This window comes from Vibrio sp. ES.051 (genome assembly GCF_002563795.1).
GTDB lineage: Bacteria > Pseudomonadota > Gammaproteobacteria > Enterobacterales > Vibrionaceae > Vibrio.
The window spans coordinates 57,672-115,342 of the sequence record NZ_PDJL01000002.1; the positions used below are offsets into that span (position 1 = coordinate 57,672).

Genomic DNA, 57,671 nt, shown 5'->3' on the forward strand with positions numbered 1-57,671 from the left:
ATGATATGAATAAAAATGTCATGAATAATGCAAAAGCACGCATGTTACCTGATGTTGAAATCAACAGTTTGCAGCCGTTACTCACACTTTTTTAATGGCTTTCGCATTAATCCAGTCTGAATTCATTTTGTGTCTAGAAAAGCAGCGTAAAGCCACGTAAATTATTCACTGTTAAGTAAAAAGTAACGCCACGCGTCGTGGTGAAAACAGTATTACGGCAGTGGTAGGTGTATGCGATCTTTTTCCAAACTGGTTCACGATGTCAGTCAGCTGAATGATTTTTTAATCGCTTCTCAGATTTCTCCAGATAGACAATGCTTGGTGCAAATGTTGTCTACTCAGCCACGAGACCTTACTGCTGTACTCGCAGAGGCCGTTTTAATGGTGGTGCCAAACGCGGATATCATCGGGCACAGCACCCGCAACGTTATCCACGAAGGGGAGATATATACTTCAGGCTGTCTCGTTAACCTGATTGAATTTGAGCACACCACAATCACGTCGGCCGTGCAAACCTACTCTTATTCACCTGATATCGATGGTGGAGAACTCAAGCGCTCACTCTTATTGCAACACAACTCTCAAGTCATCATCAGTTTTGGCGTGCAAGTTGAGCGTCGTGATTATCCGCTGTTCCAAACGTTTGCCACTGAGAATGTTGCGCTCTCTGGTGGTTTGGCACAAAGCATCGATGATGGTTGTTGGGTATTGCATCAAAATCAAATTTTCGAGAACGCCGTTGTGGCGGTCGCTTTGCACAGTGATAGTTTAAAGATATGGACAGACGCGTATTCAGAGTGGAATCCGATTGGTATGCCACACTATGTCACTCATGCCAAAGGGACTCGCTTGTATTGCTTAGGCGAAGATAAAGCCCTAGAGGTTTATCAGCGTTATCTGGCGGATGGGCATGATATAACGCTCAGCCAGCTTCTGAGTTTTCCGTTATACCGAGAATCGCTCGGTCGTAAAGAAGTGTGCAGCGTGACGGACTTGCACTCAGATGGGAGCATGAGTTTTGATAAGCCTTGGTGTCTTGGTGATGAAGTTCAGTTTTGCTATAACCATCCATCACTGACGCTAGAGCAAGTACGACATGGAGTCGTTGAAATTGGCATGCATCAACCCGAAGTGGTGATGATTTTCAATTGTGCCTCACGGTTAGACTTCATCGACAGCAGTGATGAGGTGGATGCCTTTAAGGGGATCGCCACCACTTTCGGCAGTTATTGCATGGGAGAGTTACATGGAGAGGTGGGTCAGCCCGAAATTCTCCATCACAGTCTGACTTATTTAGCGATGCGAGAAGGGGATGAAGTTCAATCTATCAATCTTCCTGAGCCCCCGGTTAGTTCCTCCATCTCACCGCTGTTTAGCCTGATCCGGAATGCGATTAGCGATCTCAATAATATGAATGCGCACATGGGCTACCAACTGGACAGGCAAACAAAGAAGTTGCAAGAGAGCTATCGTTGCGATAACCGAACCGGATTACAAAACCGCATTGCGTTACAAGAACGGTTAAATAGCGTTGCTGCCGATGAGCACTTACTGACGATTAAGTTACTTAACTTTAGCCACATTAATGAAAAATATGGTTATCGCGTTGGCGACCAGTTACTGAAAGATCTCTCCATGCACTTTACCAACCGACTAAGAAAACGTTTGGGCATGCTTGCCGCTTTGCAGCTCTATAGCATTGGAGTCGGAGAGTGGGCGTTTGTGTTTAAGGCGGATGTAAGTAGTGAAACCATTAAGCAACACTTTACTCGTTTTGCCGATGCGGTGGAGCAAATCAACTTTGAACCGATGGGTCTACGAGAAATTGATTATCTTTCTATTTCTCTGTGCGGAGGTTTGGTCAGTCGTCGAGATTTTCTCTCGGCTTCGCCGGATGAATTATTACTCAAGGGCATAGAAGCCCGTCGTGCTGGCGTTCGCAGTAATACCCATATCTGTAATGCAAAAGACATCGAAGTCAGCGAAGATGTACGTAAAGAGCAGTTAGGCTGGTTGAGCTGTGTCAGTCGGGCGATTCTCAAGCAGAACATCCTCACCTATAGTCAGCCAATTGTGCATGCGGACAGTCATCGTTTGGCTAGCCAAGAGTGCTTAGTTCGGATTCAGGAAGAGGATGGGTCAGTAATTGCACCGGGACATTTTTTACCGATCATTGCAGATACCCATTTGTATACCAGATTGAGTCGTCACATGATTCACGCCACGCTGCATTACATGCGAGACAAGCAAGGCGACTTCTCGATTAACTTATCTCCGCAAGACTTATTAAGTGATTAGACCTTAATGCTGTTGGAGCACCAAATCTGCCAGCTTAACGATCCAAGGCGGATTGGCTTGGAAGTGTTGGAGTCGGAGCAAATTAAAGACTATGGTCGAATGATCGAAGTATGCAGCCACTTCAGAAGCTTAGGCGCACGCATCATTGTTGATGACTTTGGTTCCGGTTACTCTAATATTGATGAGATCCTAAAGCTTGAGCCTGAAGTGATAAAGCTCGATGGCAGTTTGATTCGCGATATCGATAAAGACTTAAAGCAGCGCAAAATAGCCTCTCAGCTTGTTCGCTTGTGTCAGGTGTTTAATGCTGAGACAGTCGCGGAATTTGTTCACAACCGAGAAGTGTGCAAAATCGCACAAGAGATGGGCGTGGATTATTTACAAGGGTACTACTTGGGTGCGCCAACGCGGCTGTTTTAAGCGTGTTTCACGTGAAACCATGACGCATAAAAACGCAGCCAGCGCTGCGTTTTTTGTACCAATCGATGGCGTTCGTGACGTTTATTGCTTGAGTACATGCCCACTTTTTTCTGCTTGAAATGCCGCGAGGTAGTGAGTAAACACATTCAGCATTTGCTTTTGGTTGTCTTGTTCACCAAGTTGACCTAACAAATGAGCGACGACTTCAAACGTGCACAAATTACCTTGCTGTTGGTTACGTCTGAGCCGATATTGCGAATCGGCCTGCGTAGAAAGTCCCATGGCTGGAATGCCTTCTAACCAGCGACTTTTATTGATCATCTTGCGCGCTTCTTGCCAAGTGGCATCCAAAACAATAAACAGTGGTTTTTTGTTTTGTTGTTGGGATTGTCGACTCACTTGCTCTAGCGTCACGCTGTCCTTACTGGGATACAGCAACACAGGATACAGCGTCGGATCCGCGAAGCGTACCAGCAACTCGGCTGGTGGCTGCTTTCTATCCCAAACGGATTGTTCCACATTGCAGTGGCAATATTGCAATAGCTTGCCCGTATTGGTGTCGCGCGCCAGTTCGTTCGGATGCATCAACAGCAAGATGGTGTGCTCACTGGTGAGTGTCGGTAGCAGTGAGCAAATACAGTTGAACTGAAAACCGCAATGAGGACACGGCTGTGACATTACAAGCGTACTCCTTCACGGGCAGGGCTAATGCCATCCGAGAACAAACGCACACCGCTGACTTGTTCTGCAGTCGCCGTTGGCGCCATGCTTGGGTTGATTGGGTAGCTGACGCCGGTATATTGCATTACGTGTTGAGCGGGTGTGGCGCCGCCACCGCTGACATTAAAAATCAGGTCTCGCCAGCCGTGGGATGTGTGCTGGCCGAGCATAATAGGGCTGCGGACTAAGGTCATACGGCTATTAAAACGCCACTCTTTTTCATGGTTCTCAAATACCAATAAGGTACAGCCACCAGATCCGCACCAATCCAGTTGCACTAGTAATTCTTCATTATTATCACCGTTGAGATCGTATGTCAGCCAACGGTATTGGTTGTTATTTGGGTTGGTTTGATGAATGAAAAAGTAGTTGCGCACAGCGGCATCGACCCTTGAGTCGAACTCCGCGCTAGAAGGTATATCCGCGCTCCCGATAGGCTTACTGGCTCGCTCCGGTGCTCGCTGCTCAATACCTTGATCACGTACGGTTGCGGGATACAGTACTAAGCCGCCATCCGCAATAGGGTAAACCATGTTGCCGACTTTCTCTTTGGTTGCGGTTAATTGGTTGCCTTCACGGGTGAACAGTCGCTCTGACATCAAACGTTGCTGTTGGTGATGCGTCATGACCACTTGAACCTGCGATGGACTCAACTGTTGCCAGTAACCACGTTCCACCAGTGGCGCTTGTCCATTGGCGTAGCTGTATTTGGTCATGGCACTGTGGTCAGAATTTAAAGTCATGCTCACCTCGAAGCCTTGCGATTGGGTCGAAGTTGCCACGTAAGTGTTGGCCCACTTTAGGCTAGCATCGACATTCGATGCCATGCCACAGCCTTGGTAGGTATCGCCATCATGTTTGAGTGTGGCTTTCCAGCCATACAACGTATCACTCATGGTATCTGAGCAGAGATTCTCTGTTAGACGAAGTTCTCCATCCTGTAATTGATAGGTGCGTTGACGGGGTTGGATCTGACTGCTTTGAATCGCTAGGTTTTCTGCTTCTTCGCCCATTTTCTGGAATGTCAGTCCACGTGATTCAAAGCTAGCCGACCAAGATGGCTCATTACCAAACACACGGGTGGGGTTGTTCGGTTGACCACAACGATTTGGATTTTCCGCCGTGAGGAAGTTCACTTGTTCGACGACAAAATTGGCATCAAAATCGGCAGAAAATCCGTCGATGCCGGGCGGATTAAGATGGCCGATCATCTCCCCATACATCGTCTGGTAAGGTTCACTAGTTAACTTGATTGCACGTTGACTTTGCTGAGGTGACAGTTGCAGCCAGTACTGCTTATCACTGCCACAGGGCATGATGTATTGGCTTTCATGACCCACAACCACTTTTCCGCGTAACATAAAGGTTTGAGGTTGAATCGTTGTAGGCTTATCTAATCTGGCTGGTGGGGCGGTAAGTGTCTCTGGGCCAGATGGTGGCAGTTGCAAACTGCATGCTTGCAGAAGCAGCAGGGTGGCGAACGCCACTGGGTTTTTCAAAGCCTTCATGTTATATCTTCCTCATTATTGTTACTCAATCGGCATCGGATGGCATTATGGCATATTGGTTATTTAAAACTGAACCAGATACCTTTTCTATTGACACGCTTCGAACTCAAAAGGTTTCATGTTGGGAGGGAGTTCGTAATTATCAGGCACGCAATATGCTGCGTGACCAAGTCAAGTTGGGCGATTTAGTCCTGATTTATCACTCTTCTTGCAAAAATATTGGCGTTGCCGGTATTGCCAAAGTCGTGAGAGAAGCGTATCCCGACCATTTCCAGTTCGATCCCGAAAGCGACTACTACGACCCAAAGTCAGATCCAGACAATCCCCGCTGGATTATGGTGGATATCGAATTCGTGCGTAAAACGGCGCGGGTGATTCCGTTATCGGTGATGAAAGTGATGCCAGAGCTTGAGAACATGCCACTGGTGAAGCGTGGAAATCGTTTATCGATAATGCCAGTAACGGCAGAAGAGTGGGACGCGATTTTGGGCAAAGAGACGTTGCCAAGTCAGCGCTAATGGGTTGTACCAAAAAGAAAAAAAAAGGGCTGAAGTTGCAGCCCTTTATGACGTTGAAGGGGTTATAACAAATGCTTTTGAAGGTAGTATGCGACCGCATCGTCAGCGTGACTACCAATCACTTCATTATTGGGTAATGCTCGCATTACTTTCTCGTGTGATGTGCCCATCACCAAGCCTTTACCCGCCATCGACAGCATTTCAACGTCGTTCATCCCGTCGCCAAATGCCACGCAGTTTTCTAGTGTGAGGCCGAGTTTTTCAGCGACTGCCTGAAGTGCGTGGCCTTTCGAGACGCCAGCACTCATGACTTCCAAGCACCAAGGTGTCGAGAACGCAATATTCAATTTGTCACCAAATTGCTCACGCAGTTTGTTCTCAAACACAACCAAGCGTTCGTGGTCTTGCGCGGCGTGAGTAAAGAAAATTTTCGCGATACCATCAGTTGGCGCCTGGTCTTCATCGAACAACACATAAGTGAATTCGTCATGGAAATCACGCAGTGTTTGATCATCTTTGTTCATTAACCAGCGGTCATCTTGATACATATGAATAAGGATTTCATGATCGTGTTTGATCGTGTCGATCACGTCTTGTACCAACTCAGCAGGGACATTTTCGCTGTACATCAATTGATCTTGTTGGTCATGCACTCGAGCACCGTTTGAGGTGATCATGTAAGCAGGAATGCCCACTTGACGACGAATGCTTGCGACGTCTACGTGGTGACGACCTGTGGCAAAGACAAAGGTATAACCCTGTTCATGTAATGCTTTCAGCGTTTCTTTTGAGTAAGCGCTGAGCTGATGATTGGGGGCGAGTAACGTGCCATCCAGATCTGAAGCAACGATTTTAGTGATCTCTTTGCAAGGTAGCGATGTGCTCATGAAGTCCTCGTAAACGGTGTGGATAGAGTGGAACAGGCCAATTGCAAACGGAGTACAATAGATTGACTCGATCATACTGCTCCGAATGCGGGGGAACTTTTCACGTCGTGGGGTTTTACGGTGACAAATACAGCAAAACCCCAACAGGCCTTGGCAGTGTACGCCAAAATAAGGATGAAAAAGAGGGCAAATCACACCGTGGGTATTTCCTCTTTAATTATTGCCGTGAACAGGACGCCTATTGTGGTTAATTGTGGTGTATTTTTTTGTTGGGATCATGCATAAAACGGAAGATGGCGTCTAACGCTTGGTTACGATACTGGTCCGACTCGAAGAGGATCTCATGCTGCGCCGCCTCAATTGAGAGCAGTTGGGTGTGAAGGTTGGTTTTACTCAACTTATCGATAAAACGTTGTTGCGCAAGGTTGCTGACAATACGGTCATTCCCCGCTTGGATAAGTAATACGGGCACTTTGACTTGGCGTGTTAACAGGAAGCACTGTTTGGCTGCCATCAGCCCTTGCCATACCCAGCGAGTGCTTGGTCCACCAACTTGAAGCTCTGGTTTTTCTGTGTAGAGATTACGAAACCATTGGTAACGACCTTGACTTTGGCTAAGCGGATTGTCTTCAAATGGCTTAGGGAAATACGGTTTATGACCGGGTGCGTAACGTGGTAATGTAGAGACGGCAGACATGATTTGTGTCACCGGAATCGCGATAGGTGATAAGTACCATGGCAGGTTAATCCCGAACATAGGTGCACTTAAAATCAAGCCAGTGAAGTGATGTTTTGGGTGGGTTTGCAGATAACGTGTCGCGATTGCGCCGCCCATAGAGTGGGCGATTATAAAGCATTGTTGATATTGGCTAAGGTCGTGTTTTTTTACCACCACGTTCATATCATCGATATAATCCGTAAAGTCATAGACGTGACCCATGTCAGAGTCAGACAACAGGCGATCTGATAAACCTTGTCCACGGTGGTCAAATGAGTAGACATCAAAGCCTTGGCGATAGAGATCGTAAAATAGCTCTTGATACTTCCAGGAAGACTCGATGCGTCCATTGACGACGAGCACGGCTTTTTTGTGTTCAGGGTGGGTGAGTTTGCACCAGTAGATGTTCTTTTTCTCTGTCCCTTTAACAAAGCCTTCTTGGCGAGTTTGCCACAGTGCAGCGATTGGCCCACCAATTGCTTGCTCAAATAAAGTCTCTTGAGTATAAGTCAAAGGTGAATGGTTAGTAGCCATTAGTCGATTACCTGAAGATACGTTGTTGACGCGATGTATCATCGAAGAATTAATGAGGAAATGCAATGGATACCCACGTCTGGTTCGCTTATGTGGTAACAGCAATCGTTTTTAGTTTGGCACCGGGGTCGGGTACCGTCAATTCCATCAGTAATGGCTTGAGCTATGGTACGCGCAAATCACTAGGGGCGATTATTGGTCTACAAATTGGATTAGCGATCCACATTGCGTTAGTTGGGGCGGGCATAGGCGCCTTGGTGGCGCAATCGGCAACGGCATTTACCGTGATTAAATGGGTGGGCGCGGCTTACTTAGTGTGGCTGGGTATTCAAAAATGGCGTGATACGTCCAGTTTAGTCACGGCTGAAAGTCATAAGGCCATGTCAGGCACCGCACTGTTGTACAAGGCCATTTTAATCAACTTGACCAACCCTAAATCGATTGTTTTCTTGGTGGCACTCTTCCCACAATTTATTGACCCGAGCCAAGATCAATTAACGCAGTTGTTGGTGTTGGGCATTACAACGGTCGTCATTGATGCTTGTGTGATGTTGGGTTACACCACCTTAGCGGCGCAAATGGGGCGCTTTATCCGTTCAGACAAAGTCATGGGTAAAATAAACAAAGTCTTCGGTTCCATGTTTATGAGTTGTGGCGCATTATTAGCGGTTGCAAAATCATAAGTCATTCATAGGTCCTCTTTAGTATGAATACCACATATGTCGCTCGCCAGCCTATCTTTAACCGCAAAAGACAAACGCTGGGCTATGAATTGTTGTTTCGAGATGGGGAGAGTAACGCATACCCTGCGCATATTGAGTCAAACCGAGCGACATACCGATTGATTGTCGAAAACTTCTTATCGTTAGGCACCAATCCGATAATTGCCTCGTCGCGATGTTTCATCAACTTTCCTCATCAAAGCTTGGTGCGTCGTCTGCCACACAGTTTGCCGAAAAACAAAATCGTCGTGGAAGTGTTAGAGACTTGCCAACCGACCGAGGAGCTTCTCGAAGTCATTCGCGACTTGTATCGAGAGGGGTATTTGATCGCCCTAGATGATTTCACCTTAACGCCAGAGTGGCGGCGCTTTTTGCCCTATGTGCATATCGTGAAACTCGATATTATGGCCATGGGGCTAGAAAAAGCGTGTGAACTGGTGAAAGCACACCTCGCTAAGCGGGTCAAATACCACTTTCTTGCTGAGCGTGTCGAAACCGAACAAGAGTTTGAGCAGGCCAAAGCGGCGGGTTTTAAATTCTTCCAAGGTTACTTTTTTAGTAAGCCATTGGTCTCAAAAACGAACTACGTTAGCCCAAAGCAAGTGTTGGCGCTGCAGCTGTTTCGCGAAGTGTGTCTCCCAGAGCCAGACTTCGCACGCATTGAAGCCATCATTATCCAAGATATTGCGTTGTCGTATAAATTATTGCGCTTTGTGAATACACAGGCGCCGAATCTGGCGGTTGAAATCAGTTCGTTTCGTCAAGCATTAATTTACCTTGGTCAAGATAACCTTAAACAATTTGTCTCTTTGGTGGTGGCGTCGTACATCTCCAGCAATAAACCTCGAGAACTTTATCATCTCTCCTTACAGCGTGCGCAATTTTGCCAACTGATGTCACGTTACCAGCCCTTTTCCCGCCTCAATGAGCAAGGCTTCATGATTGGTCTATTGTCCATGTTAGGAGCTATGATCGATTTATCGGTGGAAGCTTTAGTCCAACAGCTGCCACTGAGCGACACAACCCAGCAGGCTCTGTTACATCGAGAAGGAGAGTATGGAGCGCTCATTTCTCTTGAAGAGTGCTATGAGCGCGCTGACTGGTTGGGAGTCGAGAAATTGTCTACCCAATTGGGGCTCTCTTTAGAAGAGGTCAAGCTTTCATTGGGTGAGGCGGTACGTTGGAGCCAAAGCATTACGGTGTAAATCGTAACGGTGAATGGCCTCAAACTCTTGCCGCAGAACCAATCCTCTTCGATTCTCTGGAAGATTAAACTTTTATGAAGATAAGCGCTCAGCTCTTGACGGTTGAGCGTGTTTAAATAAATATATGCGCATATCCATATATGAGTATATTCATTATGCTTCCACATCAATTTTTCAAGCTTTTGTCCGATGAGACTCGGGTGCGTTGTTTAATGCTGGTGGCCCGCGAAGGTGAAACCTGCGTCGGTGACATAGCGTTTGCCTTGCAAGAAAGCCAACCCAAAGTGTCGCGTCATTTAGCCCAGTTAAGATCCAATGGCATCGTGGTGGATAAGCGCCGGGGACAGTGGGTGTATTACCAACTGTCGCAGCAGCTGCCGGGTTGGATGCACAAGTTAATTGACGACTTAGTCGCATCGAATTGCTTGAAGCAAGAGTACCAAGATGACATTGCACGCCTGCAGGATAAAAGTCGTGAGGCTTGCTGCTAACCACACACAGATATTTCAAGTTAAAAGAGTTTAAAGGGGAGAATTATGGCGATTAAAGTAGGAATCAACGGGTTTGGTCGAATCGGTCGTTTGGCATTACGTGCAGCGTTTGACTGGCCAGAGCTGGAATTTGTGCAGATCAACGATGTCGCGGGTGATGCTACCACTCTGGGCCATTTATTGGAGTTCGATTCCGTTCAGGGCCGCTGGCACCATGCAGTGCAAGTTGAAGACAATGCGCTGGTTATCAACGGCAAGCGTATTGCCACGACACAACAGCGCGATATTGATGCCGTCAACTGGTCAGGCTGTGATGTGGTGATTGAAGCAACGGGCGTGCATCGTAAAACGTCACTCTTAGATCAATATCTTGATCAAGGCGTGAAGCGAGTGGTCGTGAGTGCGCCAGTTAAAGAAGAGGGGGTGGCGAATATTGTGGTGGGGGTCAACGATCATATCTTCAACCCAGAGAAACACCGCATTGTGACCGCAGCGTCTTGTACCACCAACTGTATTGCGCCAGTGGTGAAAGTGATTCATGAGAAGTTGGGGATTGCGCAATCTTCTTTTACTACGATTCACGATCTAACCAATACGCAAACCATTTTAGACGCACCACATAAAGATCTGCGCCGAGCCCGCGCTTGTGGCATGAGCCTTATCCCGACCACAACAGGCAGTGCGACGGCGATTGTCGAAATTTTCCCAGACTTGAAAGACAAAATTAATGGCCATGCCGTACGAGTGCCTTTGGCTAACGCATCGCTGACCGACATTATTTTTGATGTGAAACGTGATACCACCGTCGAAGAAGTCAACGCGCTATTGCAAGCTGCATCCGAAGGGGAGTTGAAAGGCATCCTTGGTTTTGAAGCGCGCCCATTGGTGTCTATCGACTATAAAGGCGACCAACGCTCAACCATCGTTGATGCGCAGTCGACCATGGTGGTGGGATCACGGATGGTGAAAATTTATGCGTGGTACGACAACGAAATGGGCTACGCGACACGCACCGCAGAGCTGGTTCGTAACGTTGGCTTAGCATAACAGGAGTTCAAGATGGCTCATCCTACATGGCAATTAGAGTTAGATTTAGGTGCCTTGGTACTGACACCATGCCCCGGGACCAAAGGCGTGGATTTGCAAACGTCTTTACAGCAGTTAAAAACGCAAGGCGTTCAAGCTGTGGTAACCGCATTAGACAATCGCGAGTTGGCGTCAAAAGGCGTCTCTGAACTCGGTGATGTGACGCAGCATCTGGAGATGAAATGGTTCCAGATCGAGATTGAGGATGACTGCGCACCAAGCGAAGAATTTGCCGCTAAATGGCAACAACTGAGCCCGGAGTTGCATGCCATTCTGGCTCAAGGTGGCAAAGTCGCGAGGCGGTTCGGGTCGCACAGGTTTGTTCGCGGCCCACTTGCTGCTTGAGAAAGAGTGGGCGTTGGACGATATCGTACGTGAAGTGCAGGCCTTACGCCCTGGTGCGTTTACTAAACCTGTGCAAGTGGAGTACATCGAACGCGTAGCTCGAGGCGTTTGAACAGCTTAAATCGTTTTTGGAATGTCATGATCCCAAAGCGATGTTCGGGCTGGTTTAGAAAAGTGTGTCTGCAATAAGGTAAGAATGACTTTAATTGGTTCTTTGTTTTTATTGTGAATTTTATTTTTCTGTTGAGTCTGAGCTATTTGTGAAATTACACCCGCATTGAACACCTCAATGTTGGTGTACAGGTTAAGAGGCATTTAGGACATGGCGAACCAAATGCTTCTATCGCTGTACTTATGAGGTCAATATGATTTCTCAACTGAGCAAAAGTATTCGTCAGTACATGTTAGTGACGTTTAATTATTGGAACTTTACGGTGACAGATGGTGCGCTACGTATGCTGGTGGTGCTCTATTTCCACGACTTAGGCTATTCCACCTTAGCCATTGCTTCACTCTTCCTGTTCTATGAAATTTTTGGTGTGCTTACCAACCTGATTGGTGGTTGGCTTGGCGCCAGACTAGGTTTGAATAAAACCATGAATATCGGTTTGGCGATGCAAGTTTTTGCGTTGCTGATGCTCACGGTACCGAATGCGTGGCTGACGATCCCTTGGGTGATGGCGGCGCAAGCAATGTCTGGTATTGCCAAAGACCTCAACAAGATGAGTGCAAAGAGCGCGATTAAAACATTAGTCCCAGATGGGCAGCAGGGGGCACTGTACAAATGGGTGGCGATTTTGACAGGGTCGAAAAATGCGCTCAAAGGTGCCGGTTTTTTTGTTGGTGGCTTACTGCTGTCTTGGGTTGGCTTCCAAAACTCGATGTTTATTATGGCGGGTGTGTTGGCGGTCGTGTTTGTTTGCAGCCTAATCTGGCTAGAAGCTGATATGGGCAAAGCGAAAAGCAAACCGAAATTTCGCCAAATCTTCTCCAAATCGGAATCAGTGAATATCTTGTCTGCCGCGCGAATGTTTTTATTTGGAGCTCGTGATGTCTGGTTTGTGGTCGCTCTGCCAGTGTATCTTGGCAGTGTGTTCGGCTGGGATCACTTATGGGTTGGAGGGTTCTTAGCGACGTGGGTGATTGCTTACGGCTTTGTGCAAGGTTTCGCGCCGCGTATTACTGGCAAAGCGCAAGGCCATGTGCCTGATGGTAGGGCGGCATTAGTTTGGGCGGGCATGCTTGCATTGGTCACTGGCTTTATTGCTTACGGCGTACAAATTGGCTGGCAACCTGAGCGAGTGATTGTGGTTGGCTTAATGATTTTTGGTGCCGTTTTTGCCATCAACTCTTCTCTGCATTCGTATCTGATTGTCAGTTATGCCAAAGGTGATGGTGTTTCGTTGGATGTAGGCTTCTATTATATGGCCAATGCGATGGGACGGTTGATTGGGACTGTGCTGTCGGGCTGGGTTTATCAAGAAGCGGGTTTAGCGGCATGTTTGTGGGTATCTTGTGTGTTCTTAGCGCTGACGACGCTGATCTCGATCAAGTTGCCAAAATCCAACGTCGTTACGGCTTAAATATCGGCAAAATGGCTCCGATTTGGAGCCATTTTGAGTTTATTGGAGCATAAGCGATCTAACCAATCGGTGTCGATGATGCCTCGCGATGCTACATACATGCTTTGTTCTTCCTTCTAGTCATTGATTGGGCTGCCGATGAAATCCACGCTATAGGTCATTGTTGAGTTAAAAATAAGCAAAAACAGATTGTTAACCATTTCACTGACTGAAATTTGCCCTATGCTATAAACGATAAGCGATTCAAAGTAGGCACAGCTATGAGAGAAAGGGTTCTGTTTTTTGATTTATTGCGCTGTATAGCGGCGGCGGCCGTGATCGCTATTCATGTCTTGGCGCCTTATCGAAATGAATTAGGCGTAATTGCGTTTGACCAATGGCTCACGGCCGTTGGGGTAAACAGTGTCACCCGATGGGCGGTGCCTGTGTTTATTTTGATTACAGGCGCTTTGATGCTTAGTGATACTCGGCCCTTTGATGGCAAGTATTATATCAAGAGGCGCTTGGGGAAGGTGCTGGTCCCTTTTCTTGTTTGGTCGATGTTTTATGCGTACTTATCAGGTTGGACGGCGCAAGGGTTTGACTTTGAAACCGTAAAAGAAGTCGTGACCAATAGCCCGTTTCACGCTACTTATTACCATTTGGGTTTTTTCTATTACTTCATTCCGCTTTACTTGGTGATCCCGTTATTCCAATGGATGGTGCGTAATGTGGATGACAATGTACTTTATACTTATTTAGCGTTTTGGCTTTTCACAAGTACCTTGTTCTTGTTCAAGATAGACGGCCCTTGGAGCAACCAAATGTGGTTGTATATGGGCTACTTACCATTAGGTTATGTACTGTTTCAGAAGGTGCCATTACATCGCTCAATGGTCTCGTTATTCACTGGGTTTGGGGTCGTCGCTCTTGCTCTGACGTTTACCATGGTGGTCACAAATAGTTTAGAAGCGGAGAAGTACACCGTTGGACGCTGGTTATCCTACAAAACGCTTAACGTTATTTTAGCGGCTTCGATGATGTTCATGTTGGGGCGTTATTTCGGGGAAGGGTTGTGGCCAAAAGTACAAAAAGTGGTGAGCGTGATCAGCCAGCATAGTTTGGGGATCTATTTGCTTCATCCGATTTTCTTGTGGCCGATGAAAGAGTTTGGTTGGTATAGCGGACATCCCGGATGGGTGATCCCATTGTGGATTGTGCTCAGTGGAGCAGGAGCCTTGGCGATGAGTTATCTCGTTTCTCGCTCTGCCAAGACTCGTTGGTTATTACCTTAACGTTTAATGGCAAAGTGAAGAAACTTGTCACCACGGTACGTTAATGTCCCTTTGTCGCCTGGGTTGAGTGCATGGTAATAGTGCACTCCAATTTGGAATTCACGTTTAGGTCCAATCGACCCACGCTGGACGTAAATCCAATACTCGTGGTCGTCTTGACTTGGTGGCGCGTCAGGGATGTCGATAGTCTGTTTATCTAAAATGGTCACTTGTGCACTTTGCTCGGGAGCCTCTTCGCCTACATAATGTTTACTATAGAAACGAAAAAAGACCCATGCGCCCAAAGAGATAAGAGCGAAAAGCGCCACAATAAGTGAGATTGGCATGTTAACCTCCAATGTTTCATTAGCTTCTATTCTACAGAACTCATTGATTAATCGATGAGTTGAGGTAACTTATTCATCATCTAATGAGAGAGAGGTGAATTTTATTCGGCACACTTCACGGTTTATCTCCAAGAGGAGCCGTCAATCGTTGCGCCGTCTACCAGTCAAGTCATGATTAGCTGAACCAAGCTGCCTGCACTTGTCTGGTTATATGCGTTCAAGGGCGCAAATTGAAAGTAAAATTGCACTTAACGGCTCGAAAAAGCTCTAAATTTATAGAAGAATAAAAATGATGAAAATAGGAAGGGTCTGGTAAGGAGGGTTGCGATGTCAGATATTGAAAAGGTAGTCATGCGTACCCGAACGATCGAAAAGCTTTTGCGTACTCAATACCATGCAGAAGGGAAAGGGTTACATCAACTTATCAACAGTTGTGAAGAACGTTTACCACACGATGTGATAGCAAAACTTCGCTTTATCGCTACCGTGCGCAATAAAGTGGTTCACGAAGACGATTATAAGCTGAATGACCGCACCGGTTTCATGGCGGCATGTGACGCTTGTGAGAAAGAGCTCACACCAAGAAGTTCTCGCTTTATTTGGCGTGTGGCTATTTTATTAATGACGCTGATCACGCTTGCTGCTCTTGGCTTTTACTATATGCATTGGGATATTTTGTCCAAGTATATACAGTAGAAAAAATTGACAAATAAAAAAGGACGCCAAGGCGTCCTTTTTTATTTATCAATTATTGGTCAGTACATCATCGGCAGTGTCATTAAACCCATAACCACTGCGATCATTACCAGCCCTTGTTTTTGAGAAGATGAAATCATAACACTACCCCTTAATCTTTGATGAACTTGATGTTAATAATATAGCACTGTTTTTGTAGGTTGATCAACATATGTGGTGAGATCTTTTCAAAAACAACACTTAACCTGTCTTTATTTGCCTATTTTTGACTAAGTAAATTGTATTTTTGTTCTGCTCTTAAAGGTTTTTCTTTATGCTGTAAACGTTTTATCCTAGCTTAAGTTGTTGTTTTTAATGTGTTAAAAGTAGTTAACAGAATTGGTTTTAATTGATTTTTGCTTCAGGAGTTAGGTTGGTTGTTATTTTGTCTGTGTTTCTATAAAGTTGAGAAAATATTAAGTTGTGCTATGCCAAGTGAAAGTAAGAAGTGGTGTTCAAAGCGTCGGCTTCTTATTTGAAGATAAGATTGTAATGGGAAAAGAGCCTTAGCAGCTTAAGCATTAATGAAGGTTGTGTTTTTGTGTTTTATGGTTTTTATGTGCTTATATATCATTGCTTTATTATTTTTTCTGACATTTTTGTGACTAAAATAATGGGCCACTTAGTGTTTTTTGTGATCTATAGCCGATGGTTTTTGTCTTCTTGAACCGCTAGGGCTATGATTTTCTTGTGTGTGTTTGTTATTTGTTCTTATTGTTTTATACACGTACAAAGTGCTGGTTGGGTAACCAGTTTTTAGTGTCATTGATTGGTCGTGAAATCGGGTTTAGCCCTTATGTGGATTGGCGTATTGAGGGCGACAAAATGTTTCGAATCGCTAGCGAGCTCCAACTTTCACAGATTGTGACTTTACATCAAAACTGGTCTATCTAGACTAGCGGCGAGTTTACGTAAAAGGTGTATACAGCATGTGGAGTTGGCTGGCGATAGGGCTATCAGGTGTGTATTCAGTGTTGGGAACAAAACAGGCAAGCCTGACACAATCGCTCGTGTTTAAAATCTTGACTCTGTTTCTTCTACTGGTGCTTGTCTTGACACAAGGAGCCGCAGCTTCGCATGCTTACTGGGTCGCGGGTGGGCTGGTTGTGTCTATGCTGGCGGATACGCTGCACTCGTTTAGAGCCCGTAAGCTGATTTATTTTGCTGCTTATCTGGTTGTTCAAGTTTGTTATAGCAAATCGTTTTGGGTGCAACTGAATGGCGATATTATCTGGTGGCTATTAGCCTTATTGTTGGCGGCTAGCATTGTGGCGTTTTTTTTATTATTGCCTCAACTCGACTCTTTGGTTTTTCCTGTCGTGATCATGGGCATCATGTTGGTGCAGCTTGCCTGGGCGGCGGGGGAAGTTTGGTTGCAAGCACCGAGCTATGCGAATGCTATGGGCTTCAGTGGTACTTTAGTCATGGCCTATTCTGCGTTGGCTTATGCTATTCACGGTTATCGGAAACCAATGAAACATGCCTATCTCTGGGTCAGTGGTAGCTACTTCTTTGCCCACGCTTTAATCGTAGCTTCGATTATTTACTGAAGACCCTAATTTAAGTCAAAGTATGGTTCTGGTTTCTGAGTAAACTGGTCGGGTTGTTCTTGATGACTGGAGTCAATAATGAGTGAAATCCATGCCCACGATCTACTAAACCTGCTTCGTGAAACGTCAATGGGCCGCGAAGAGCTTGCTGAGCACTTTGGCCCAACTGTGCGTTTCCATACCTGCAAATTGAATGGTTTAGACTTAGATGCCTTGTTAGCGTTTTTACTAAAGCGCGACAAGATCCGTGAATTAAACGGCAAATTTTTGGTTAATATGGCGCGTGTCTGCAATCACTAAGCCGCGGGCTTGACATGAGGGTGAATGGTTAGATTTCGCCCTTAGTCATGTACTTAGATGATGACTTTGCTATAAACTGGCCGGCATTTTGATATGAGGCTAGAATATGGACATTCTCTCTGCAGCGACCATGCTGTTTCTTATCATGGACCCTCTCGGTAATTTGCCGATAGTGCTGTCTATCCTCAAGCACATTGATCCCAAGCGTCGACGTAAAGTGCTGATCCGCGAATTGCTATTTGCCTTACTGATCTTGATGCTGTTTCTGTTTGCCGGACAAAGCATTCTAAGCTTTTTGCGTATCCAACCAGAAACCCTAAGCATCTCGGGTGGTATTATCCTATTCATCATCGCAATTAAGATGATTTTCCCCAGTGCTGGTAGTATTACTGGACTCGCGGCGGGTGAAGAGCCGTTCATTGTACCGATGGCCATTCCAATGATCGCGGGCCCGTCGGTGATTGCCGCGCTCCTTCTACTGGCTGCTCAACAGCCGAATAACAAGCTGGACATGTCAATTGCAGTGATTATAGCGTGGGGCGCGACGTGCTTTATTCTCATGTTTTATAGTTTCTTCAATCGCTTATTGGGAGAGCGTGGTCTAAAAGCGGTTGAGCGCTTAATGGGCTTGTTGCTGGTAATGATTTCAACCCAAATGTTCTTGGATGGGGTAAAGAGTTACCTTGGTTAAGCGAATGAACTTGATAAAAAAACCGCTCTTGTGAGCGGCTTTATTGTATTTGAATTTTTATATCATGTGTTTACGACGAATATCGAGCAGGGCAAAAATGCCGAAAATAAGGATGGAATATTTCTCCCAACTGCTCATATTAATTTTATCGCCAAATGCGCCGATGAAGATGGCCATTTGTAAGCCATGCATGATGAATAAAAACGCCGTCATGATGTACAGTGCGATGGCGGCATTGCCAGGGAACGGCATAAAAATATTGAGGATCAATACGAGCCAAACAAAGGCGATAGCTGTTTTGGCCAGCATAATTAGTGCTTTCATTAAGTGTCCTTTTCAATCGAGGCGTTATGCTGAGGTTCGTTCATACAGACGGTAACTCACTTGGCCTGCGGTTTTTTCTCGATGTAGCTGCCAGTTTTCGGGTAAGTCGGCAATATTGAGTTCTTTTTCTGTTTCAATATAAATCATCGCATCGTCGGCGAGCCAACCATTTTGTTCCAGTAAGGTCACAGCTTCATCCAGTAGACCTTTGCGAAACGGTGGGTCAATAAATACCACATGATGCGCAGTACCTGACTGCTTTAAAAAACTTAGCGCATCGGTGTTCACTACTTGAATATTGCGTGCATTCAGTGACGCGACGTTTTTTTGGAGTTGCTGAAAGGCGTGCGGATTGAGCTCGACCATGGTCACGTGTTCTGCTTGGCGAGAGGCCGATTCAAAGCCTAAACTGCCAGAGCCGGCAAACAAGTCGAGACATTTCGCTTGTGGTACCTCTTGCGCGAGCCAGTTAAATAAGGTTTCTTTGACGCGGTCAGTGGTTGGGCGCAAACCTTCTGCGTCATGAACAGGGAGTTTTCTGCCTTTCCATAAACCACTAATAATGCGAACAAAGCCTGTTGTTGGCTTTTTTTGTGATGAGTTTTGCTGGCGACGTCTTACCATAGATTTTTTGACCGCTAATAAAGTGATACTATATCTAATCGCCCAAGCATTGCGCTTGGAGCTTGGATACAGCCCAGAACATTCAAGGTGACAGAGTGTAACACTAATAAGATTAGAATTGCCTAATTGGACAGTTTTCACCACTTTGTCATTAGCCTTTTTGACAGATAATAATCTTGTCAAAAAAGAGTCATTAATAGATAAAAGAACAATCTAGGATAGCCCCAGATGACGGAAAAAAAGAAGCGCGGACTACTTTCGTGGCTAGGTTTTGGCGATGAAGAACAAAGCCCAAAACCAAATAATGAAGAAACTGTAACAGAAGAAGTCGTGGACGAGTCTTCGAAAGAGCAGCAAGACGAAGGCATTGCTGAGCAAACCGAAGAAACACCAGCAGTTGAACCAGAACCTGAAAAGGCAAAGGCTGCCCGAGCAGAAGCAGAAGCAGAAGCAGAAGAGCCACAAGTGCCAGTTGCGCCTCGTGTTCAAGAGCAAGAAAAGCCAACTGAGAGCTTTTTTACGCGACTTAAGCGTAGCCTAAGCCGCACCAAAGCGAATATCGGTGCCGGTTTCTTTGGTCTATTCAGTGGTAAAAAAATTGATGACGATCTTTTTGAAGAACTAGAAGAGCAACTGCTTATTGCTGATGTGGGCATGGACACCACTACGAAAATCATTAGCAACCTGACAGAAAAAGCCTCTCGCGGCGATTTAAAAGATGGTGAAGCTCTTTATGGTTTGCTGAAAGAAGAGATGGCAGAAATTCTTGCTAAAGTAGAGCAGCCACTAGAAATCGACAGCAACAAAACGCCTTACGTGATCTTAATGGTGGGTGTAAATGGCGTAGGTAAAACGACTACGATCGGTAAGCTAGCAAAACAATTCCAAAATCAAGGCCAGAAAGTGATGCTGGCGGCAGGTGATACCTTCCGTGCGGCTGCGGTAGAGCAGCTCCAAGTGTGGGGCGAGCGTAATAACGTGCCAGTGATCGCCCAGCACTCTGGCGCCGACAGCGCTTCGGTTATCTATGATGCGATTGAAGCGGCAAAAGCCCGTGGTGTGGATGTGGTGATTGCTGATACGGCGGGTCGTCTGCAAAACAAAGCGAACCTAATGGAAGAGCTGCGTAAAATTGTGCGTGTCATGAAGAAAATTGATGACTCGGCACCCCACGAGATCATGCTAACGTTGGATGCAGCTACGGGCCAAAATGCGATTAGCCAAGCGAAAATTTTCAGTGATGTGGCGCCGATCACTGGGATTACCTTAACGAAATTAGATGGTACCGCGAAAGGTGGGGTGATTTTCGCTATTGCCGATCAATTCGGCATTCCTATTCGTTACATTGGTGTGGGTGAAGGCATCGAAGACTTACGTCCTTTTGAAACACAAGAGTTCATTGACGCGCTGTTTAGCCGTGAAGAGTAATTTAACGTAGAGGAAAGCAACGGTGATCAAATTTCAGCAAGTGAGTAAAGCTTACCGTGGTGGTCGACAAGCACTGCAGAAGGTCGACTTTCATCTTAGGCGCGGAGAGATGGCGTTTTTAGGCGGACATTCCGGAGCCGGTAAAAGTACCTTGTTGAAACTGATATGTGCGATAGAGCGTCCAACGGATGGCAAAATCCATTTCAATGGTCACAACATCACGCGCATTCCAAGCAAAGACATCCCGTTTTTGCGTCGTAATATCGGCATCGTGTTTCAAGATCATCGTTTGTTGATGGATCGCAGTGTATACGACAACGTGGCCCTGCCGATGCGCATCGAATCGATTTCTGAAAACGAAATTAAACGTCGTGTTTCTGCGGCGTTAGACAAAACGGATTTGCTTGATAAAGCCCGTTGCTTACCGAGCCAGCTTTCTGGCGGTGAGCAACAACGTGTCGGTATTGCCCGTGCGGTGGTCAACCGACCAACGTTATTAGTGGCCGATGAACCAACGGGGAATCTTGATCCAGAATTGTCTAACCGTGTGTTGCGTTTATTTGAAGAATTTAACCGGGCGGGTGTCACCATTTTACTCGCCACGCATGATGTTGGATTAGTAAACACTCGCCCACAATATCGTCATTTTGAATTAAACCAAGGCTTCCTGAGTGAGGTAGAAGACTATGGCCGGTAATCATCGCTCCCAAAAGAAAGGCAAAAGCCGTAGTACCAAGCGTGTAAATACCGACGGTTTTTTCTCTATTCATGGCAAACAGGCGAAAGCTTCTTTTTCAGCGTTATGGCAAAGGCCCTTAGGCAACATTCTCACTTTGGCCGTGATCTCTATGGCACTTGCGATGCCTGCGTGTTTGTACCTGTTAGGAAAGAATGCGTCAGAAGCCGCGGAAGATGTGGCTTCTCCCTCGCAAGTTAGTGCTTACTTAGTGGAAGGCATGCCTGATGCTCGTGTGATGGTCCTCAAAGATGATATTGAGACCTGGCCATTGGTCAAAGAAGTGGAATATATTTCTCCGCAGCAAGGTCTGTCCGATTTAAGCCAATATGCAGGGTTTGATCAGGCAATCAGTCTATTGAGCGGCTATGCGTTACCTGGTGTGTTAGTTATTACGCCAGACACCGAATTGAAAGGCGATATTCAATCGTTAGCCAAAGACATGCGACAGCAACAAGATGTGACCGATGTTCGGCTCGACGAAGACTGGCTAGCGCGACTTGATGCGATCAAAACCTTGGCTGGTATTATTGTTATTACTCTGACAATACTGATGTTGGGCGCGGTATTTTTAATCGTTGGCAACACATTGCGTTTTAATGTATTAGCGAATAAAGAAGAGATTCAAACCATGAAACTGATCGGTGCCACTGACAGTTTTATTCTACGTCCTTACCTATACACTGGTATGTGGTTTGGTGTACTCGGTGCGACTATAGCTTGGTTAGTCACGGCTTTGGTGACCATCATCATGAATAGTGCGGTAGAAAATTTAGCGGCACTATATGACAGCCAGTTCAGTTTGATTGGTTTGAGCTGGGATGAATCTCTGCTGTTAATCATCCTAGGTAGCCTTTTAGGTTGCATCGCTGCTCGTATTTCTGCGCAGCGCCATTTAAAAGAAATTGAACCAGTTTAAGTGATGGGGGTCTTATTACTCGGGATTTATTAGCACAAGCTAATCTTGCTCCCTTGTTTAGACCATTTGTTTATGGATAATTGCTTGCCCTTCTTGAAACTTGTTCATTTTGAGTTCAAGATATCGAAGCTAAATTGCAATGTAATACTCCAGATCAGAGATTGATGAGGAATTGAATGACAAAAAAAGCGTATCCGATGGCTCTAGTCACGCAAGATAGCCTTGATAGTTATATTCGTTCTGTAAACAGCTACCCAATGCTGACTGCAGATGAAGAGCGTGAGCTGGCAGAAAGATTACACTACAAAGGTGAGATTGAAGCGGCAAAGGGGCTAATTTTGTCACACCTAAGATTCGTTGTTCACGTTGCTCGTGGCTACTCAGGCTACGGTCTACCAATGGCAGATCTAGTCCAAGAGGGCAATATCGGTCTAATGAAAGCCGTTAAGCGTTTTAACCCAGAAGTGGGAGTGCGTTTGGTGTCTTTTGCTGTTCACTGGATTAAAGCCGAGATTCACGAATACGTGCTGCGCAACTGGCGTATCGTCAAAATCGCGACCACCAAAGCGCAACGTAAATTGTTTTTCAATCTACGTAAGTCGAAAAAACGCTTAGGTTGGTTCAATAACGGCGAAGTAGAAACCGTTGCTCGCGAGTTAGGTGTTGAGCCTTCTGAAGTTCGTGAAATGGAATCACGGCTAGCGGCGATTGATTCAACTTTCGATATGCCGACTGATGAAGATGATAGCTCGAATGCCTACACGGCACCAATCTTGTACCTAGAAGATAAGTCTTCTGACGTGGCAGATAATATCGAAGCGGCGAACTGGGAAATGCACACCAACAATCGATTAGGTTATGCATTAGCGACCCTAGATGATCGTAGCCAACGCATTGTTCGTTCCCGCTGGTTAGATGACGATAAGGCAACATTGCAAGATTTGGCGGATGAGTTTGGTGTTTCTGCTGAACGTATCCGTCAGCTAGAAAAAAATGCCATGAAAAAACTCAAACTGGCAGTCGGCGAATTCTAAATTTCGTTTGACGTAAGCTAAGATTGTATAAAAAGCCGAGATCATATGATCTCGGCTTTTTTGTTGTCGATCGAAAATCGAGGCTGGTTGCGATCTAATTTTATGCTCTACCTGTGCATAAGTCTGTGTGTTAATTATTTATCAACTGTTCGAAACTCGGGCAAAGCAAGGGATTCAAGCCCTTTACCCGCTGGGGATAGTTATAAAAGTACACACAGTTAGATCAGGATCATTACTACATGTTGTGGATCAAAAGATCCAAATACACTTTATCAACGTAATTCACAGCTTTATCCACAACTGGTTGTAATATGTTCAGTTTTAAAAGCCCTGACTATCCATGTGTCTAAGTTTATCCTTGGATAGGTTACAATAGCGGCAGTATACCCAAACGACTTCAAGATAAAGATTTTACGTGACGTCGTCGGTGCTTGCTAAAGCATTTCATCTCGAGGTTGTTTGGGTATATTAATAAGACAGTGAGAAAGTAAATGGATCAGTTTAAGCATATCGATGTACAAGGTGCGCAAGCGCTGCTCGAACAGAATGAGGCTAAACTTGTCGATATCCGTGACCCTCAATCGTTTGCCGTTGCGCATGCTGAGTCTGCGTTTCACTTAACCAACGATACGATGGTTCCGTTTATGGATGAGGTGGAGTTTGAACAGCCGGTTTTGGTGATGTGTTACCACGGGATTAGTAGCCAAGGTGCGGCGCAATATTTAGTTAACCAAGGCTTTGAACAGGTGTACAGTGTAGATGGAGGCTTTGAAGCCTGGCATCGAGCAGAACTACCGGTAGTGAGAAGTTAATGAAGAGATTGGTAACGTTAAATAATCCACGCATGGCACAAGCCTTCATCGATTATATGGCTTCTCGCCAGATCGACATCCAAATGATGCCTGAAGGTGATGGACAATTTGCGCTTTGGCTGACGGACAGTCAGTACGACATCGAAGCACAAGCCGAACTGAAGCAATTTTTGGCGAATCCGTCGGATTCAAAATACAGTGCTGCCTCGTGGGACGTTGCCGATACTCGTAAGAGTCAATTTCATTACTCAAGCCCAAGTATCATGAGCATGATCAAAGCGAAAGCGGGGCCAGTAACGCTATTGATCATGATGGTGTGCGCGGTTATCTATCTTTTACAGATGATAGGATTTGGCCATGGTGTGTTTACTGCGTTGCATTTTCCGGCCTTTGAAGGCCAACAATGGCAAGTTTGGCGATGGGTGAGCCATGCTCTGTTGCATTTCTCTGTTGCGCATATCGTATTTAACTTATTGTGGTGGTGGCAATTGGGCGGCGACATTGAGCGTTGTCTTCGCTCTGGCAAGCTATTACAAATCTTTCTGATTTCTGCAGCGCTATCTGGTGTAGGGCAATTTTACGTTGAAGGGGCGAACTTTGGCGGGTTATCTGGTGTCGTGTATGCGTTGCTTGGTTACTTGTGGGTGTTGGGGTATCGACTTCCGCACTTAGGGCTCACACTACCAAAACCGATCATTGTGTTTATGCTTGTGTGGTTGGTTCTTGGCTTTGTTCAGCCGTTTATGGCGATTGCCAATACCGCCCATTTAGTCGGATTGTTATCAGGTATGGCCATTGCGTTGTTTGACTCAGGTAAAAAGAAATACCAACAGCACGCATAATATCAACCCGTAAGTAAGAATGATGACGTGCTAAGTCTGGGGTAAAGCAAAAAGACCGCTAAAAAGCGGTCTTTTTTGTGCTTGCAGAAGCGAAGCTTATTGATAGAGGTACTTCGTAAACAATAAATCCGCAATGATCGTTTTGCCGGTTTCTGGCAATAGCGTTTCGTTGAGCGTTGTGACCAAAGTTTTACGCAGATCCTCTCGACCGGAGAGTGACTTGATCGTATCTTCCGTTTGTTTACCGAGTAATTCAATCACTGCATCACGAATCAAAGGTTGATGGTGTTCAACAATAGATAAATCTTGTTGGCTCATTACCATGATATCGATGCGTAATTGTACAAAGCCCAACTTTTTACCTTTGGTGTGAAAGTTCGTGGTTAGGTTGGGTTCAAGGGTGAAGTACGCCAACTTGGAGTCTGCATCTCCCGTTTCAGCCCAACTTGGTGCAGCGAACAGCATGGTTAACGCAAAAATAATCTGGGCGATATAACGTTTGTGCATATTTCTAACTTTTCTTTCTCTTGATCACGATATTCGAATCGCTTCAGTCTTGATACAATGGCTCGTCTATAACAAATAACAGGACTTACGGTGACATGTTTTTATATGGACGGTAAGTTGTTGCTTTATTGTACGCATAAAGCCTCCAATTGAATACTAGTATGAATCAGCCAACATCACTCTATCTCACTTCTTTATTGGAAGTAGAGTGGCAAAACCCCGAAGAATTTGAATTTCCGAATACATTTGCCAAGCACTGGCTTGAAGAGCAAGGGTCTTTGTCACGTCGTTTAAAGCAACATTGCCAAGCATTAACGGTGGAATTGCTACAAAATCAAATCGTCACTGCGAAGACGTTAAAACCGGATGAAAGTCAGTTATTGTCAGAGCAAGATTGCTTATTGAGAGAGGTGATTTTGCGTGGTGACAATAACAAGTGGGTCATCGGACGTACGCTTATTCCTCGAACTACGCTTGTCGATCAGCAATATGACTTGGCTCAGCAGGGGGAGATTCCCTTAGGGTTAACGGTATTTAATGCAGATAATGTGGAGCGTGACTCGCTGCAAATGGGATGGGTGAACTTGCCGCAAGGACGTTTGCTAGCGCGACGTTCAAGGTTGTGGATGAATCACAAACCAATGTTAGTTGCCGAGTTGTTTTTATCTAATTCACCAGTTTACGCTAAGGAGAGAGTGTAAATGTCCGCAGAAAAAGCCAAAGCATATTGGCAACTGACGCGAATGAACCGTCCGATTGGCTCATTGCTGCTAATGTGGCCGACAATTTGGGCGCTGATTATTTCGGCGCAAGGGATGCCGCATTGGGATGTTCTGATCGTGTTTGTGTTAGGGGTCTTCCTGATGCGCAGCGCGGGTTGCGTGATTAATGACTTTGCCGATCGTAAGGTCGATGGTCATGTAAAACGCACCAAGCAACGTCCATTACCATCTGGGAAAGTGACGGCCAAAGAGGCGATTGGGTTATTCTTCTTATTAGGCATTAGTTCGTTTTTGCTGGTACTTACCATGAATCCGCTCACCATCCAGTTGTCATTCGCCGGCATGACTTTGGCCTTTATTTATCCATTTATGAAGCGCTATACCCACATCCCACAGTTGTTTTTAGGCTTAGCCTTCAGTTGGTCTATCCCCATGGCTTGGGCTGCGCAAACGGGTGAGTTACCGATCATTGTGTGGTTTGTATTTGTGATTAATGCTTTGTGGACTATCGCTTATGATACGCAGTATGCGATGGTAGACCGAGATGACGACTTAAAAATAGGCGTCAAATCAACGGCGATTCTGTTTGGTTGCCATGACAAGCTTATTATCGGTGTATTGCAGTTAATTACTCTAGTGATGTTGGTGGGGCTAGGTCAGTTTTATCATTTGGGTCAAAGCTACTATTGGACGATTCTCCTTGCCGCTTCGTTGTTTGTGTATCAACAGCACTTAATTCGTCATCGTGAGCGTGATTTGTGTTTTAAAGCGTTCTTAAATAACAACTATGTGGGAATGGTGATTGCGGTAGGTTTATTGGTCGCGTTCTGGTAATCAACATGAAAATGAAAAAGGCATCCGATTGGATGCCTTTTTTCTTCTTTTAGAAGATGATAAAACGGTTACGACTGAAGCTGATGGATACTCTCTTCAATCGTCAATCTCACTTCTGGATAAAGCAGGCTGAACAACTGCCTTGCGAATTGCTGAGTTTTCTTCGTATCACAGTTACCACCATGATCTAAGTAGCGTTGTTGTTTCAGCGTGTTGAACATCGCAGTAAACACCCCTTTATCGAAGAACTCTGGTGCATTGATGCCATGCAACCGACCTAAACGCTGAGCAATATCTTGGCTCTTTTGCTCAAGATCCGACTTACCCAGTTCAGGGTAAGCGACCAATAAGTTCACCGCGATAGAGTAGCGCTGTAGCGTTTCGGTAATCGTACGGCCTAACAGAACTAAAGGTTGGTTATTGGACTGATTAATTTCTAGCTTATCACCATCTAGGCTGATCATGTTCTGCTCGGCAAATTCATGCAGCGTTTTGACGACAAGCTCATCCAACTCCTCTTCTTGGTAGCTGAGAAACAGCTCTTTTTTCAAGAATGGGTAGATTTGAGTAACATTCGTTTGGATATTCTCGACGGAGAGGTTGCGCTGACGAATAATCATTTGAGCAATCAATGACGGGAGCGCAAACAAGTGAATAATGTTGTTACGATAGTAGGTCATCAGGATCGATTGGCTGCGATCCAGTGAAATAATGTCACCCATGCTGTCGGTTTCAATCACAAACTTATCCAAAGACAGCGCGTGATCGACTAACTCCTCGGCACTTTCGGTCGGAATCGTCGACGTGCTCGAGTAAGGGTTGTTTTTTAGCAGCTTTAAGTAACACTCAATCTGATTGATCAACGAGTCACGTGACAAGGCTCGCTGGCGAGACGCAAGCAGTGCAGTCGCACACAGTGTCAAGGGGTTTGCCGCCGCGGCATCGTTGATATGTGTCATCATCTTGTTCGCAAGGTCGTTGACCACCGGGTTCATCCATTGTGGTTTGTTAGCCCCCATGCGGTCGATGTCTTTGGTCCACTCTGGCGCATGTTCATTGAGGTATTGGTTAAGCTGAATTGGCTCACCAAAATTCACATAACCTAAGCCAAAGTTACGCAGTTTGCGTAGGGTGCGCAGAACCAGGCCAGCGTTCTCTTTTTCTTTGCGTTTCCCTCGTAGCTCTTTGGCGTAGGTGCTCACCTCCATTACGTGCTCGTAACCGATGTATACCGGCACTAACGTAACGGGACGGTTTAGACCACGTAACATGGCTTGGATGGTCATTGCTAACATGCCCGTTTTTGCTTGTAGTAAACGGCCAGTACGTGAACGGCCGCCTTCACTGAAGTACTCGACTGAATAACCTTTAGCAAATAATTCAGCGAGGTACTCGCGGAAAATCGTTGAGTACAGTTTGTTGCCTTTAAAGCTACGACGAATAAAGAATGCGCCCCCACGACGGAACAGAGGACCCGCGGGGAAGAAGTTCAGGTTAATGCCTGCTGCGATGTGTGGAGGCACCATGCCTTCATGGTACAGCACGTAAGAAAGCAGAAGGTAATCCATGTGACTGCGGTGACATGGTACGTACACGATCTCGTGCCCATCTTGCGCTAGGCGACGTACTGTCGAAGCGTTATTGATGTGCAAGCCTTGGTAGAGTTTGGTCCACAACCAGCTAAGGATACGATCACCGTTTTTCACCAAACTGTAAGAAAAGTCTGCGGCGATCTCATCCATGATGTCATGGGCTTCTTTACGGGCCTTATCAATAGAGATGTTTTTACTCTTTGCCTCATCGGCGATCGCTTGCTCAATCGCAGGTGACTTCATTAAGCGAGCAAACAATACTTGGCGTTGTGGAAGGTTCGGTCCAGACGCAGCTAGTTTTTGGCGTGAGAAATGGATACGAGCTACGCGCGCAAGTTTGTGTGCAATTGCGCTATCCGTGCCGTGGGAGTCGGCCATGTAACGCAGCGATACTACCGGGCTAAAACGGACCAAGCAATCGCGACCTGCCGCCATGACCGCTTTTGCTTTTTGCGGCCCATTCATTGGCTGAAGGTAAGGCTTTTGATTTTCTTCTTTACCGGGTTTACGGCCCCAAAGTACGGTCGCCGGGATCATTTGAACATCCAGTTCGCTGTCCAGTTTGTGCAGTTCAAGTAAGTCAGTAAATAGAGAAACAGAGTCGGTTGGTACATCGTTGTCGTTGTGCATCACCGTAGGACGAGCAGCGATGAAGACGAAACGATTTAGTGTTTTGCCATTGATTTCCAGTGGACTGAGCGGGTCGGGCAGGCCAAGAATCATGGCTTGCTTTTGCAGTGTCAGCAAATCCACGTTCGAGCGGAACGGTAGGGCATACACAATCGGTTTAGCTAGGTCGATGCTTAGATCTTCAATCGGGTTCGACGGGATTGCAGTGCCCTTTACCATTACCGATAAAGGTAGTTTTAGTAATGAACGTGAAAATGATGGTCCAGAAGACATAAAGTTCACAGCCTCAATAGGTATTCAAACAGGACTAACCTTATTTCTGTGTCCGTAAAGCGCATCTTTTTGAGCAAAGATAGGAGTTCGACAATAGAAATAAGCCTAGGCGATAAATTTTAAGCGCAAAGGATACCAGAAACAGGTCAAACCTTTTAATTTTATTGGCTGCAAATTAGTCTAACTTCTAAGTTGTTGCTTTACATTGATTAACTTTAGTCATGGTGTTTTAAATGCTTTGATTGGGCGCTGGTGGACGAGTACATAAAGCCGAGCAAATAAATTAAAAAACAATCAATTGGGTTTTCATTTGAACATTTACTGGATATACTCACAGTTAACTGTATAAAAAGACAGGTGAGACATGAAGCCGTTAACGCCACGCCAACAACAAGTTTTCGATTTAATTAAGAGTAAAATCGAAGATACTGGAATGCCACCCACTCGTGCAGAGATTGCGCGTGAGCTTGGCTTCCGCTCTGCAAATGCCGCAGAGGAACACCTAAAAGCGCTTGCCCGTAAACAAGCGATTGAAATTATTCCTGGTGCCTCTCGTGGGATCCGTATCCTATTAGACGAGACTGCCGCAAATGATGATCAGGGGTTACCGCTGATTGGTCAGGTTGCTGCAGGTGAGCCGATTCTGGCTCAGGAACATGTAGAAGCCCATTATCAAGTCGATCCAGCGATGTTTAAACCGCAAGCTGACTTCCTACTTCGTGTCAACGGCGAAAGTATGAAAGACATCGGGATTATGGATGGCGATTTGCTTGCTGTGCACAAAACGCAGGACGTAAGAGATGGCCAAGTTGTCGTTGCACGCGTTGATGATGATGTGACGGTGAAGCGTTTAGAGCGTAAAGGCTCAACCATATTACTGCATGCCGAGAACGAAGAGTTTGCGCCAATTCAAGTGGATTTAACATCTCAACACTTGGCGATTGAAGGCCTAGCCGTCGGGATTATTCGTAATACTGACTGGATGTAAGCTCGCATAACAGCCCAGCCTTGCTGGGCTGTTTATATTCTATTTCCCTTTCCTTTTCTTCTGCTGTCTTTGCAAACTCGCCGTAATTTCCTCTCGTAATCAGTCGACTTACTTATGAGCTTGATAATGCAATTGATATTTATTATCATCTGCATCATATCAATGCTTTCTTTCTGGCGCAGGAAATGCTCATGTCTCAGTCTAAACATCAAGTTCCTAACCATTTATTAAAACCTCTATTATGGCGTAGCCGTGAAAGTATGGTTGAGAATGGCTTGGTGTATGATCCTATCGCGGCTAAAGCGTGCCTGAGCTGTAAGATGGCCCCAGACTGTCTGAATGGGGATATCGCGCAGAAGCAACTGCTGCATGTGACATTGACTCAGTTATGTGATCAACAGATTAGCCATTTCTTACAGCAGTATCCTGATGCGTGGATCATCAATGTGGGCGCGGGGCTCGATACCCGATTTTACCGTCTAGATAACGGACGCTGCCATTGGATAGAGCTCGACGTGACGGAAAACCTGATATGGCGCCAGCGTTTGTTCCACAAAAATGAGCGTTATGAGCATCGCTGTGGGAGTGTGGAGGAGGTCTCGTGGTTAGAATCTCTGGCCATTCCAGAGAACGCACCCGTACTCATTTTGTGTGAAATGGCGCTATTGGATTGTACTGAACGTGCAATTGCCAAGTTTATTCAAACCTTGGGCCGCTATTTTGTTTCGGCTGAACTTTGTATGGTACTCGCCGGGGATTTAACCGCAACTAAGTGGGGGAAAAAGTTAGGCTCAGATTGCTATGCTCACGGTTTTGAAGCTCCTGCGGAACAGGTCTGGCAATGGATACCGTGGGGGCAATGGGTTAGAGCATTCTCACCGTTTGACCGCTTTTGCTCTCGTTGGAAAGTATGGCAGCGTTGGTTGAACAAAATCCCAACGTTGAAATATCGCCTTACCCCAGTTCTCGTCCATATTAAGTGGTAATTGGCGCGTTCCTAAACCCTCAGGTACACTCGTCGATCTTATTGATGAGGTGCCTGTGACAAATTCAATTTTCTCTCCTTTATCTAACCCAAAAGTACATCGCCAAGTCTTAGCCTTAGCGATTCCTATGGTGTTGTCGAATATTACCGTCCCACTGCTTGGTTTGGTGGATGCGGCGGTGATAGGCCACTTAGAACATGCTTGGTATCTCGGTGGTGTTGCGCTGGGGAGTACCATGATCAGTGTGACATTTTGGCTGCTTGGTTTTTTACGTATGTCGACCACGGGATTGGCCGCACAATCGTATGGCAGTGATGATCGTAAGCAACTGGCTTTGGTATTCATGCAAGGCACTTTAATGGCCGTATTGTTTGCGGTGGGATTTTTATTGGCTCACAAACCCGTTGCAGATTTAGTGTTTGGTTGGAGTGATGCCAGCGCAGAAGTGAAACGCTATGGGATGCAATACTTTTCTATCCGAGTGTGGAGCGCACCTGCCGCGTTGATGAATTTTGTGCTGCTCGGATGGTTGCTGGGTACGCAAAATGCGCGAGCCCCAATGTGGATGGTGATCATCACTAATCTGATTAATATCGCTCTGGATGTTCTGTTTGTGCTTGGTTTGGGCTGGAAAGTCGAGGGCGCGGCATTAGCCTCGGTCATTGCCGATTACTCAGGTATGGCGTTTGGGCTTGTTTGCGTGTGGAAAACTTGGCGAGAGAGAGCGTTACCCTTACCGAAAAGTTTGTTTGTCGATACCCAGCACGGACTCGGACGTTTTGTGAAGCTCAATCGCGATATTTTCTTGCGCTCTTTGTGCTTACAAGCTGCGTTTAGCTTTATGACTTTTCAAGGTGCAAGCTTTGGCGATGATGTGGTGGCAGCCAATGCGGTACTGATGAGTTTTCTGATGATCATCTCGTATGGTATGGACGGCTTTGCTTATGCGATGGAGGCGATGGTCGGAAAAGCCATTGGCGCCAAAGATAGGCAACAACTCAGCGCCTCGCTGGTGGGCACTTTTTTCTGGAGTTTGATTATCTGTTTGGGGCTTACGGCGGTTTTTGGGCTGGCGGGATCGCCGTTGATCGCTATGATCACTACTATTGAGCCTGTGCAACAGCAAGCGGCGGTGTATCTGCCTTGGTTGGTGGTGATGCCACTGGCTTCCATGTGGTGCTTTCTATTAGATGGTATTTTTGTCGGAGCGACCAAAGGGAAGGACATGCGTAACAGTATGTTTATGGCAACCAGCTTCTTCTTCGTGGTCTTTTATCTATTTTCGGGTTGGGAGAACCACGCGCTTTGGCTGGCTATGACCAGTTTTATGTTGATGCGTGGTATTGGTCTTGGTGTGATTTTTCTTTATCAATGGCGTAAAGACACTTTTCTCGTTTAATTACCTGAGAGCATAAAGACAAAACAGCAAGCCATGGGCTGCTGTTTTGTTATCGACGACGAACTTGCTCATCTAGAATAATCGATTCAGGCCATTTAACGCTGCTACGCGATACGCTTCTGCCATGGTGGGGTAATTGAATGTCGTATTGACGAAGTATTCAATCGTATTGGCTTTGCCTTTTTGCTCCATGATGGCTTGACCGATATGGATGATTTCTGCGGCGCGCTCACCAAAACAATGAATGCCGAGGATCTCTTTGGTTTCACGGTGGAAGAGAATTTTCAAACTGCCGATGTCTTTGCCTGCGATCTGCGCGCGCGCTAAGTGTTTGAACGAGGAACGTCCCACTTCGTACGGTACTTTCGCGGCCGTCAGTTCTTGCTCTGTTTTACCCACTGAGCTGATTTCCGGAATGGTGTAGATACCCGTTGGGATGTCATCAATCAGATAGTTGTCAGCCTGACCTTTGGTGACCGCTTGTGCGACAAAGCGTCCCTGATCGTAAGCCGCACTCGCGAGGCTAGGGTAACCAATGACATCACCCACCGCGTATATGTGAGCGATATCGGTTTGATAGTTACGATTTACTTTTAACTGTCCGCGCGAGTCTGCTTCTAGACCGACAGCATCTAAGTCTAGCTTATCAGTGTTACCCGCTCGACCGTTCGCATACAGCAAACAATCTGCTTTCATCTTCTTGCCTGATTGCAGGTGAATGATCACGCCATCTTCTGTGCCTTCGATTTTTTCATAGGTTTCATCATTACGAATCACCACACCGCTGTTCCAGAAGTGGTAAGACAGCGCATCTGATACTTCGTTATCCAAGAACTCCAACAAGCGGTCCCGGGTATTGATAAGGTCGGTTTTCACGCCAAGTCCTCGGAAGATAGAAGCGTATTCACAACCGATAACGCCCGCACCGTAAATGATGATATGGCGCGGGTCGTGTTTCAGGCTTAAAATGGAATCACTGTCGTAGATGCGCTCATGCAAGAAATTAACGTCGTTAGGCTGGTATGGACGAGAGCCAGTCGCAATCACAAACTTGTCGGCAGAATACACTTCTTCTGTGCCATCATTTTGCGTGATGACGATAGAGTGGTCATCAATAAAGCGGGCGGTACCAAAGAGTAAGCTGCACTGGTTGCGGTCGTAGAAGCCTTGTCGCAGACGTGTTTGTTTATCGATGACCGATTTCGCATGGCCTAAAATGTCAGAAAAGGTGGCATGTACGCTGGAGTTATTGCGACAGAATAACGGGTTACTATTGAACTCGATGATTCGGCTGACGGCATGGCGCAGCGCTTTTGATGGAATCGTTCCCCAGTGTGTACAACCGCCGCCGACACTGCTTTCTTTCTCGACAATGGCTACATTCAGTCCCGCCTTGGTTAATCCCATCGCAGCCCCTTCTCCGCCAGGGCCACTACCAATTACGATTACGTCATAATGATTAACATGCGGCATGATGTCTTCCTTGTTATATTTGCTTAACATTGCTTTAGCGCGATTTTAACTCATTTACGCTATTGGTACACGTCACGGCGGCGAGAGAGTGGAAGTGATCACGTAGATTTGACCAAAAGGGTGGGGGGGATGTTATATGTCAATAAATCACATCGAGAACATTGCAATTAGAGACATCCCAATAGTAACGTTCTCGCGGTTAAGATTAGTACCGCAACATATCTTTCTACGCAGGAGCAAATTGCGTTATATTGGGCCTCTTGTACCCGACAGAAAAAAGAGCACGTTAAAAATGAAAGCGATGGGCATCCGTGCGCAACAAAAAGAAAAGACACGTCGATCACTGATCGATGCGGCATTTAGTCAATTAAGTGCGGATCGCAGCTTTTCCAGCCTCAGCTTACGAGAAGTCGCCCGAGAGGCAGGCATTGCACCGACTTCTTTTTACCGCCACTTCAAAGACATGGATGAACTAGGCTTAACCATGGTCGATGAAGGTGGCTTGCTATTACGTCAACTGATGCGTCAGGCACGTCAACGTATAGTGAAAGAAGGGAGTGTCATTCGTACCTCAGTGGAAACTTTTATGGAGTTCATTGAAAGTAGCCCGAACGTGTTTCGTTTGCTATTGCGTGAGCGCTCCGGCACTTCTGCTGAATTTCGTACTGCTGTCGCTCGAGAAATTCAGCATTTTGCGGCAGAATTAACTGAGTACTTAATGAGCACCGGCGTGACCAGAGAAGAGGCGTATACTCAAGCAGAGGCATCTGTAACGTTGGTCTTTAGTTCGGGCGCTGAAGTGTTAGATTTAGATCGACGTGAGCGCGATGAACTCGCCGAGCGATTGATCATGCAATTGCGAATAATAGCCAAAGGGGCCTATTGGTATCGCAAAGAACGTGAACGTAACCGATTAAAAGGCGGGATAGAATAATGTCGAATGGAAATCAATCTGAAAAGAAAACGCTGATTTTGGCACTGGTTGCTGGTGTGTGTGGTGATGCTTTGTTGTCATGGCTGACCATGAGCGAAGTGTCTTTTTCAATCTTTCCTCTGATTGCACTCGTACTAGCGGTACAAGCTCTTTACCAAGAATACCTAAACAACCCAGTATCGGAAGATATCCCGTTAGTGGGTTTGGCGTGCTTCTTTGTCGGAGCATTTGGTCACTCAGCGTTTATCAAAGCGCAATACCCAGATGCAGGGTCTAACTTCTTCGCCATTCTGATATCTATGGTCCTACTGGCCTGGATTGGTAAGAAATTAGGTTTTGTTAGCAAGAAGACTTCTGCGGAATAAGCAAAACGAATCAAATTAAAAAAGCGAGCCACTGAGCTCGCTTTTTTTGTATTTGACGCGGGTAGTTACGCTTTGCGTTCCAATAGTACGCCTGCTTCCATGTGGTGGGTAAATAGATAACAGTGTCCATCAGTGTACACGTGGTTATATTCATTGAACTTAAAGTATTGTTTTTTATAGTGTAGATATTACTGGTTGTCCATGGAGATCCTCAGGGGTACAATGAAAACTCACAGGTCCCCGTACCCTGAGCCGTACCCCGGATGGTAGGAGTTACTGATAATGACAAAGCGAATTAGTAGTAATGCAACACTGCAAGCATTGAAACCAAAAGAGAAAGAGTACTCAATTCCTGATAAGAAAATTGAGGGATTGAATATTCGAGTTCGCCCTACGGGTACGATGACTTGGACATTTCGTTTTCAAGTTGGTAAAAAACACGACAAAATATCTATGGGGCGTTACGTCCAACTAAAGCCAAATACAGGTATGACGCTGGAGCAGGCAAGGAAGGAAGCCGGACGCTACCGCAGTTGGTTAGAGAACAATAAAAACCCTAAGATAGAGCTACTCAGAGAGCGTCGAGAGCAAGAAGAAGCACGTACATTTGATGATGCATTTGTTAGCTTTGATGAAAAGCGTTTATCAAAGCAACTTCGTAGTTCCCAGTCTAGATCCATTTACCTTCGTGATATCAAACCCTACATAGGTAATATCAACCTAGTTGACTTGAATATTATCGACCTTAATAAAGTGTTTGATGCAAAGGTGGATAAAGATGGAAAACGTATGGCTGGAGCGATTGGGGTTTGTCACAAAATCATTAATCAGGTGATCAATCATGCCTTAGCCTTGAATATGATTGATAGACATCCAGCACCGCAATTAAAAGCAAAAGATGTTGGTGGTGGCTCTAATGTGACAAAGAGAAACCTAAGTTTTTCTGAGTTGAAAGTATTGTTGTCGAGCTTAGGTGACTGGCGCACAGATCCAGCTAATATTCGCTTGATACGTTTTTTGCTTGGGTGTGGTCAGCGTATTAGTGCTGTACTTGAAATGCGTTGGAGTGAATTGGACTTTGATAAAAGGGTCTGGTTGCTGCCTGCTAGCTCTGAAGAGCGGCATACGAAGAGCCCAGAGAGTCGTAAAGTACCGTTGAGTGACTATCTGGTTGAGCAGCTCCAAGAGCAGCGTAAGCTTGTATCAAACAAATGGGAGCTGGTTTGGCCTCAAATCGCTTCAGATAAAGTTCAAGAGCCATCAGCGATACGAGCACTTATTAAGCGTAATATTCCATCAGATATCGAACATTTCTCACCGCATGACCTTCGTCGGACCTTTATTAGTCGATGTAGTGAGATGGGGCTCGATATTGTGGCTGTAGAGAAAGCTGTAGGCCACCAGCTGCCGGGTATGTTGCGAGTTTACAATCACCATGATTATTTAAATGAACAACTGTCAGTGCTCCAAGCTTGGGGGGATAAGCTATACGCACTGAGTGTTAGTAACGTTGTACCCTTATCAGCTATTGAGTCGGCTTAGATACTGAGTATTTGTTATCTTTGCCATTGCGACTTAGAAGACTTAGAGGATGGACTTTGCCATGTCTTTGAGGCTTTTCTTTTAGAATGGTTGGTATCTACTTTTTGATTTGTGGTTTTAGGGCTCTCATGCAGCGTAGGTTCATCTTGTGCAGAAATGATTTTCTCTTGAAGAGTCGATGATTTTTCTTTTTCGTGAGCAGTAGATACTGAGGGTTTTAGGTCGTCGTTAACTTTCCTTAGCTTTGAAAGCTCAGTCTCCAATTCTTCTATTTTAGCCTCTTGCTCTTCTATTCTTTTACAAGCCTGCAGGTATTCCAGTTCAACTTTCTTTAGCCTCTCCAGTTCTTCGATCTTGGTTTGACTTTCAGTAATAAGAAAATCAATCATTGCTTTGATCGAACTCCCATTAGCTTTGGCTAGTGAGTCGACAATTTTGTACGCATTTTTAGAAATGGATATGTTGATTTGTTTATTATCCTTCCTACTCTTTTGAGCTCGCCAAGCACTACTTGCTTGCTGTAACAGTAACTTGTTGTCACTTATCGATTCATCTAAACCTTTTAAGTATTCTATTGCTGAGGTTGTACTTCTGGATGCTGAATTGGCTAAACCGGTATCCCAAAGAATCTTTTTTTTGAGCAAATATTCTGCTGCCCACTTTTCTTGTTTCAGAGAACCAGTTAACCAGCTTTTAGCATTACTTCTACGTCCCATACTCATAACACCATTCATAAACACTGCTCATACTTTGGCACAGTAATGGAATACAGTTCGTGACTTAATCACCAGAAATAGCCATTACACATTTCCGCACCGTGTAATGTGATACAGTATTTGAACTCTAAATACCTACTGGTAAAACATGGAATATTGATGAATTACGCCATGGATGAGGTCAAAACACTCTCAAAAGCTTTACTGTATCTTGATGAGAATAGTCAGAAGTTTGAAGCATCACCAGAAGCTAAAATGCTCTGGATTAAACTACTTATTCTTACTCGGTGTGATAATTGGCAAACGACACTCAATAGTCGTGAGTTGTGCGCATGTCTGCGAATAAGTAACAGCACTTTTACTAAATCGGTAAAGCAACTAGAGAAAACTGGCTTGCTTGGAAGGCAATCAATTAAGACGGGTAAGGGTGGGAGCAGCTACCGATACCATGTCACTCTTCCACGTAATCGTAATGCTAAAGGTATGCACGTGAGCGCTCCCTTTTTAAAATTGAGTACGACATTTATTCACTATGAAGGTTTGTTAAACAATGCAAAAAAACCATCACTAGCTAATAAATTGCTCTTTCTTGTTCTGCTGCATTTTAGTGATGATTTTGGTCATGTATCTGAACTTGGACGTGCAAAAATCGCCGACATTACTGGTATGAATAAAGAAAGAGTAAAATCGCATGTTGAACGATTATGTTCACTGGGATTTATTAACAAGGTACCCGGTGGAACTATCCCACAACTAATGGGGAAGGTATCAACGCAGTACTATCTAAATATCTGGCACTCAGCATTTCAACAACAAGTTCACGGATATCGCTTCACTCAGCAAAACCTGATTATGACAGCGAGTTTGTCAGAGATGGTCATTTCTTCGGTGATAAGGCAAAAGCCGATACACAATCAAACGGAGCATTCTCTCAACGCATTTTATGAATCATCGTTAATTGCATCCGTGAAAGTAAGTATTGATGCCTGCCGAGTAAGACACTTCTTCACAGGAGAAAATAGAAAGCTGCTGGCTAATCATATAGAGCTTAAAGTAAATGATATAGCCTCTTATTTGCTAAACCAGCACTGGAACATGATTGATGGTACCTCTCTTATTTCAGGAAAGGCACCAGATGAATTGCTATCCGATGATGGCCTTGCTGATTCAATAGCAGAAAGGTTTCTACCAGAGTCTGTGATGCATCATCATAAAAAAAATACAGACTTCCAACGCAATTACAATGAAGACTCCTTAGCTAATGAGGCTTTGGACATTGAAGCTCATGATATCGACGTTTTACCCGGAGCAAAGGAGCTGATTAATTTAATTGTACATATGGCATGGATTAAAGCTATCGAAGCCAAAAATGTGATTACTATGAACAGAAAGCTCTTTGATAATTTACCAGAACAAGGCATTTACAAAGTCCTGCCATACTCAGCAAGGGGAAATGGGATTGATATAATTGTCAGCCATTAGACGCACTAGCTATTAGCCGAATGCACTCTTGTTGAAATGCATAACTTCAGAGTGACTTCAGTTCCAATCACCCTAGCTAGATCCAATCTTCGACTATCCATAGGTATGACTCAGGTACTACAGCCTTGAAAGAAACAATGCTCTCAGTGGATTAGTAATATAGCTACTTAACAAACACTCTTTATAAGAGCATTACTAGCAGTACAACACTCAGTAGCCACACTACTGATGAATGCAGTACATGTTGCTTAGTCAGTTAAGATCTCTAGCCATAGGCAATAGAGATTCACTCACTGTTAAGGCAGAACGGTTTTATGTAAGTTGTTACGCATCATTCTCTTTCTATGTGAAATCAAACAACACAGGAGAGATTTTCATGAACATGTTTCAATTTGCTCAAATCCCACCTCAGTATGGTTCTTTAAACCAACGCTACCTTGCCCGTATCAATGACACCGTTATGGGAGCCCTAGCGAACCACCCAAGAGTACTCATCGCTCGAATTGATCTACGTATACTTAACAATGGGGGATACTCTGATAACCCACTAGAACGTGATGTACCAACCTGTTTTGTGAATATAGGTGTTGGTTTGATGAAACGGTTTTTAGCTTCACTAAATGCTCAGATCGCTACAGATCAGATGAATAAAGCCAAACAAGGGAAGCGTATCCACCCGTGTCCGTTAAATTACGTTTGGGTAAGGGAACGTAGTACGAGTCACAATGAACATTACCATGTGGCACTGGTGGTCAATCAGGATGCTTACTATCCATTTGGTAGGCTTCATTACGAGGGGACTCTTGCTTGTATGGTAAACAGAGCATGGGCTAGTGCATTAGGGCTTACGACAGATGAGATTGAGGGGCTAGTTCATATCCCTGAGCGTCCAATGTATACGTTGAACCGTAATCACCCACCAGCACGATTTCAGAAAGATCTAGGTGAAGTAGCGGTTAGGCTGGCTTACTTGGCAAAAAATGAGACCAAGATACTTGGTGATGGTCGCCGTAATTTTGGATGCAATACCTCAAATAATTGCTTTGTTTAGCTTTATATCGATAACACCTTTTGAGAAGACAATATTACCTGTATAATTTATGTTCAATGTAAACATTTGAAAGTAATGATTTTAGATATTGAATACATCTTCATCTATCGTCTATCTTTCAGTGATTAAACCTGTTTTGACTAAACACATTGGAGAGTGATGTATGCCAATAGCCTTTGAATATCCTATCCCAAAACATTGGCAGGACTTTGAACGCATGCTCCAGGACTTGTATCCTGAGATGTACATGTACGGTAGCCCTGGGCAGAATCAAGACGGTATTGACTTGGTATCTAATGATCAGACACGTGTAATACAAGCTAAAAAACGTGGCTTAGGTGTCGAGCCACTCACAGTGAATGATCTTTCTACATGGATTGAGCGTGGGAAGGACTTTTATAAACATGTTACTTTTGAACGTTTTATCATAGCGACTACACAAAAAACCGACAAGCACCTACAAATAGCTTTATTTGAACAACTAGAGCTTAGAGATGATATCCCATTCAAAGTTGAAATACTGTTCTGGGACAGAATTGAGGAGCTCTTCATTCTCCGCCCTGAACTGATACGTAAATATTACCTAACTGAACTTTATGATCCCAAGATGATTGATTTGTTGAAAACGGGCTCATTAGACACATACATCCAAACAACATTGTTAAGTACGCTTGTTTGCCGTGATACAGGTAAGCCTTGGCCCAGCATCGATTCACTTGTGAATGAGCTCCCAAGTCGCATCCATACTGGTTATGGGCATGAATTAAACTTAGAAACGTTAAAAGAAGACTATCTGCCGTTTAAGACATGGTGTCAGCGTATTCTTATCGATGCTAAGGGAGTCGAAAAATTCATCAATCAAGATTTTGATCAGGTGGAACTCTTACCTATCCAATGGGCATCTACATATATATCCACTCTGCGAGATACAGATCTGGTAGCAGTGCTTGAAACGGAATTAGCATTGTTGAACTGGATTAGGAAAATGAAATCGTTGATTAATCAAATTGATAAGCTTCAGGGGCCATTTTCTGATCATGATTTTGCTAATGCTTGTGATGAAGCGCGAGGTTCACTGAAAATATTAACCGATTGTATAGCAGATAATGCTGAAGCTTTGAGTGCTTACCAGTCCCTAAAATTGAATATGGATCTACGTGGTATTCCGGAATATAGCGACATTAACCCCATAAGTAATGCAAGGCTTTTTGGCTATTATGGGTATGAATTACAAAGTAGCGGTACAGGTAGCTCTGGCGCTCATATCACTCTATATTGTGAGCCGCTTAAACAGTTAGGACTAAACACATGGGTGATACTTGAAGGAACACAGCAAAGGCATAACCTTCGATCTGGAAAGCAGTATCGCAGACCATTACCTAGTCATACCAAGATACGGACTTGGAAATTATCACATTAAATGATGTTGTCGTAATTTTGGGGGACGTTCCCCCAAGAAGGGGGGGGGGAGCAATACACCAAAACTTATGAAATAGGAGTACACAAGGCTACTTACCGAGATGTGTTCCTGTTTGAGTTACTACCCCCCTTGGTCTAAGTAAGAGGCAATATTTTGATATCTAATTAGGTTTTAAAATCTAACAAGTGCTAGATTATGCCCAGAATCTCATATAATCGGAAAACATACATCATGGCCACTCGGATGTTAAAAGTTGAAGTCGAGAGTGACTTCTTAAGTAAAGTATCAAATGCCTCATCTTATGTTGCCATATCTGAGCTTATATGGAACGCACTAGACGCTGATGCAAACAAAGTCACTGTTAAGCTGAACGAAGACACTCTGTATGGGGGATTAACCAATATCGAAATCACGGACGATGGATTCGGTATCACTGATGACATCGCTAATAAGCACTTCAGTAAGCTCGGTGGTTCATGGAAAAAATTCAAGCATAAGACTGACTCTGGACGCTTCTTACATGGTCAGGAAGGGCAAGGACGATTTAAACCTTTTTCTCTAGGGAAAGTGATTGATTGGGAAACGGTATATTCTGATGAACAAGAAAGTGCTTTAAAAACTTTTAAGATTACCGGGATGGCCGATGATATTGGTAATTTTAGAGTTACCGATTCCGAACACACAAAAAGTAAGCAGTGCGGTACAACTGTTCGCATCTCAGAGTTAAGTAAGAAAGGTCTCACTGTCTCTGAAAAGGGGCTTTCTAATTATGTATCCTGTGCATTTGCTATTTACTTATCCAAGTACCCTGATGTTCAACTATATGTAAATGATATCAAGATCGATCCTGCTGAACAGATTCTACATCAAGAAACACTTGAACTTGATCCAGTAATATTTGAAGGGGAATCTTTTAACTACTCTCTGAGAGTTATTGAGTGGAAATGTGATACTAAAAATGAGCTTCATTTTTGCGATTCAAATGGCTTCCCTTTACATTCTCATGATAAACCGATCAGAGGTACTGGTGAATTCGAATTTACAGCGTATTTAGTATCTGAACATATTAGTAAGCTATCTTCTAAAGGAGTTCTTGAATTAGGCAGCCTAGAGCCTTCTTTATCGGCACCTCTGCAAGATGCTATTGATAAGCTAAAGCATCATTTATTCCTTCGTAAGTTAGCCAAATCAGCCAATATCATTCAAAAATGGAAAGATGAAGAAATATACCCTTATGAAGGAAGATACAATGATGCGATAGATGAAGTCGAGAGACAAATGTTCGATGTTCTAGCTGTAAATATTAGTCAAGAGTTACCCGAGTTTGAAAAGGCTCCAGTTAAAGTAAAACGTCTTCAATTTCGGTTACTCAAGCAGATAGTGTCTTCAAACCCTAATGACCTACAGGTCATTTTTGAAGAAGTTCTGAGCTTGTCGTTAAAGAAGCAAAAAGAACTTGCCGAGCTGCTTGAAGATATCAGCCTTACATCGATAATTAATGCTTCTAAAACTATATCTGATCGATTGAAGTTTATCGTTGGCTTAGAGCACATCATCTTTGACCCTGAAAAGAAAAAGGTCCTTAAGGAACGCTGTCAACTACACAAGATTCTTGCAGAGAATACTTGGGTATTTGGTGATGCGTTTACAATGTCTGTAAATGATCAATCTCTTACTGAAGTTCTTAAGAAGCACCTAAAATCTATGAAAGTAGACTTGATACCAGATGAGCCTGTAACGAGGGTAGACAAATCAAGAGGAATTGTTGACTTGATGCTTACTCAATCGGTCCCCCAAAACCATGCGGATCAATTAGAGCACCTGGTGATTGAGCTAAAAGCTCCTAAGGTTCCTATTGGACCTAAAGAGATACAGCAGATTGAATCTTATGCATTTGCTGTTGCAAGTGATGAGAGGTTTAACAAGTTGGATGTAAAGTGGAACTTTTGGATTGTTTCAAACGATACAACTGAGTATACCGATCATAAACTAAAAGCAGATAAAACGGGACAAGGTATTATTCATCAGACAGATAACATGGTTATTCAAGTTAAAACATGGGGGCAACTAATTAAAGAATGCAAACATAGACTAGAGTTCGTTCGTTCTCATTTGGATCTCGATGTTACTACAACCGAAGGGCTACAATTTTTAAAGGCTCACTATGCTGATTTTACTAAGGATGTCATCTTTGAAGATGAACTCGTTTCCGAGCATTAAGTAAAAAATGAACCAATAAAAGAAGAATATGCACAGACATAGTGTAAGCGTTATGCTTACACTATGTCTGTATCACTTTGCTGAAGCTTAATTTTCATCATCTATCTACACGGTATTGATTCTGTATTCATAACACTAACTCCCTAAAGTCATTATCAATGTCATCTTGTGTCACACCTATGTAGCGCAGCGTTACGCCTTCTGAACTGTGGCGTAGCATTCGCATTACTCGTGCAATATCTTTGGTGCTTTTGTACAAGTGGTAGCCTCGGGTCTTTCGCATCGAGTGAGTCCCAAGTGGAAAACTAATCTCTTCACCAATCGATGAGAACGCTTGGCTAACAGCCCGACGACTCAATGGGTTGGCAGCTTTGTTTATTGCTTGCTGGTTTCGGTAAGACTGAAATAGGTAAATGTGGTGTGGATTCTCCTTTTTAATACGGTGGATGATTTCTAAGCTTCTCGGGTTTAGTGCTATCTGGGCTACTTTGCCCGTTTTAGATTCACGGATGGTTAAACGGTCTTCTTCAATGTCACTGAACTTAATCGCCAACAAATCAGAAATCCGTAAAGCGAGATTGATTCCAACATTCCAGATGTTTGACATTTGTTTACTATGCCGTATTTCTAATAAGTGACCGATGAGCTGGATTGTGTCACGGTTTTTCACCGCTTGAACTTCTGCCATAACGCAGCTTCCTTTTTTCGATGAAAATGATGATTAGAGGAACTTCAAAGCAAGCCTGAAACGAAAAGCCTTGTTCCATAAGGGATGGCAAGTTCCCAAATTGCTAAAATGGGAACTTGGATGCTTTTCAGCTCTTAGTGACTTTGATTTGGTCAAACACACCATCAGATAAATACTCCAAAAAGTTACTTTCCCACGTTCGATAGAAAGATTTCACTTCTCGATGTGCTAGAGCGCAAGGCGCTAAAAACATCTGCCTGAATATGTTGCTCTCAATATTGAAATCAAGCTCGATGGCTAGCTCTGGATAGACACCTCCAGAATAGGCAAAGTCGGTGATGTAACAGAGTCGCCACTTATCACCTTCATTGCGAATCATGATTTCTACTGGATGATACCCACCAGCTTCAGCGTTATAGCTTGTGTCACGAAAGTTAATGGTTAACGTATCTGAATAGTAATCAAGACTCGCCTCCTGAACCTGCTTAGTGATTGCGTTGTGAAAGCGAGTAGAGATAGGCAGTACACAAGGGTGAAACTGCATCGTTTGAATTTTGGTTGCGGCTGGCATGGTATGCCTCCTAGGTTAGTGGTGATGCGATGGATGATTCAGTGGGCGTCTCGACATTGACGAGTGCTGCTTGGATACCGTCAAAGGAGCCTTGTTGAATTTGCTTGAGGAAAGACCGTTCATAGCTTTCATACAGACTGGTTACTTGTGGCTGGTGGAGCTCGCAACGTTCAATGTCTGGTTTATAGAACCACCCACGCAGAAAATTGAAGTAGAGCTCGACCTCCAGCTTTTTGGTTTGCTCATCTGGGTAAGCAAAGCTAGTCACAAAGACGATGCTCCAATGAGTGTTGTCTGATTGGTTTGTTACTCGATTGAGTTGGATCTCTACGGGGTGAAAACCACTACGATCTTCGTAGTAGCTCGATACTCGAAAGTTAAGGGCGATCCGTGATGCAAAGGTAGGGACATCTAATTGCTCAGTAAGAGCATTGAGGTATTCGACTAGCAGTCGATGCGGTGTGGTTTGGCTCATAACAAACCTCGCTCAGCAAAGGACACGCATTGCTCACCGACCACAACGTGATCTAATACTCGAATATCAATTAGTGCCAATGCATCGGAAAGACGTTGAGTAATTCTACGGTCAGCTTGTGATGGCTCAGGCAAGCCAGATGGATGATTATGACCAAAGATAACCGCTGCCGAGTTCAGCATTAATCCTTCCTTGACGACTTCCCTTGGATAGACGCTAGCAGCATCAATGGTGCCAAAGAACATCTCCTTGTATTCAATCAGTTGGTTTTGATTATCAAGAAACATCACGGCAAACACTTCTCTGTCGTAATGCGCAAGTTTCATCTGTAGGTATTGCTTAGTGTTTTCTGGGCTGGTGAATGAGCCAGCCCGAGAATACTTGGCCGCGAGCAGAGTCGCTGCGGTCTCTAGGATTTGACGAAGCTCTGTAGGCTCGTTTGGCGTGTAATGATTTGAATGCATGTACTTTCCTTCTTGTGCATTAAAGGTATGTGCATCCAAGTAATATGTGGCTAAAAAATAATGGAATCCTTCCCCATAGAAGCAGCCCAATCACGCTGGGCCGCTTTAGGTTATGGTCGCTGTTTATCTTGTCGTTTGGCCCAGTTGTAACCACTCACTACGCCATAGATGAACAACTCGATTAGTGTCTTAGTAGGTTGGTGGGGATTCACCATCCGCCTCCTTGTTGATGTGGTACAAGCCTACGCCAACGATAAAGCCAGCAATGAACACAAACGGCATAAGTGCCTCCTGCTCTGTTTGATTTAAGAAAAGTGCATAAATGAAAGCCTGCGATTAGCTGGCTTCAGAAAGGTAATGTGTGGTTGAAAAAAGTTGGAGTATGGTGATTTACGCAGTGGAGTAATTAAATGCACATTCTCGTTATCTCATGAGTTGAACTAACCGGAATTCATCATGAGATTAATCAAACTAAAAGAAGTAATGACTTTAACCAGCCTTGCACGTTCTACTATCTACAAGTACATGAGCGAAGGGCAATTTCCTAAAGCAGTGTCACTAGGTTGTCGTTCAGTGGCATGGGTAGAAGAAGAGGTGACAGATTGGGTATTGGAGCGTATTGGTGAGCGTGATAACGCTGATTGACAGATAATGGATGGAAGCTATTACAGCTTCCTTCTATGCCATGTTGTTTCTAACAAACTTTTGCCCCTTTACGTGTTATCGCAAACACTCTGTGCGAATCGTTGCACTGAGTTTTGTCTTACTATTCCTAATAGTAATCTGTCGAGCGGAAATGCTCATTAGTGCTAAAACGATCAGTAGTAGGTCAATTTCTTACAATTATTTCTGTTGTTGATTGGATATGTTGAAAAGTTAAGGCTTTGAGTTGAAGATGCTATCCAACCAACTATCAGAACTGTAAAAATGGCAGCTAAGAAAAGTAACATAATCGAATCAGCAAATTATCTTCGCCATCAAGAGCTTGGTGGAATTGAAATGCTTGATGCTAACTATCACAAGCAGTGTTTTTCTCGCCATAGTCATGAAGGATACACTTTCGGCATTATTGAAAAAGGAGCGCAAAAATTCTTCAGAACAGGGGCTAATAACGTAGCGCCTACTGGAAGTATTATCTTGATAAACGCTGATGATATCCACAACGGTGAGGCTAATACAGAAGAAGGCTGGGCATACAAAGCTCTCTATCCTCTGCCTGAACAATTCGAGCAAATCAGTCGGGAAATTGGTGGAAATAATACGCTTTCTCCATACTTTCCTGATGCTGTGATCCATGATGAAGAACTTGCAGCGCAGTTCCGTTTGGTCTATCAAGTTTTGATAGAGTCAGATAATAAACTGCTCAGAGAGTCTCTTCTCTACTCATTGCTTGTCAAACTGATGGCAAAGCATGGAAAAAGCAGAATTAATTTTGGCGTAGACAAGACGGCGAGTAAGCAAGTTACCATTGTAAAAGATTTTCTGGACGACCTTCCTGATGCGAATGTCTCTCTTAATGAGCTTGCGCAGTTAGTGTCATTAAACCCTTACTACCTTGTTCGTCTGTTTAAAAAGGAGTTTGGATTACCTCCTCATGCTTATCAGATTCAGTCACGTCTACGTTACGCTACCAGACTGATAAAAGAGGGTAACAAGTTAGCCGATGTAGCCATTCAATGTGGTTTTCATGATCAAAGCCATTTCATCAAGCACTTCAAGAAAGCCATGGGTGTTACTCCTCGACAATACGCAAAGCACTTTCTGTCGTAGTCAAAAACTTACTATAATTTCCCTGTTTAATGCCATTTAATGCTATTACTCCATTCAATGTAAAAGGGTAATACATGAAAACGATTGGCTTACTAGGTGGTATGAGCTGGGAGTCCACGCTCAGCTATTACAAATCTATTAACGAAGGTGTAAAAGAGAAACTTGGAGGCTTGAATTCCGCCAAGATTTGCATGTATAGCGTAAATTTTGAGGAAATCGAAAAGCTCCAACATTCGGGTCATTGGGACGAGACGGCTAGGATATTATCTGATGCTGCTGTTTCTATCGAAAAAGGTGGTGCTGATTTTATCCTAATTTGCACTAACACCATGCATAAAGTAGCTCCTGAAATTGAAGCAAATATCAACATCCCGATTTTGCACATCGCGGATGCAACCGCAGAGAAACTGCTTGAAAGTGGTATTAAGAAGGTTGGACTTCTGGGCACTAATTTCACCATGGAGCAGGACTTTTATAAAGGACGACTGACGGAGAAGTTCGGTATTGAAGTTGTTGTGCCAGAGAAACATGACAGATTGAAGGTTCACGAAATTATTTATCAAGAGCTTTGCCGAGGCGAAATCAAGGATGACTCAAGAACTGTCTATACCCAAATCATCGATAAATTAAGAAATCAAGGTGCCGATGCAGTTATTCTTGGATGTACTGAAATTGCATTGCTTGTACAGCAGCAACATACAGTTGTACCGCTGTTTGATACAACGGCCATTCATGCAGAAGCTGCTGTACGTTTAGCGACAAATAAAGATTAAACAATCGCTTTAGTCTTTGAGAGTTAATCCTATATATCGGATATCAGTATGATTATTTAATTTAAAAGTCATTGACTATGGCCGCTCTCGTTGTATGGGTATTGATGTTCATTAAAGCATCTTGGGAGTAGACATACGCAATCTTAGCCTTTGTATATTCCATACAAAGGCTAACCTCGTTCGAGTTCAACACGGTGAAACTTGAACGAACAGAATCAGGTAAAGTTAACCTACTTACCTTATTGCTTTGTTTCTTTCAAAATCGGCATCTCATGAAGTGATGCCGTTCTGCAATTTGCGATACAAAAAGTTATCCGAAAGCTAGAAAGTGCCTGTATTGGCTAACTCGAAAATGTCCAAATACGTGTTATAAACAATGAATAAAGGGAGCAATTACTCCCTTCTATGCCGCCAGTTTAAACGTTACTACTTCGTACAGTCGTACCATCCATCACCACGGTCACACTCATACTTGAATGTCCCATTAGGGTAAGATATGAATCGGTGATGTAACACCATATCGCCATTGGGCATTTCAGCTGCCGTATTAGTCCGATGCTCAGATACGTTGTTCTCACCTTCCTTATAACGTTTTGTGTGCTCCCACCAATCAGCCCCAACAGAATCTTGAGTACCATAGGTTTGCGGTAGCGCCGCGATATCAGCATTTAATGCATCAATGTCGATACTCTCTACATCTGTACTGAATCCTAACCAATGCGCGTACTCGCTTGGCACCGTATTCCACTTGTAGCGGCTCCCTTCTTCATCGTATACACCACTCACTCTCGCAGTAGAAAGCGTCATGTTTTGGCTATCAGCTGTATCAGTTAAACTAACCTCATTACACTCCAATTCACTCAGATCATAGAACGATGACTTGTTATCCATGCCGTATTGGTTGTCAGTGTCAGCCACCTTTGAAAGTAAGGTTTCTGACTTACTGCAAATGTAATCGTCAAAGCTTGGATCTGAGCTCATGTTACGATATTCATTCACATAACCCACCGTACCAAAATCAGTGACACTGTCTTCTTGTAGGTAGTTTCGAATCAAACGTTCGGGTAGCCAGTTATCATCTACCGCATAGACGGATTCAGACCAGAAGCTACCTTGACGTATAGAAATCGATTTATACCACAACTGTTCACCATCTTGGCGTTGCCAGTCCGTTGGATCGTTAAGGTAATGAGCCACGTTGATATGTGCATATGGGTACTTAAGCGACAATTCATAAGTCTCTTCAAATGAAAGTTGAATGGATGCCATAAGCTGCTCAGCAATATCGTAGACCGCACTGTTACCATCCGCTATGTAATCACTCCACAGCTCTTCCTCTGATATATTGAAATGCCAAACTAAATCACCCGCTACGTTACGCATAGCGTCTTTTATGGCATTGCGGACTTGTTCATTGTCTTTCACTAATTCACAGCTATACGCTTCTCCTTGCTCTCTTTCAACCGTCTGTTTCGCTGACTCCCACAACATTGTGGTGAGTGGCGTAATGTTAACGGAGCCATTCGCTATCTCTTCTGGCAACGTGAACGCTGGTGGCAGGTTAAGTACATATGCTTGAGTTACTTCCCCTAAGTCTTCATCAATAGCTCCGACAGGCACATCTACGATCACTGGGACGAATTCAAAACAGGCTTGTTGTTCTTCTGTGATGTCACCTTCAATAGTGAACACACCACCAGCCTCGGTGATAGCCGATGGTTCATCAGGATCGACAACACCATTTGAATTAAAATCATAATGAACCGTGGCACCAACGATATAGCCGTCAATGGCACGACCGGATAACAATGTAGAGTTGGATGGTTGTGAAGGCTCAGATGAGCCACCACCGCCGCAACCAGCAATGGTAGCACTTGCAATGAGCACGGAAACTAACGTCTTTTTCATAGGAAATTCCTTTTTATTAACAGATTGGTTTGCAGGGATGCATAGAAAACAAAAGCGGCTTACTTTCGTAAACCGCTAATGGTGGGTATTAAGCGTGTGGTATTAGCAAGCACATCGGCATGGAGGCATATCGCAAATGTCACAAGTTGAGCTGTGGCTACCTCCGCAATATTCACAGCTGAATGAAGCTAGGCAACGGTGCTTGTTAAGTAATGGTCGAATCGCTTTAATTGTCATGAACTTCTCTCCCCGTCTATGTCGTAGTAGATCACATAGAAAGACGGCAACCCTATGTGACATCCCTGTTTGTTGTCAGGTTATCAATAGGTTGGGCATCTGGTGTCGCATGGGGCAGTACTAAGTGAGACCGCTATCGCTATTTAGAGAAGTGGTTTGAAGTTGGGGGCTTTTAATTGACGGCGGTGTAGGTTGTTGTTCTGAAAAGGTGATGTGGGTTTTATGTGCTTCTAGCCACGCCACTAACGGTGGTGTATTAGAAACCGTAACAGTGATGTGTAAATACGTATCGAACTCAGAGATACGTTGGTCGTTGGAAAGTGGTGTCCGGTAGAGATGTTCACCAGCTTGTTTAGTAATAGTGAATTCGAGTGTATAACGCTTGTGCAGCGAATTGGAGTATTCCGATATCGCATGTTGCAAGTCGAAGTCTGTTGGGTAGTCGAATACAAATGTTGATAGTGTGACTTTGTGAACACGGCTGACGTCAACAAAAATGCAGTCTCCAGATCCTTTCTGGCGGCACACCAACATCAATGTATTGCTTTGCTGGACAAGCCCTAATGGCATGACATCTTTTCTGTATTTCTTTCCTTCAGAGTAATAGTGCAAGCTTAACCAGCGATTGAGATAGAGCCCTTGACTGATCGTAGAGTAAATGTCTGGGTTGATATTTTCACTTAGTTGGTAAGCATTTTGAAATACAACCTTTCTCAGCCATTGGGATTCTTTCGATTCCTGACCGAGAGATTTCAGATGGTAATTTGCATCTGCAAATAAGCTATGGAAAGTATGGGTTACATTGGACGGGATTAAAAAATGAATGTGAGACTCAACCAGACACAACAATAGTGCCTCTTGAGTACCGGAGCCAACAAGAGATTTAGTTTGCTTTCGTTGGTATCCATAAGGTTTGTCACGAGCATCTCGGTCAATATCAAAATATTCAAGTAACACATCAAGGTTACGTTGAATCGTTCGAATATCTCTATCAATGCCTATCTCCTGAAGCTGTGCTTTGAGATCAGAAGCCGTGACTTTATGCCAATACGGTATGCGCTTGTATAGCTCAAGCGCTAGCACCATATGCTGGCGAGTGCTCACATGAGTAGATTTACTCATCATGCGCACCTTTAGCGAAGCGGATCAAAATAGAGGTGACGGTATAACGATCTTGGAACAAGTCACTCTCACTCTATTGATAGCAAGAGACGAAGCTCTACACGCTAGGCTTTAAGGTGAGTTGATTGTATGAGTAGCTTGGGCATCTGGTGTCGGATGAAAGCGTACAATTGAGATTAATTGAATAATCGAGGTGGGCATAATGAACTCCTATGCTGGTGGATACATAGAAGTGATATATGTTTGAAATATATTAGATTAGAAGTAAATACGATCAATTGATAATGAAAATCATTAGTGTTAATGATTTTTGGTTGGGATACGAAATTGCACCATCATAGCCAGTGCCGTACCCCAAGCCGTACCCAGAGTTAATTTTCAGGTGATGGGATTTATGTAACTATTTATTTTTTAAGTTCTAATAGTACGCCCGCTTCCATGTGGTGGGTAAATGGGAATTGGTCAAACAGAGCAAAACGCGTCACGTTGTGTGTTTCGCATAGAATGTCCAAGTTCTCTTTTAGAGTCTTAGGGTTGCAAGAGATGTACATGATGCGTTCGTAACCTTGTACCATTTTACAAGTATCGACATCCATCCCAGCACGTGGAGGGTCGACAAAGATGGTGTTGCAGTTGTAGCTCTTCAGATCCACACCTGCATCTTGTAGACGACGGAATTCACGCTTACCTTCGATCGCCTGAGTAAATTCTTCGGCTGATAAGCGTAGGATTTGTACATTATCAATCTCGTTCGCGGCAATGTTGTATTGCGCAGATACGACCGATGGTTTGGCAAGTTCTGTCGCCAGAACGCGGTCGAAGTTCTGTGCCAGCGCCAGAGAGAAGTTACCGTTACCACAGTAAAGCTCGAGTAGGTCACCTGTGCTCCCTTGAGTACAGTCTACCGCCCACTCCAACATTTTCTCCGCTACCTTGCCGTTAGGCTGGGTAAAGCTGTTTTCTACCTGTTGGTAGATGTAAGTCTGGCCATTCACGTCCAGCTTCTCAATCACGTAATCGCGGTCTAGAACGATTTTCATCTTACGTGCACGACCAATGATGTTGAGATTAAAACCTTCATCATTCAAACGCTGTTTCAGTGCTTTTGCGTTTTCAATCCACTCGTCATCGAGCTGACGATGGTAAAGCAGTGAAACCAGAATCTCACCGCTTAGCGTCGATAGGAAATCCACTTGGAACAACTTACGGCGTAGTGAGTCGTTGTCTTTCATTGCTTCAATCAATAGTGGCATCAAGTCATTGATCAGGCGACTGGCCGTCGGAAATTGGTCAACGCGATATTTCTCGCGGGTTTCCTGATCGAACATGATGTAGTAAAGGTCTTCACCTTCATGCCACACGCGGAACTCAGCACGCATACGGTAATGCTGCTCTGGTGATTCAAACACTTCCAGTTCTGGCGCTTTGTATGGAGCGAACATGTCAGTGAGACGTTCGACTTTTTCAGCCAGTTGTTCTTGGTAGCATTGTGGGTTTACATCAAGAGTCGCCATGATCTTACCTTTTATGGTGCATTCAATTTAAGAGCGCAGATTTTATTCAATCTCAATAGGATGTCCAGTTTTGTGTCGGATTCACCTTGCTATCAGCTGTAAAAATAGTGGTGGATGGCAACGGAAACTAGACAAATGAACCATAGCTGAATACTATCGGCGATAGCTGGTGCTATCTGGAAATCTAGATGGCCAAAAGGGAATCTGGTGCAACTCCAGAACTGACGCGCAGCGGTAAAAGAGAACGAACGCTCATTCAGACACTGCATTAGTTTATGTGGGAAGTCGAGCAACTAGGCGGTACCAACCTCGCTCTTAAGTCCGAATACCTGCCAGCAGCCGAGTCTCAATCATTCGAAGCCTTCGCTTCAAACTCGGTAGGATTTACGCGATTTAGGATAATATAATGAGAAAAACATTTCTTGCGATCACGTGTGCATCGCTGCTTTTACCCACCGCTTATCTACAGGCCAAAGAAACCTCTATTGACGAAACCATCGTTGTCACCGCGAACCGCTTTGAGCAAGCAGAAAGCCACACTCTGGCGGAACTCGAAGTTATTACTCGACAAGACCTCGACCGTATTCAAGCGAAAACCCTACCGGATGTATTTCGCCGCCTTACGGGTATTCAAGTCTCGCAAAATGGTGGTCGTGGCCAGTTAGCTTCTTTATTTGTTCGTGGTACCAGTTCAGACCAAGTACTGGTGCTGGTTGATAGCGTACGTTTTGCGCGTGCAGCGAAAGGGGCGGTGGATTTCAACCAAATCCCACTTACTTACGTTCAACGCATTGAATACGTGCGTGGTGCGCGTGCGTCACTTTATGGTTCAGAAGCGATTGGTGGCGTGATCAATATCATCACCATTGCGCGTGCTGACGAAGAAGGATCGAAGTTAAGCGCGGGTTTAGGTAGTTTAGATTACCAAAAACTGAGTGTCGCATCTGGCATTAAAGTCAGTGATAGCGGCCAGCTGAATATCGCGCTTGGTAGTGAAAGTGATGATGGCTATAACGTTCGCCCTGTACCGGGAGTTAATGACGGCGATCGCCATGGTTTTGAGACTAAGAATGGTCTGCTAGGTTACGTGCATAACTTCAATGACCAGTGGTCCGCATTTGGTAACCTACGTGCTTACGAAAATGTTTATCAATATGACAGCAGCTACGGCAGTCGCGGTTATTACGAAGCAGAAAAAGACGATCTTTCTGCCACTCTTGGCGGTAAGTATCAGTCTGATAATGTGATGTCAGAACTACAAGTGACGGCACAGAAACAGAAGTCTTGGGACTACGAGCAAACAAAAGGTAAACACTCAGGTACTGAAGATGAACTTGAGCAGCAAAATGTACAGTGGACTAACAGTTACTTGCTAAACAACAATACGACGTTTGCTGGTGGTATTGATTGGCGCAATGAATCTTATAAAGACAAGAGTGCGAATAAAACGTTTGATCGTACCCATGGCGCTTTGTTTGGTATGGCAACCACCAGTATTGATAAAGCAATGCTTGAGGGCAGTGCTCGCCTTGATGATAACGAAGAATACGGCAGTGAGTTTACTTACAGCTTAGCGGCTGGTTACCAGTTTGTGCCAGAGTTTGGGGTTAAAGCCTCTTTTGGTACTGCGTTTAAGGCGCCAAACCTATATCAACAGTATGACCCAACGTACGGCGAGAAAGATCTGAAGCCGGAAGAGTCAGATGCTTGGGAGCTAACATTCAGCGGTGATGTCCAAGGCGTTTTTTGGTCCTTAACGGGTTATGACTATAAAATCACGAATCTTATCGATTACCATCCAACCACATATAAATATTTGAATGTTGATGGTGAAACACATATCCAAGGTGTGGAGCTCGTTGCTGAGTTTGATACAGGGATTGTGCAGCACCAGTTGAGTGCGGATTACAAAGATGCGGAAGACGATAAAGGGCATCAGTTGCAGCGCCGCGCTAAAGAAATGTATAAGTGGAATGCTTTCGTCAGCTTTGAGAAAATTGACTGGTCGATTAGCTATCAGTACGTAGGTAAGCGTCCAGATGTGGATTACAACATTTGGCCTTCACAAAATATCACGCTGTCTTCTTACTCGTTGGTTGATACCGCAGTGAGTTATTACCCGAACGAATCAACTTCCATTAGTGCTCGTATCGATAATCTATTTGACGAAGAGTATGAGATGGCAAAAGGCTATACTGCCGCAGAGCGAGCATACTATCTAAACGTTGGCTACGAATTCTAATCGAGAATGAAAACAAACCGCCTTCGGGCGGTTTTTACTTATTATCATTGTAATGGAAATAGAATGACGAAACCTAAGCAAGTGGTGATCAGTTGGTCCAGTGGTAAAGATTCGACACTAACGCTTGAGCGCCTTAACGAGAATCCAAACTATCAAGTTGTTGGTTTGTACACGACTTACGTAGGGAAAGAAGTACCTTTTCAAGCAACGCCGCTTGAAGTGGTACAAATGCAAGCAGACTTACTTGCGCTTCCGCTTATTACGATTGAACTGCCTGAAGTATTTCCGAGTCACGACATTTATCAATCGATAATCGTGAATGCATTAACTGAAAGTAAGCTTGAGATAGAAGGCGTCGCGTTTGGCGATATGTTCTGCAATGGCATTGCCGGTTACCGACGCCGTTATATTGAACCTGCAGGTTGGGAGTGCGTCTTTCCCCTGTTAGGGGAGAGCAGTGAAAAGCTAGCGATGGAAATCATAGAGCGTGGCATTCAAACCATGTTGATCACCACCGACGGAAGTGTCCTCCCTTCAGAATGGTGCGGGCGTTGGTATGACAAAGCTCTAATAAAGTCATTACCAGGCCAGATTGATCCCTGTGGAGAAAATGGTGAATTTCACACATTGGTCACGTCTTCGCCGTCTTTTCAAGGACATATTGAGCTGACAAAGCGAAATGTAGAATCTGGAGATAGATTCAGCCATCAAAGATACCACGCCAAAGCATTGCCAAAACAAATCTAACCAGTATGATCGCAACGTTTTTGTTCTTTAGGTAAGGCTCGTGCGAGTAGCAAGTAAGAAAAAAGTCCTAGTATTTGATTCCGGTGTCGGGGGATTATCTGTATTCCAAGAAATACACCGTCTTTTACCGCAACTAGACTACTTATACTTATTCGATAATCAGGCTTATCCTTATGGTGAACTCGATCAAGATGTACTGATCAAACGCGTTAATCAGCTTGTTACTTCACTAGTAGAAGAGCACCAAGTAGATATTGTCGTGATTGCTTGTAACACGGCGAGCACCATTGTGCTTCCCTCCCTACGCGAGAATCTACCTATTCCAGTGGTTGGAGTCGTTCCCGCGATCAAGCCTGCCTCATTTTTGGCATCAAAAGGTGTTGGTCTTATCGCAACACCAGCGACCATCACGCGCCAATACACTCACGAACTGATACGCGAGTTTGCTCAAAACAAACGAGTTGAGTTATTAGGGTCTACCCGTCTAGTCGATATGGCAGAAGAAAAGCTACGTGGTAAAAGGGTTTCGGCTTCAGAGTTGAAAAACATTCTTCAACCTTTACGCGATAAAGTGGATGTTGCGGTACTTGGCTGCACACATTTCCCATTGATTAAAGATGAAATCCATCAAGCCTTGGGTGGAGAAGTTGTACTCGTGGACTCTGGGCAAGCAATTGCCCGCCGAGTGAAGGGGCTACTATTAAATGACGCATTAGAAGTAGGTAACAAAGAGGGGGCTAAGACGATTTATGCCAGTGCACCTCCTTGGGAAGAAGATGCACTGAATATCTGTCTAGCGGAGTTAGGATTTAATCCTGTTCAAGTTTATCGCCATCCGGATGTTTAGGATCGTTCGCAATTCTAACCTTCAGCGTCCGCTCCATATATTCCTTTTCATTGAGTTTCGCGATAGCGGGTTTAGCATCAGCCGCTGCCATAACAACAAAGCCGAAACCTCTTCTTTTACCAGTACGCTTATCTTTCATTAAGCGTACTGCATATACTTGGCCATAGTTAGAAAACAAATCTCTAACATGACTTTCATTCGCTTTATAAGGAAGGTTGCCGACATATAAAGTTTTGGTCGATGGGTCCGAGTCCGTTGATTTAATAGAGGGTGTTCGGCTAGAAAGTGAAAATAAAAAAGCAGTAGCGGCAACACCGATGAGAAAGCTTAAAGCTGGTGGGATGGTAACTAGAGAGAATACAATTCCCCCAATGATGGCCAACCCGGCACATAAAATTAGATTTTTTTTAGATGTCATTTTAATTACTACACATAGTGATAAAGAGATCGATGGTCCATTAATAGAATAGACATATGAATCTTACGTATATGGCTGGTTTTTTTCCAACCAATTGCTGTGATATGTCTCAAATGTGACGAAGAAATATG

At 44.4% G+C, this 57,671-nt stretch carries 55 protein-coding genes, 2 pseudogenes and 1 riboswitch (1 of these 58 only partly in view); of the genes and pseudogenes, 38 read left to right on the top strand and 19 right to left on the bottom strand.

All coding sequences use genetic code 11. From position 1 onward, the window contains the following. Positions 1–95: the 3' portion of a 5-amino-6-(5-phospho-D-ribitylamino)uracil phosphatase YigB gene (gene yigB / locus ATG66_RS00300; RefSeq protein ID WP_098413449.1), read on the top strand. It extends 622 nt beyond the left edge of the window; only the last 95 of its 717 coding nucleotides appear in the window; the start codon falls outside the window, past its left edge; its stop codon occupies positions 93–95. A 136-nt stretch (positions 96–231) separates the two neighbouring features. Continuing rightward, positions 232–2,718, top strand: a pseudogene (locus ATG66_RS00305) (EAL domain-containing protein). An 81-nt stretch (positions 2,719–2,799) separates the two neighbouring features. Here the strand turns inward: ATG66_RS00305 and ATG66_RS00310 are convergent. Both ATG66_RS00310 and ATG66_RS00315 read right to left on the bottom strand, forming a co-directional pair. Next, positions 2,800–3,396: a tRNA-uridine aminocarboxypropyltransferase gene (locus ATG66_RS00310; protein WP_098413450.1), complete on the bottom strand. Its 597-nt coding sequence runs from the start codon at positions 3,394–3,396 to the stop codon at positions 2,800–2,802. Next, positions 3,396–4,946 carry a COG3650 family protein gene (locus tag ATG66_RS00315; RefSeq protein ID WP_098413451.1) on the bottom strand — a complete coding sequence of 517 codons (1,551 nt, stop codon included), beginning with the start codon at positions 4,944–4,946 and terminating at the stop codon, positions 3,396–3,398. Before ATG66_RS00315 ends, ATG66_RS00310 begins: the two co-directional genes overlap by 1 nt. 47 nt (positions 4,947–4,993) lie before the next feature. On the opposite strand from ATG66_RS00315, the gene ATG66_RS00320 reads away from it, so the two are divergent. Next, the gene (locus tag ATG66_RS00320) at positions 4,994–5,464 is read left to right on the top strand and encodes an EVE domain-containing protein (protein ID WP_098413452.1); all 471 of its coding nucleotides are present in this window, start codon (positions 4,994–4,996) and stop codon (positions 5,462–5,464) included. Positions 5,465–5,526: 62 nt separating this feature from the next. Here ATG66_RS00320 and ATG66_RS00325 read toward each other — a convergent pair whose 3' ends face one another. After that, a complete protein-coding gene (locus ATG66_RS00325; protein ID WP_098413503.1) occupies positions 5,527–6,351 on the bottom strand; it encodes a Cof-type HAD-IIB family hydrolase in 825 nt (274 codons plus the stop codon). A gap of 247 nt (positions 6,352–6,598) precedes the next feature. Then, positions 6,599–7,603: an alpha/beta fold hydrolase gene (locus ATG66_RS00330; protein ID WP_098413453.1), complete on the bottom strand. Its 1,005-nt coding sequence runs from the start codon at positions 7,601–7,603 to the stop codon at positions 6,599–6,601. 65 nt (positions 7,604–7,668) lie between these two features. Between ATG66_RS00330 and rhtB the strand changes: the two genes are divergently transcribed. From rhtB to ATG66_RS00370, 7 genes and pseudogenes are all read left to right on the top strand, one after another. Continuing rightward, on the top strand, positions 7,669–8,286 hold the full coding sequence (gene rhtB / locus ATG66_RS00335) for a homoserine/homoserine lactone efflux protein (protein WP_098413454.1): 618 nt from the start codon (positions 7,669–7,671) through the stop codon (positions 8,284–8,286). Between the two features lie 23 nt (positions 8,287–8,309). Further along, positions 8,310–9,530: an EAL and HDOD domain-containing protein gene (locus ATG66_RS00340; protein WP_098413455.1), complete on the top strand. Its 1,221-nt coding sequence runs from the start codon at positions 8,310–8,312 to the stop codon at positions 9,528–9,530. A gap of 155 nt (positions 9,531–9,685) precedes the next feature. Continuing rightward, positions 9,686–10,021 (top strand): metalloregulator ArsR/SmtB family transcription factor, encoded by a 336-nt coding sequence (locus ATG66_RS00345; protein WP_098413456.1) that lies wholly within the window; start codon positions 9,686–9,688, stop codon positions 10,019–10,021. A 45-nt stretch (positions 10,022–10,066) separates the two neighbouring features. Beyond that, complete coding sequence (locus ATG66_RS00350; RefSeq protein ID WP_098413457.1) at positions 10,067–11,068, top strand: ArsJ-associated glyceraldehyde-3-phosphate dehydrogenase; 1,002 nt, start codon at positions 10,067–10,069, stop codon at positions 11,066–11,068. Positions 11,069–11,080: 12 nt separating this feature from the next. Continuing rightward, positions 11,081–11,564, top strand: a pseudogene (locus tag ATG66_RS00355) (phosphatase). A gap of 253 nt (positions 11,565–11,817) precedes the next feature. Next, positions 11,818–13,035 (top strand): organoarsenical effux MFS transporter ArsJ, encoded by a 1,218-nt coding sequence (gene arsJ, locus ATG66_RS00365; RefSeq protein WP_098413459.1) that lies wholly within the window; start codon positions 11,818–11,820, stop codon positions 13,033–13,035. 260 nt (positions 13,036–13,295) lie between these two features. Next, complete coding sequence (locus ATG66_RS00370; protein ID WP_098413460.1) at positions 13,296–14,309, top strand: acyltransferase; 1,014 nt, start codon at positions 13,296–13,298, stop codon at positions 14,307–14,309. On the opposite strand, the gene ATG66_RS00375 is transcribed toward ATG66_RS00370, so the two are convergent. Next, positions 14,306–14,635, bottom strand: coding sequence for a DUF2500 domain-containing protein (locus ATG66_RS00375; protein ID WP_098413461.1), 330 nt, complete (start codon positions 14,633–14,635; stop codon positions 14,306–14,308). The genes ATG66_RS00370 and ATG66_RS00375 overlap by 4 nt on opposite strands. Before the next feature lie 327 nt (positions 14,636–14,962). On the opposite strand from ATG66_RS00375, the gene ATG66_RS00380 reads away from it, so the two are divergent. The 4 genes from ATG66_RS00380 (at position 14,963) to ATG66_RS00400 (ending at position 17,911) form a co-directional block, all read left to right on the top strand. Continuing rightward, on the top strand, positions 14,963–15,331 hold the full coding sequence (locus ATG66_RS00380) for a DUF4145 domain-containing protein (RefSeq protein WP_098413462.1): 369 nt from the start codon (positions 14,963–14,965) through the stop codon (positions 15,329–15,331). A gap of 968 nt (positions 15,332–16,299) precedes the next feature. Beyond that, on the top strand, positions 16,300–16,920 hold the full coding sequence (locus ATG66_RS00390; RefSeq protein ID WP_098413463.1) for a lysoplasmalogenase: 621 nt from the start codon (positions 16,300–16,302) through the stop codon (positions 16,918–16,920). 78 nt (positions 16,921–16,998) lie between these two features. Then, entirely contained in the window at positions 16,999–17,220 is a 222-nt protein-coding gene (locus ATG66_RS00395) for a YecH family metal-binding protein (protein WP_179885551.1), read from the top strand. A gap of 106 nt (positions 17,221–17,326) precedes the next feature. After that, positions 17,327–17,911 (top strand): YhgN family NAAT transporter, encoded by a 585-nt coding sequence (locus ATG66_RS00400; protein WP_098413465.1) that lies wholly within the window; start codon positions 17,327–17,329, stop codon positions 17,909–17,911. 57 nt (positions 17,912–17,968) lie between these two features. Here ATG66_RS00400 and ATG66_RS00405 read toward each other — a convergent pair whose 3' ends face one another. Together ATG66_RS00405 and rsmD are read right to left on the bottom strand one after the other, a co-directional pair. Beyond that, entirely contained in the window at positions 17,969–18,235 is a 267-nt protein-coding gene (locus tag ATG66_RS00405) for a DUF1145 domain-containing protein (protein WP_098413466.1), read from the bottom strand. A 24-nt stretch (positions 18,236–18,259) separates the two neighbouring features. Next, positions 18,260–18,859, bottom strand: coding sequence for a 16S rRNA (guanine(966)-N(2))-methyltransferase RsmD (rsmD, locus tag ATG66_RS00410; RefSeq protein WP_098413504.1), 600 nt, complete (start codon positions 18,857–18,859; stop codon positions 18,260–18,262). A 228-nt stretch (positions 18,860–19,087) separates the two neighbouring features. Here rsmD and ftsY point away from each other — a divergent pair, with 228 nt between their 5' ends. From ftsY to glpG, 6 genes are all read left to right on the top strand, one after another. After that, positions 19,088–20,287 carry a signal recognition particle-docking protein FtsY gene (ftsY, locus tag ATG66_RS00415; RefSeq protein WP_098413467.1) on the top strand — a complete coding sequence of 400 codons (1,200 nt, stop codon included), beginning with the start codon at positions 19,088–19,090 and terminating at the stop codon, positions 20,285–20,287. A gap of 22 nt (positions 20,288–20,309) precedes the next feature. Further along, on the top strand, positions 20,310–20,984 hold the full coding sequence (gene ftsE / locus ATG66_RS00420; protein WP_098413468.1) for a cell division ATP-binding protein FtsE: 675 nt from the start codon (positions 20,310–20,312) through the stop codon (positions 20,982–20,984). Continuing rightward, complete coding sequence (ftsX, locus tag ATG66_RS00425; RefSeq protein ID WP_098413469.1) at positions 20,974–21,942, top strand: permease-like cell division protein FtsX; 969 nt, start codon at positions 20,974–20,976, stop codon at positions 21,940–21,942. Before ftsE ends, ftsX begins: the two co-directional genes overlap by 11 nt. A 176-nt stretch (positions 21,943–22,118) precedes the next feature. Further along, positions 22,119–22,976: an RNA polymerase sigma factor RpoH gene (gene rpoH / locus ATG66_RS00430; protein ID WP_098413470.1), complete on the top strand. Its 858-nt coding sequence runs from the start codon at positions 22,119–22,121 to the stop codon at positions 22,974–22,976. 491 nt (positions 22,977–23,467) lie between these two features. Further along, positions 23,468–23,788, top strand: a complete 321-nt coding sequence (glpE, locus tag ATG66_RS00435; protein WP_098413471.1) for a thiosulfate sulfurtransferase GlpE — start codon at positions 23,468–23,470, stop codon at positions 23,786–23,788. Next, a complete protein-coding gene (glpG, locus tag ATG66_RS00440) occupies positions 23,788–24,630 on the top strand; it encodes a rhomboid family intramembrane serine protease GlpG (RefSeq protein WP_098413472.1) in 843 nt (280 codons plus the stop codon). The genes glpE and glpG overlap by 1 nt, the downstream gene beginning before the upstream one ends. A gap of 96 nt (positions 24,631–24,726) precedes the next feature. Here the strand turns inward: glpG and ATG66_RS00445 are convergent, their stop codons facing one another. After that, positions 24,727–25,137 carry a flagellar basal body-associated protein FliL gene (locus tag ATG66_RS00445; protein WP_098413473.1) on the bottom strand — a complete coding sequence of 137 codons (411 nt, stop codon included), beginning with the start codon at positions 25,135–25,137 and terminating at the stop codon, positions 24,727–24,729. A gap of 161 nt (positions 25,138–25,298) precedes the next feature. On the opposite strand from ATG66_RS00445, the gene ATG66_RS00450 reads away from it, so the two are divergent. Both ATG66_RS00450 and ubiA read left to right on the top strand, forming a co-directional pair. Then, complete coding sequence (locus ATG66_RS00450; protein WP_179885552.1) at positions 25,299–25,838, top strand: chorismate lyase; 540 nt, start codon at positions 25,299–25,301, stop codon at positions 25,836–25,838. Then, the gene (gene ubiA, locus ATG66_RS00455) at positions 25,839–26,693 is read left to right on the top strand and encodes a 4-hydroxybenzoate octaprenyltransferase (RefSeq protein ID WP_098413475.1); all 855 of its coding nucleotides are present in this window, start codon (positions 25,839–25,841) and stop codon (positions 26,691–26,693) included. A gap of 68 nt (positions 26,694–26,761) precedes the next feature. Here the strand turns inward: ubiA and plsB are convergent, their stop codons facing one another. Next, a complete protein-coding gene (plsB, locus tag ATG66_RS00460) occupies positions 26,762–29,188 on the bottom strand; it encodes a glycerol-3-phosphate 1-O-acyltransferase PlsB (protein ID WP_098413476.1) in 2,427 nt (808 codons plus the stop codon). Between the two features lie 364 nt (positions 29,189–29,552). Here plsB and lexA point away from each other — a divergent pair, with 364 nt between their 5' ends. The 3 genes from lexA (at position 29,553) to dinF (ending at position 32,561) form a co-directional block, all read left to right on the top strand. After that, a complete protein-coding gene (gene lexA, locus ATG66_RS00470) occupies positions 29,553–30,176 on the top strand; it encodes a transcriptional repressor LexA (protein WP_098413477.1) in 624 nt (207 codons plus the stop codon). A gap of 191 nt (positions 30,177–30,367) precedes the next feature. After that, the gene (locus ATG66_RS00475; RefSeq protein ID WP_098413478.1) at positions 30,368–31,162 is read left to right on the top strand and encodes a class I SAM-dependent methyltransferase; all 795 of its coding nucleotides are present in this window, start codon (positions 30,368–30,370) and stop codon (positions 31,160–31,162) included. 55 nt (positions 31,163–31,217) lie between these two features. After that, positions 31,218–32,561: an MATE family efflux transporter DinF gene (gene dinF, locus ATG66_RS00480; protein WP_179885553.1), complete on the top strand. Its 1,344-nt coding sequence runs from the start codon at positions 31,218–31,220 to the stop codon at positions 32,559–32,561. Positions 32,562–32,633: 72 nt separating this feature from the next. Here dinF and sthA read toward each other — a convergent pair whose 3' ends face one another. Then, on the bottom strand, positions 32,634–34,064 hold the full coding sequence (sthA, locus tag ATG66_RS00485) for a Si-specific NAD(P)(+) transhydrogenase (RefSeq protein WP_098413480.1): 1,431 nt from the start codon (positions 34,062–34,064) through the stop codon (positions 32,634–32,636). Positions 34,065–34,326: 262 nt separating this feature from the next. Between sthA and fabR the strand changes: the two genes are divergently transcribed. The 3 genes from fabR (at position 34,327) to ATG66_RS00500 (ending at position 36,875) form a co-directional block, all read left to right on the top strand. Then, on the top strand, positions 34,327–34,968 hold the full coding sequence (gene fabR / locus ATG66_RS00490) for an HTH-type transcriptional repressor FabR (RefSeq protein ID WP_098413481.1): 642 nt from the start codon (positions 34,327–34,329) through the stop codon (positions 34,966–34,968). After that, entirely contained in the window at positions 34,968–35,333 is a 366-nt protein-coding gene (locus ATG66_RS00495) for a YijD family membrane protein (RefSeq protein WP_098413482.1), read from the top strand. Before fabR ends, ATG66_RS00495 begins: the two co-directional genes overlap by 1 nt. A gap of 282 nt (positions 35,334–35,615) precedes the next feature. Further along, positions 35,616–36,875, top strand: a complete 1,260-nt coding sequence (locus ATG66_RS00500) for a tyrosine-type recombinase/integrase (RefSeq protein WP_098413483.1) — start codon at positions 35,616–35,618, stop codon at positions 36,873–36,875. A 14-nt stretch (positions 36,876–36,889) separates the two neighbouring features. Here ATG66_RS00500 and ATG66_RS00505 read toward each other — a convergent pair whose 3' ends face one another. Continuing rightward, entirely contained in the window at positions 36,890–37,609 is a 720-nt protein-coding gene (locus ATG66_RS00505) for a hypothetical protein (RefSeq protein ID WP_098413484.1), read from the bottom strand. Positions 37,610–37,750: 141 nt separating this feature from the next. On the opposite strand from ATG66_RS00505, the gene ATG66_RS00510 reads away from it, so the two are divergent. From ATG66_RS00510 to ATG66_RS00525, 4 genes are all read left to right on the top strand, one after another. Beyond that, positions 37,751–39,073, top strand: coding sequence for a hypothetical protein (locus tag ATG66_RS00510; protein WP_098413485.1), 1,323 nt, complete (start codon positions 37,751–37,753; stop codon positions 39,071–39,073). A 376-nt stretch (positions 39,074–39,449) separates the two neighbouring features. Then, the gene (locus ATG66_RS00515; protein WP_179885554.1) at positions 39,450–40,124 is read left to right on the top strand and encodes an inovirus Gp2 family protein; all 675 of its coding nucleotides are present in this window, start codon (positions 39,450–39,452) and stop codon (positions 40,122–40,124) included. Between the two features lie 163 nt (positions 40,125–40,287). After that, complete coding sequence (locus ATG66_RS00520; RefSeq protein ID WP_098413487.1) at positions 40,288–41,544, top strand: hypothetical protein; 1,257 nt, start codon at positions 40,288–40,290, stop codon at positions 41,542–41,544. Positions 41,545–41,787: 243 nt separating this feature from the next. Continuing rightward, complete coding sequence (locus ATG66_RS00525) at positions 41,788–43,764, top strand: ATP-binding protein (protein ID WP_098413505.1); 1,977 nt, start codon at positions 41,788–41,790, stop codon at positions 43,762–43,764. A gap of 127 nt (positions 43,765–43,891) precedes the next feature. On the opposite strand, the gene ATG66_RS00530 is transcribed toward ATG66_RS00525, so the two are convergent. The 4 genes from ATG66_RS00530 to radC form a co-directional block, all read right to left on the bottom strand. Continuing rightward, positions 43,892–44,452, bottom strand: a complete 561-nt coding sequence (locus ATG66_RS00530) for a tyrosine-type recombinase/integrase (protein ID WP_098413488.1) — start codon at positions 44,450–44,452, stop codon at positions 43,892–43,894. A gap of 127 nt (positions 44,453–44,579) precedes the next feature. Next, positions 44,580–45,023, bottom strand: a complete 444-nt coding sequence (locus tag ATG66_RS00535) for a DUF2787 family protein (RefSeq protein ID WP_098413489.1) — start codon at positions 45,021–45,023, stop codon at positions 44,580–44,582. Positions 45,024–45,033: 10 nt separating this feature from the next. Continuing rightward, positions 45,034–45,498: a DUF2787 family protein gene (locus ATG66_RS00540; RefSeq protein ID WP_098413490.1), complete on the bottom strand. Its 465-nt coding sequence runs from the start codon at positions 45,496–45,498 to the stop codon at positions 45,034–45,036. After that, complete coding sequence (gene radC / locus ATG66_RS00545) at positions 45,495–45,962, bottom strand: RadC family protein (RefSeq protein ID WP_065675562.1); 468 nt, start codon at positions 45,960–45,962, stop codon at positions 45,495–45,497. Before radC ends, ATG66_RS00540 begins: the two co-directional genes overlap by 4 nt. A 456-nt stretch (positions 45,963–46,418) precedes the next feature. Here radC and ATG66_RS00550 point away from each other — a divergent pair, with 456 nt between their 5' ends. The 3 genes from ATG66_RS00550 (at position 46,419) to ATG66_RS00560 (ending at position 48,505) form a co-directional block, all read left to right on the top strand. Next, on the top strand, positions 46,419–46,607 hold the full coding sequence (locus ATG66_RS00550) for an AlpA family transcriptional regulator (protein WP_098413491.1): 189 nt from the start codon (positions 46,419–46,421) through the stop codon (positions 46,605–46,607). A 282-nt stretch (positions 46,608–46,889) separates the two neighbouring features. Beyond that, positions 46,890–47,732, top strand: coding sequence for an AraC family transcriptional regulator (locus ATG66_RS00555; RefSeq protein WP_098413492.1), 843 nt, complete (start codon positions 46,890–46,892; stop codon positions 47,730–47,732). A 74-nt stretch (positions 47,733–47,806) separates the two neighbouring features. Then, the gene (locus tag ATG66_RS00560; protein WP_098413493.1) at positions 47,807–48,505 is read left to right on the top strand and encodes an aspartate/glutamate racemase family protein; all 699 of its coding nucleotides are present in this window, start codon (positions 47,807–47,809) and stop codon (positions 48,503–48,505) included. Between the two features lie 426 nt (positions 48,506–48,931). Here ATG66_RS00560 and ATG66_RS00565 read toward each other — a convergent pair whose 3' ends face one another. From ATG66_RS00565 to trmA, 3 genes are all read right to left on the bottom strand, one after another. After that, the gene (locus tag ATG66_RS00565; RefSeq protein ID WP_098413494.1) at positions 48,932–50,413 is read right to left on the bottom strand and encodes a hypothetical protein; all 1,482 of its coding nucleotides are present in this window, start codon (positions 50,411–50,413) and stop codon (positions 48,932–48,934) included. 357 nt (positions 50,414–50,770) lie between these two features. Further along, on the bottom strand, positions 50,771–51,772 hold the full coding sequence (locus ATG66_RS00570; protein WP_098413495.1) for a helix-turn-helix transcriptional regulator: 1,002 nt from the start codon (positions 51,770–51,772) through the stop codon (positions 50,771–50,773). A gap of 404 nt (positions 51,773–52,176) precedes the next feature. After that, positions 52,177–53,286, bottom strand: coding sequence for a tRNA (uridine(54)-C5)-methyltransferase TrmA (gene trmA, locus ATG66_RS00575; RefSeq protein WP_098413496.1), 1,110 nt, complete (start codon positions 53,284–53,286; stop codon positions 52,177–52,179). 150 nt (positions 53,287–53,436) lie between these two features. Beyond that, a riboswitch (cobalamin riboswitch) is annotated at positions 53,437–53,637 on the top strand. A gap of 55 nt (positions 53,638–53,692) precedes the next feature. Here trmA and btuB point away from each other — a divergent pair. The 3 genes from btuB (at position 53,693) to murI (ending at position 57,122) form a co-directional block, all read left to right on the top strand. Beyond that, entirely contained in the window at positions 53,693–55,528 is a 1,836-nt protein-coding gene (btuB, locus tag ATG66_RS00580; protein WP_098413497.1) for a TonB-dependent vitamin B12 receptor, read from the top strand. Positions 55,529–55,591: 63 nt separating this feature from the next. Further along, positions 55,592–56,275 (top strand): ATPase, encoded by a 684-nt coding sequence (locus ATG66_RS00585; protein WP_098413498.1) that lies wholly within the window; start codon positions 55,592–55,594, stop codon positions 56,273–56,275. Between the two features lie 40 nt (positions 56,276–56,315). After that, positions 56,316–57,122, top strand: coding sequence for a glutamate racemase (gene murI / locus ATG66_RS00590; protein ID WP_098413499.1), 807 nt, complete (start codon positions 56,316–56,318; stop codon positions 57,120–57,122). On the opposite strand, the gene ATG66_RS00595 is transcribed toward murI, so the two are convergent. After that, a complete protein-coding gene (locus ATG66_RS00595) occupies positions 57,085–57,540 on the bottom strand; it encodes an RNA-binding protein (protein ID WP_098413500.1) in 456 nt (151 codons plus the stop codon). The two genes, murI and ATG66_RS00595, sit on opposite strands and share 38 nt — an antisense overlap. Positions 57,541–57,671: the final 131 nt, after the last annotated feature.

Excerpts from the sequence above, each read along its gene's own strand:
- ATG66_RS00450 (WP_179885552.1), top strand. The coding sequence starts at position 25,299 with ATGAATCAGCCAACATCACTCTATCTCACTTCTTTATTGGAAGTAGAG.
- ATG66_RS00400 (WP_098413465.1), top strand. The coding sequence starts at position 17,327 with ATGGACATTCTCTCTGCAGCGACCATGCTGTTTCTTATCATGGACCCT.
- ATG66_RS00395 (WP_179885551.1), top strand. The coding sequence starts at position 16,999 with ATGAGTGAAATCCATGCCCACGATCTACTAAACCTGCTTCGTGAAACG.
- ATG66_RS00330 (WP_098413453.1), bottom strand. The coding sequence starts at position 7,603 with ATGGCTACTAACCATTCACCTTTGACTTATACTCAAGAGACTTTATTT.
- ATG66_RS00350 (WP_098413457.1), top strand. The coding sequence starts at position 10,067 with ATGGCGATTAAAGTAGGAATCAACGGGTTTGGTCGAATCGGTCGTTTG.
- ATG66_RS00550 (WP_098413491.1), top strand. The coding sequence starts at position 46,419 with ATGAGATTAATCAAACTAAAAGAAGTAATGACTTTAACCAGCCTTGCA.
- ATG66_RS00310 (WP_098413450.1), bottom strand. The coding sequence starts at position 3,396 with ATGTCACAGCCGTGTCCTCATTGCGGTTTTCAGTTCAACTGTATTTGC.
- ATG66_RS00560 (WP_098413493.1), top strand. The coding sequence starts at position 47,807 with ATGAAAACGATTGGCTTACTAGGTGGTATGAGCTGGGAGTCCACGCTC.
- ATG66_RS00495 (WP_098413482.1), top strand. The coding sequence starts at position 34,968 with ATGTCGAATGGAAATCAATCTGAAAAGAAAACGCTGATTTTGGCACTG.
- ATG66_RS00320 (WP_098413452.1), top strand. The coding sequence starts at position 4,994 with ATGGCATATTGGTTATTTAAAACTGAACCAGATACCTTTTCTATTGAC.
- rhtB (WP_098413454.1), top strand. The coding sequence starts at position 7,669 with ATGGATACCCACGTCTGGTTCGCTTATGTGGTAACAGCAATCGTTTTT.
- ATG66_RS00380 (WP_098413462.1), top strand. The coding sequence starts at position 14,963 with ATGTCAGATATTGAAAAGGTAGTCATGCGTACCCGAACGATCGAAAAG.
- lexA (WP_098413477.1), top strand. The coding sequence starts at position 29,553 with ATGAAGCCGTTAACGCCACGCCAACAACAAGTTTTCGATTTAATTAAG.
- ATG66_RS00475 (WP_098413478.1), top strand. The coding sequence starts at position 30,368 with ATGTCTCAGTCTAAACATCAAGTTCCTAACCATTTATTAAAACCTCTA.
- ATG66_RS00405 (WP_098413466.1), bottom strand. The coding sequence starts at position 18,235 with ATGAAAGCACTAATTATGCTGGCCAAAACAGCTATCGCCTTTGTTTGG.
- ATG66_RS00525 (WP_098413505.1), top strand. The coding sequence starts at position 41,788 with ATGTTAAAAGTTGAAGTCGAGAGTGACTTCTTAAGTAAAGTATCAAAT.
- ATG66_RS00505 (WP_098413484.1), bottom strand. The coding sequence starts at position 37,609 with ATGAATGGTGTTATGAGTATGGGACGTAGAAGTAATGCTAAAAGCTGG.
- glpG (WP_098413472.1), top strand. The coding sequence starts at position 23,788 with ATGAAGAGATTGGTAACGTTAAATAATCCACGCATGGCACAAGCCTTC.
- ATG66_RS00340 (WP_098413455.1), top strand. The coding sequence starts at position 8,310 with ATGAATACCACATATGTCGCTCGCCAGCCTATCTTTAACCGCAAAAGA.
- rpoH (WP_098413470.1), top strand. The coding sequence starts at position 22,119 with ATGACAAAAAAAGCGTATCCGATGGCTCTAGTCACGCAAGATAGCCTT.
- ATG66_RS00325 (WP_098413503.1), bottom strand. The coding sequence starts at position 6,351 with ATGAGCACATCGCTACCTTGCAAAGAGATCACTAAAATCGTTGCTTCA.
- sthA (WP_098413480.1), bottom strand. The coding sequence starts at position 34,064 with ATGTTAAGCAAATATAACAAGGAAGACATCATGCCGCATGTTAATCAT.
- btuB (WP_098413497.1), top strand. The coding sequence starts at position 53,693 with ATGAGAAAAACATTTCTTGCGATCACGTGTGCATCGCTGCTTTTACCC.
- ATG66_RS00345 (WP_098413456.1), top strand. The coding sequence starts at position 9,686 with ATGCTTCCACATCAATTTTTCAAGCTTTTGTCCGATGAGACTCGGGTG.
- ATG66_RS00585 (WP_098413498.1), top strand. The coding sequence starts at position 55,592 with ATGACGAAACCTAAGCAAGTGGTGATCAGTTGGTCCAGTGGTAAAGAT.
- plsB (WP_098413476.1), bottom strand. The coding sequence starts at position 29,188 with ATGTCTTCTGGACCATCATTTTCACGTTCATTACTAAAACTACCTTTA.
- trmA (WP_098413496.1), bottom strand. The coding sequence starts at position 53,286 with ATGGCGACTCTTGATGTAAACCCACAATGCTACCAAGAACAACTGGCT.
- ATG66_RS00540 (WP_098413490.1), bottom strand. The coding sequence starts at position 45,498 with ATGAGCCAAACCACACCGCATCGACTGCTAGTCGAATACCTCAATGCT.
- ATG66_RS00390 (WP_098413463.1), top strand. The coding sequence starts at position 16,300 with ATGTGGAGTTGGCTGGCGATAGGGCTATCAGGTGTGTATTCAGTGTTG.
- ATG66_RS00535 (WP_098413489.1), bottom strand. The coding sequence starts at position 45,023 with ATGCCAGCCGCAACCAAAATTCAAACGATGCAGTTTCACCCTTGTGTA.
- ATG66_RS00445 (WP_098413473.1), bottom strand. The coding sequence starts at position 25,137 with ATGCACAAACGTTATATCGCCCAGATTATTTTTGCGTTAACCATGCTG.
- ATG66_RS00555 (WP_098413492.1), top strand. The coding sequence starts at position 46,890 with ATGGCAGCTAAGAAAAGTAACATAATCGAATCAGCAAATTATCTTCGC.
- ATG66_RS00500 (WP_098413483.1), top strand. The coding sequence starts at position 35,616 with ATGACAAAGCGAATTAGTAGTAATGCAACACTGCAAGCATTGAAACCA.
- radC (WP_065675562.1), bottom strand. The coding sequence starts at position 45,962 with ATGCATTCAAATCATTACACGCCAAACGAGCCTACAGAGCTTCGTCAA.
- ATG66_RS00370 (WP_098413460.1), top strand. The coding sequence starts at position 13,296 with ATGAGAGAAAGGGTTCTGTTTTTTGATTTATTGCGCTGTATAGCGGCG.
- ATG66_RS00595 (WP_098413500.1), bottom strand. The coding sequence starts at position 57,540 with ATGACATCTAAAAAAAATCTAATTTTATGTGCCGGGTTGGCCATCATT.
- ATG66_RS00315 (WP_098413451.1), bottom strand. The coding sequence starts at position 4,946 with ATGAAGGCTTTGAAAAACCCAGTGGCGTTCGCCACCCTGCTGCTTCTG.
- fabR (WP_098413481.1), top strand. The coding sequence starts at position 34,327 with ATGAAAGCGATGGGCATCCGTGCGCAACAAAAAGAAAAGACACGTCGA.
- ubiA (WP_098413475.1), top strand. The coding sequence starts at position 25,839 with ATGTCCGCAGAAAAAGCCAAAGCATATTGGCAACTGACGCGAATGAAC.
- ATG66_RS00375 (WP_098413461.1), bottom strand. The coding sequence starts at position 14,635 with ATGCCAATCTCACTTATTGTGGCGCTTTTCGCTCTTATCTCTTTGGGC.
- glpE (WP_098413471.1), top strand. The coding sequence starts at position 23,468 with ATGGATCAGTTTAAGCATATCGATGTACAAGGTGCGCAAGCGCTGCTC.
- ftsX (WP_098413469.1), top strand. The coding sequence starts at position 20,974 with ATGGCCGGTAATCATCGCTCCCAAAAGAAAGGCAAAAGCCGTAGTACC.
- ATG66_RS00515 (WP_179885554.1), top strand. The coding sequence starts at position 39,450 with ATGAACATGTTTCAATTTGCTCAAATCCCACCTCAGTATGGTTCTTTA.
- ATG66_RS00565 (WP_098413494.1), bottom strand. The coding sequence starts at position 50,413 with ATGAAAAAGACGTTAGTTTCCGTGCTCATTGCAAGTGCTACCATTGCT.
- arsJ (WP_098413459.1), top strand. The coding sequence starts at position 11,818 with ATGATTTCTCAACTGAGCAAAAGTATTCGTCAGTACATGTTAGTGACG.
- ATG66_RS00570 (WP_098413495.1), bottom strand. The coding sequence starts at position 51,772 with ATGAGTAAATCTACTCATGTGAGCACTCGCCAGCATATGGTGCTAGCG.
- ftsY (WP_098413467.1), top strand. The coding sequence starts at position 19,088 with ATGACGGAAAAAAAGAAGCGCGGACTACTTTCGTGGCTAGGTTTTGGC.
- rsmD (WP_098413504.1), bottom strand. The coding sequence starts at position 18,859 with ATGGTAAGACGTCGCCAGCAAAACTCATCACAAAAAAAGCCAACAACA.
- ATG66_RS00520 (WP_098413487.1), top strand. The coding sequence starts at position 40,288 with ATGCCAATAGCCTTTGAATATCCTATCCCAAAACATTGGCAGGACTTT.
- ATG66_RS00510 (WP_098413485.1), top strand. The coding sequence starts at position 37,751 with ATGAATTACGCCATGGATGAGGTCAAAACACTCTCAAAAGCTTTACTG.
- ATG66_RS00530 (WP_098413488.1), bottom strand. The coding sequence starts at position 44,452 with ATGGCAGAAGTTCAAGCGGTGAAAAACCGTGACACAATCCAGCTCATC.